The following is a 57,671-nucleotide window of genomic DNA, read 5'->3' on the forward strand; positions in this document are numbered from 1 at the left end:
CTTCAGGGTATTTCTGAAATTGATCCATCTCTGGGAAAACAATTACCCTATACACCGCAACATCAGGCCACTATGAGAATTGGAGGAAAGTTAAATAGCTTTTCGATTTCACTCGCGGGAGATTATACAGGGAAAAGAAGTGTCACTGCCGACAATCCTAGGACAATGGATCCATTTACACTATGGAACACCAGCCTTTCCTATGAAGGGTTTTCAATCGGAAAAATCAAGATTCCAATGCAATTCCGAATTCAAAATCTTTTTGACACCAACTATCAAGTTTTATACCTCAGGCCTATGCCTGGAAGATCTTATCATTTTAATTTATCAATCCAACTATGAAGTTTAGACTACTACAGTTCAGCAAGGCTTTTGCCTTAATTTTCATTCTTTTTGCCTGTACCGAAAATGATCCTGAAATCCCTTTAGGAGAATTTGACTCGGGAATTTTAATTATGAACGAAGGTTCTTTCGGATCCAATGACGGAGAAGTTTATCATTTGAATTCCACCACGGATGAGTTAAAGGCCAATATTTTTGAAGAGGCCAATGCCAGACCATTTGCCGGATTGCTTCAGGATATGGTTTTGGAAAACGACAGGCTTTATTTGGTAGCAAATACCGGAAAAGTGGAAGTAGTGAATCCTGGTGATTTCACCAGCTTGGGATCTGTGACTGCAGATTTGGATCAACCACGATCTCTTACTGTCAACTCAGGGAAACTTTTTATCTCAGATTACGGGCCATATGATGCGAGTTACGCAACTCCTGAATCCTACATCGCTGTGGTGAACAACACCTTGGGAGGTGAAGTTTCAACCAAAATTGCTGTTTCAAGAAAGCCTGAAGATTTGATTTCTTATGGGAAATACGTGTTGGTTGCTGGTTCTGAGGAAGGAAAAGTAGAGGTGATTGATGCTGAAAAATCAGAATTGATCGAAACTATTGAGGTAGAAGGAAGTCCATCTAGATTTTTTGAAGCCGATGGAAAAATCTACCTATTCTCGCCAAATGGTGATGAATTGATTCTTTACAGCTTCCATTTGGACAACTTTACGCTAGCAACCACGACTCATTATCCAATTTCAAATGCAACCGGGAAGTTTGCTATTGATGAAAATGGCGTGATGTACATTCTGACAAGTTCAGGCTGGCCTGATTACCAAGATGGAATCGCGCTTTTGGATATTTTTGGATCTGCGATTGATCCAACTTGGTATGAGGGATCTGGATTTTATGGAATTGGTTATGACCCAGTTTTGGATGAAATCTACGTAACCAATTCTAACGGATTTCAAGGAAATGGCACTGTGACTGTTTTGGATGAAGACGGAGTTGAAAAACGAAGCTTTGAAGTAGGGAGAGGTCCTTCTGGATTTATGTTTAGGTAATTTAAAAGTCTTTATTAATGGAGTCGAAAGACCCTCGACTCCACTTCCTTTATTTCTAAAGACTTAAATACGAAATTTTTGTCTGCTTTTTTTCTTCTCCGTCCTTTTTCCTGTAGGTGAAAAAGGACGAAGAAATTGAATCAGGTATTATTAATTTTAAAACGCCCTAGATTCTTGATAATCAACCCACTGTATAGGATACTTTTATTAGAATTAGAAAAACTCTGCTATTTCAAGCAGAGTTTTTTATTTCCTTACTACCCCCTCCACTTCACTCAATTCAAAACTTAACGAGGTATAACCAAACACATAAGGTGCTATTTCATAAGGATTGTAGATCAACCAAAACTTCCCTTCTTTAAAACCCTTGGCTTGTGGTAAAAAGAACCCTGAGTCAGGAATAAAAAAGCGGTCGTCCTGCTCAACTGTTAAGGAATCAGGCACATCGTGATAGGCTTTAAACTCTCTCCTTGCCATTTCCAATAGCTTTCCCTGATCCAAAACCAAAGTTTCATCTCTCAACCTTTCTCCACTAACAGCATCAATATTCAGAAAAGTCTCTGAGGAATTCGGATGGGCACCTCCCGAATAGTTGGCTTCAATAAAATCAAAACTTAGGACCGAATCGGACTGATAAGTGAGTTCTCCTTCGATCGTTAATGTCCAACCAGCAGGATAATCAGGAAATTCCTTTGTTACTTCCTCATATTCGGAAAGAAAACTCTCAATCTGTTTTTCGATTGACTCCTGAGGATTATCAGTATCTAGATTCCCCTTTACTTTTTGGATCAAAAGGTCATTGATTCCCTCTGAATTGGGAAACTCAGAAACTTTAGGCCATGTGATGCTTACTTCTGCACAATTTCCACCGACGCACCTTGAAGCTTCAAGTACTTCATTTTCTACTTTTAACTCTTTTTTTGGAACTTGACATGCAATGGCCAATCCCAAAAGTGCAACGATTAATCTTTTCATGATTTAAAAAACATTTCGGTTAACTCACGGGCCAATTTCATTGGACTTAACTCGCCTGCCAACACTTTTTCTCTTTCGATTTTCAATCGATCCTGGACTTTTGAATCCCTGTAAAAAGCTTTTCCAAGCTCGGACTGAATACTCTCATCTAACCAAGAAAGTCTTTGCTCAGACCGATTTTTTTCCCAAAAACCAGACATTTTCATCTTTCCTTCGAAATCCTCAATCAATCCCCAACAGGATTCTAGACCATCTTTAGTAACCGAAGACCCCATCAATACTTGGGCCGACCAATTGTTTTCTCCCAAGGGAAATAAATGAAGCGCATTTTGATAAGAAACTTTGGCTCTTTTGGCTGCTTGGACATTGTCACCATCCGCTTTATTAATGAATAATGCATCAGCCATTTCCATGATGCCTTTTTTGATCCCTTGCAATTCATCTCCTGCTCCCGCCAACATCAATAGCAAAAAGAAATCAACCATCCCTTTGACAGCTGTCTCGGATTGCCCAACGCCGACTGTTTCTACCAAAATCACATCAAAGCCAGCAGCTTCGCAAAGCAACATCGCCTCTCTGGTTTTGGAACTGACTCCGCCCAATGTAGATCCTGATGGACTAGGGCGGATGAAAGCTCTAGAATCAGAGGAAAGTTTTTCCATCCGAGTTTTATCCCCAAGGATACTACCTTTAGTCTTTTGACTAGTCGGATCAACAGCCAAAACTGCTACCTTCTTCCCCATTGAAATTAAAAGGCTACCAAAAGCCTCAATAAAAGTACTTTTTCCAACTCCGGGAACGCCTGTAATTCCAATCCGAATGGATTTTCCAGAGAATGGTAAAAGTTCCTGAACCAAATCCCCAGCCAAACGAATGTCAGAGGCCAAGTTGCTTTCAACCAATGTGATGGCTTGAGACAAAAGAACTCTATCTCCATCCAGAATTCCCTTTTTGTATTCCTCTATGGATTTACGCTTCCTCATTCAGATGATCCTGATTTAAACCTGGGTTCACCCATTGGAGTCCTTTCAAAGCTTGCCACAACTTTTCCATCCAAGCTCTGATCAAAATAAGGAGGAGTTCCAGAAAGATCAATTGGCCCACTTACATCTGGTGAAAAGAAATAGACTAAGGTCTTACCGTATTTAGTATGAGGTTGGGATTCGGCAAATTCCTTCATCCATGTTTGATCACTGTCCAAGGCTCGAATTGCATAAACTCTTAACACAGGACCTGTATTATTCTCATTTCGGAAATACCCCAATTCTTCATATTTGCCTTCGAATCGCTCCATTCCTGGTTGAAAAAAAGATTCTTTACCTATATAAAACACCAATGCAGCGATGGCAAAGACAATAATGTAGAAAATTACTCGAGAGCTTTTCAAAAGTTTAGGGGTTAATCGATTTAGACCTTAATTTAGCCGAAAATTCTGACAATGAGTTTCGAATACGTCAAGGCACTTCATATCATTTTCGTAGTCACCTGGTTTGCAGGACTTTTTTATATCGTGCGCCTTTTCATCTATCAAACTGAAGCCATGGAAAGGCCAGAGGCAGAGAGGAACATTCTAAAACCGCAATTGGATTTGATGGCCTCCAGGCTCTGGTACATCATCACATGGCCTTCTGCAGTTTTGACATTGATCTTCGGAACCTGGGTTCTCAGCTATAGAATGGGCTTTTTGGAGCAAGGGTTTATGCATGCAAAATTGGCTTTCGTAGTATTACTGTATGCCTACCATTTAGGTTGTCACAAATTGTTCAAAGAAATCCAAGCTGGACGAACTCGATGGACATCTACTCAGTTAAGAATTTGGAATGAAGCATCCACTCTACTGCTCTTTGCCATTGTTTTTCTTATTGTATTGAAAAACACCATGAGCATGGTTTGGGGTTTGGTTGGATTGGTCGGATTGGGAGTCTCTTTGATGATCGCTATCCGCCTTTATAAAAAGTACAGATCAAAATCGTAAAATTATATGAAAACCTGGAAGGTATTTAGCCTACTAGTCATCAGTGCAATTGCATTTTGGCAATGTCAACCATCTGGCTCAAAAAACAGCGAGCCGCTACCAAAATTGGGAAATTGGCACGTCGAAGACAATGGAGACACTGTTTACCATCAAATCGCCCAATTCGAATTTGTGAACCAAGTTGGAAAGACAGTCACAAATGCTGATGTGGAAGGAAAAGTTTATGTGGCAGATTTCTTTTTCACTACTTGCCCGACTATCTGTCCAATTATGAAAAAGGAAATGCTTCGCGTGTACGATGCATATAAGGACAATCCAAATTTTAAGATTTTGAGTCACTCCATAGATCCTACTTACGATACTCAAGAGGTATTGAAGGATTATGCTGAGAAATTGGGGATTGAAGATGCAAATACCTGGAACTTCTTGACTGGTGAGCCACAAAAAATCTATGAAATTGGGCAAACTAGCTATTTGACAACCGCTCAGGAGGACCAAAAAGAACCTGGAGGATTTCTCCATTCAGGTGCATTTGTTTTAGTCGATCAAGAAGGACATATCAGAGGTGTTTATGATGGCACCAAAGAAGATCAGGTGACGAGATTGATCAATGACATACCTAAAATCCTCAAGTAATGCGTTGGATTCCAGCAGCTATTTTATGCCTGACTTTTGGATTCTCATGTGCTCCAAAATCCACCAATGAGGAAAATGCCCTTGCTCAAATTTCAGATCCTGAGATCATGAAATATGCGGTGGATGGCAAAAGACTCTACGAAAACCACTGTGGAAACTGCCATCAAAACGATGGGAAGGGTTTGGGAAAATTAATCCCCCCATTACGAGAGGCTGATTATTTCAAAGAAAGCGTTCACAGATCCATTTGGATCATGAAGCATGGCCAAAAAGGAGAGATTACAGTTAATGGACAGGTTTATAATCAAGATATGCCTTCAAGTCCACAACTTACTCCTTTGGAAATAGCTCAAATAAGCACGTATGTATTTAATATTTGGGGAATGGATGAAGGAATTATCACGTCCTCAGATGTAGAAAAATATCTGAGAGAAAGACCAGTTAATTATTAATTATTCAGTTCCTTTTCTGCCTTTTCCAAAGCAGCCTTCATTTGCTCATTCACTTTAGTCACTTTCACCATTTGCTCCTCTAAATCCGCTTTCACCACTTCGGCAGTACGATCTCCATCTTCAGATTCATATTGATGCATCCAATCGAACATAGCTTCATAAGCCTGATCTAGATCATAAGCCACAGCCTTCAAAGTCTGAACTTTCAAGGTGTCAATACTTTCTTCAGATTCTAACTCTTTGACTTGATCTAACGCCTTTTTTTCCAGAGACTTTATTTTACCCATCATAGGCATTACTTCATCATGAACTCCAACTACCTCTTCTCTTAATTTCCTGTTCTCTTCCTTTAGATTTGGGCCACAGGAGTTTAGAAAAACAATCATTGTTAAAATGAAAAAGGGAATTGATCTCTTCATGATATTTGGTAAATTTTCAATAAAGGTACTATTTTTTCACATTTAAGTCTTATTTAGACATTCAATAAAATTGAATTCCTACAATTTCTTACCCCCCCTATTTTCAGTATAAACCGACTCCTCAAAAGATATTTAAATAGGCCATGAAGTGATTAATAGGCCTTTGATTTTGACTTAGAAAAAATGATTCCCTAAAAGGTATAAATCAGGCATTTGCTATCTATTGAATATGCTTCCAAGGAGATCACTAACTTTGTAAAAAAATCTCTCCATGAATTTTGCCGATTTAGGTTTTTCCAAAGAAATCCTGACCGCGATTAATCGCGCCGAATATCAAGCTCCCTACCCTATCCAGACCCAAGCAATTCCTTCGGTTCTCAAAGGAAAAGATCTGCTGGGTTTAGCTCCAACAGGCTCGGGAAAAACTGCGGCTTACATATTGCCAATCCTCGAGAGGTTCTTAAAAAAATCACCTTCAAAAGATCGCTCAGTTCCAGTTTTGGTAATCGTACCCACAAGAGAATTAGCAATCCAAGTGGCTGAAGTAGCAGATAGTTTCAGTAGATTTTTACCTAGGAAAATCAAAACACTAGCCGTCTTTGGAGGGGTTTCGATCAATCCACAAATGATCAAACTCCAAGGCACAGAGCTCCTGATCACAACTCCAGGTCGATTGATTGATTTGATGGAAAGAGGATCAGTTTCCCTCGACAAAGTACATACTTTGGTTTTGGACGAGGCGGATAAAGTTCTCAATATGGGCTTCCGTGAAGAGCTGGACCTGATTCTTAATAAAGTTCCAAGCAAGCGTCAAAACATACTTTTTTCAGCTACAATGGATTCCGAAATAGAAGTTCTCATCCAGAGCCTTCTCAAAGAACCTGTAAAAGTATCTGTAGAAGCAGAAAACTTCACCCCGGATCTAATCGACCAAAAAGCCTACCGAGTAAATCCTGAAGAAAAAGGCCCATTTTTACGAAAGCTTATTGAATCCGGCGATTGGAACCAGATTTTAATTTTCGCATCCTCTATCCGAACTGCCAACAATGTTACTGGCAAACTGGTAAAAAATGGCATCGATGCATTGGCTTTCCATGGAGACAAAAGTCAAGGAGCAAGAACCGAAGCTTTGGCAAAATTCAAATCTGGCAAAACGAGAGTTCTTGTGGCAACGGACTTGGCAGCTCGTGGCATTGACATTCAGGCTCTCCCACTCGTCATTAATTATGAACTTCCAAGATCACCCAAAGACTATATCCACCGAATAGGAAGAACTGGCCGAGCAGGATCCAATGGACTTGCGATTTCCTTGATCACTCCAGAAGAAATGCATCACTTCAAGATCATTCAGAAAAAAATGAAGAAATGGGTCAAACTGACCCATGCAGAAGATTTTGGCAAGGAAGAATCAGAAGGTTAGAATTTATAAAAAATCGATAAAGCATTAATGCAAAATGCTTTTGGGAGTATTTGTTTTAAGTCCTTAATAATTTAAAAACCTTCCTTATTTTTATCATTCTAAACTTTGAATGATGAAACCTTTTTGCTTTGCTAACGGAGAAATAATCGCAACTGAAAAAGCCACAATTCACCCAATGGATCTAGGATTGATTCGGGGATATGGAATTTTCGATTTTTTCAGAACTGTCAATCACAAACCTCTTTTTTTGGAGGATTACCTGGATCGATTTACAGCTTCTGCTGCCAAAACATTTCTGACATTAAAATACTCCAGAGAAGAGTTAAGAACTATTATATCTGAGCTGGTTGAAAAGAATGATTTGGAAGCTGGAGGAATGAGAATGATGCTTAGCGGAGGTTTGTCCGACAACCACTTTTCACCAGCAGAAGGGAAACTTTTCATCTTTGCAGAATCATTGATTTTCCCTTCAGAGAAAAAATACAATGAGGGAGTTAAGCTTCTTTCTCTGGAATACATACGACCAATCGCTGATATCAAAACCACCAATTATGCCTTGGCAGTTTGGCATTCGGAAGGATGGAAAAGACAAGGAGCTGAAGATGTACTCTATCACCTGAATGGCGTAATCAGCGAAAGTTCAAGAAGTAACTTCTTTATCGTCAAAGATGGTCAGGTGATTACCCCTGGCAAAGACATTCTCCTGGGAATCACAAGGAAGAATCTGATGAATTTGGCAGGAAATGTCCAGGTGAGACCAATTACCTTGCAAGAGGCTCTGGAAGCAGATGAGGCTTTTATCTCAAGTACTACTAAAGTTCTTCTTCCCGTTACCCAAATTGATGACCATAAAATCGGAACAGGGAAACCTGGCCCAGTGACAATAGATTTACTCCAAAGATTTAAAGAGCTGGAGAAAGAAATTTCTTATTAAAAAAAGAGGCCTAGAATTGATCCAGGCCTCTTTTTTTATTCTACCAAAGTAGCATCTGTTAAAATATACATGAGCTTTTCTGGGTCAGCAGAGTTCAAGGTTAACTTACCTTTTACCTTCACCCTTTTCGAAGTGTATTTAATTGGTGAAGAAAGCATCACTTCCATCACCGTTTCCGGCCCACCCGATCCACAGAAAAAACATTCTGCCAATGGAAGACTTGATAGGATGATATGCTCAGGTTTAAACATCCCTTCAAATGGGATGATATATCCATCGGCCTCCACTACTTTACCTTCTAGTTTTTTGGCATTATCAGAGAAAACAGGAACGTACAATTCCCCAAAATTATCCTCACTGATTTTGTATGTGACATCGGCCAAATTCTTCCACACATTGGTATCCTGGGCCAAGGCGGAATTAAAACCACCAACTAGTAAACCAAAGAACACTGCTATTAATATTCCCTTTTTCATATTCTTTCTAATTCTGCCTCAAGATTAGGCTTTTGTCAATTGCTTTGCAATACTTGTTTGATAAGCTGACCAAGCCGGAATAAGAGAGGCAATTATTCCCACTAATAACGCATAAACCACTATCCAAAGTTCTGCTTTTAAGAAAACCCATGGATTTAAAGTTCCTACGACTCCCTGTTCGTTTTGGGAAACGATAACTGATAAAAAGGTATGACCTAATAGAATCCCCACCAAAGCACCCAAAAATGTCAGCATCAGTCCTTCTAAAAAGATCAGAAAAACCAATTGCACTCTCGAAGCTCCGATTGCTCTCAAAATCGCCAAATCATATTTTCTTTCTTTCAGGGAATTATATAATGCAATGAAGATCCCCAATCCAGATATCCCAATCAATACAAAGGCAAGACCTTGAAGTAAACTTACTCCCACTCCCAGCAATTCAAATAGTCTGGACATTTCAAAGGATGGAGAAGCCGCTTGCATGGATGTGCCAGAATTAATCATTCTTGGAAGCTGAATAGCTGCCATTGGATTTCGATATTGCACTAGCAAGGATGTCACTTCTCTTTCTTGATCTGTTTTAGGAAATCCTGTCTGAGAAACAGGCTGATGTAATAAATCATGGGCTGTTTCAGAAGCTGTTGAATCTGCCTCATCATGCGTATACCAGACAGATTCTATAGATGTCAAAACCAATCTGTCGACTACATTTCCATTCGGCTCCAGTATTCCTTTTACTTTGAACCCATGCTCATCATGATCATGACTTCCCTCGCTAACCCCATGACTTCCTTCAAAATAATCCCCGGTTTTTAGTCCCGTTTTCTTCGCAACCTCTGACCCGAGAACCACATCAAAAGGTTCTATCCAGCCTTCTCCTTCGGAAAATTTCACATCATAAAGTCCCAAGTAATCAGAATTGGTTCCGACTATCCTGTACCCTTGATAATTATCTCCCAGAGCCAATGGAATTACATTTTTGATCAAGCGACTTCTCGAAATACGAATCGCTTCCTTCATCGGAATATTTCCTGTCGGAAAATCAATATGATACACACTCGAAAGAATCAATTGCAGCGGGCTCCCTTTAGCTCCTACCACCAAATCAATCCCTTCAGCATCCTGATTCATTTTCTTTTCAAACTGATCCTGAATCAAGAGTAAGACTGTGATAATCGCCAAACCCAGTGCAAGTAACATCACATTCAACCCTGTCGACAAGGGCTTAAAAGTCAAATATTTCCAACTTAGCTTAAAAATATTCATGTTGCCTTCACTTCTATAAAGTTGGAAATATGATCTTTCACCCGCTGATCATGCGTCACGATAATCAATGCAGCGCCAATCTTCTCAGCTTGATTTTTTAGCAAATTGATTACCTTTTCGGTATTCTCATCATCCAAACTTGAGGTCGGCTCATCTGCTAATATCAGTTGCGGTTTATTGACTAATGCTCTTGCGATAGAAACCCTCTGGGCCTCTCCTTCACTTAAGGTTTTCACGGAAGAATTCGCCTTAGCCCCGATTCCCAGTTCGTCAAGTAAGGATTGGACATTCTGCCCTTTTTCTTTAGCGAAATATTGGGCCGCAACGAGATTTTCTTTGACTGAAAGTGGAGCCAATAGATGAGGCTTTTGAAAAACAATTCCGATGTTTTTCCCTCTAAATAAATCTAACTTTGCTCCATCCATTTTAGTCAGATCGGCAGTCCCTAAAATCACAGTTCCTGACTGAGGTTTTAGCAAACCTCCCAGCAAATTCAACAAAGTGGTCTTTCCACTCCCTGATTTCCCTAATACTAAGAGAGAGTCACCCTTGTCTAAAGAAATATCGGAAAATGAAAACTGAGGCTGACCTGGATGTGAATACTTCAGGTCTTGGGTCGAAAAGAGCATATTACTTTACCGGAATTCTAACTTCAAAGGTTGTCCCTTTTTTGATTTTACTATCAAAGGTTATCTCTCCGTTCAATACTTCCAAGCATTTTTTGACAATAGAAAGTCCAAGTCCTGAACCTTCCACTATTCCTACATTTTTGGCTCTAAAAAATCTATCAAACAATTGACTTTGTTCTGATTCAGGAATACCAATCCCAAAATCAACCACTTTCCCGATCAATATTCCGTCTTGATAATCCAGACTGAAATGTACTTCTCCTCCATCTTTGGAATATTTCACGGCATTGGAAAGAAGATTTTCAAAAGTCTGATATAGAATCTCACTGTCAGAGGTAATTGTCTTTGGCAAGGCTCCAAAATCGGTTTTTATAGTGACTTCATTCTCAATTCCCGCCTTGACAGTATCCATAAGCTCTTTAACGAAGGCTCCCACGAACATTTTCTTAGGCTTATACTCCATCTTATTTGCGTCAGCTTTTCCGAAAAACAAGACACTTGTCAATAGATTATTCAATGCCCGAACAGAGTTTTCAATTTTCATCGCATGTTTAGCAATCTTTTGCTTGAATGGATGATCTTTTTCAGCGTACATCTGAAGGAGCTGTGCAGAACTCAAAATCGAAGTTAATGGAGTTTTAAAGCCATGAGAAACGTTTAGCACGATTCGGGATTTCAACTCATTGATTTCTCTCTCTTTCTCCAGAGCTTTGGTTAATTCTTTATTCGCTTCGTAAAGTTCTGCGGTTCTAATCCGCACCTTTTCCTCAAGCTGATTATTGAGTTTTTGAAGCTCCTTTTCTTTTCTGTCCTTGAAAATCGCCAGCTCAATAACCATGTTTAATTCACGGATATTAAATGGCTTGATTACATATGCTGAAGGGTTGGTGCCCACCACTTTATTTAAAGTCTCGGCATCAGAACTGGCACTTAGATAGACTACAGGAATATCAAATTTTTCATTGATGATTTCAGTCGTAGTGATCCCATCCAGCTCACCAGCTAGATTGATATCCATCATCACTATATCAGCGTGACTTTCTTCTAGTAGATCGAGGGCCTTCTCGCCAGAATCGGCAACTCCCAGAATATGATGATTATTTTTCTCTAAAGCCCTTTGTAATAGCAGGGCTGAAACTGAATCATCTTCGACGATGAGGATATTAAGACTAAACATTCAGGTTTTTAAAAGGCAGATAAACAGCTTTGAAAATACAAAATTTATGAATTAGACAATGGAATTTCTACTATCACTCGTGTTCCTTGATTTTTGGCACTTTGCAGATTGATATAGCCCTTCAAAAGATCAACCAGATTTTTGGTAATCGCCATACCCAAACCGGTTCCTTCAAACTGTCTTTGATTCCCTGTACTTTCCTGCTCAAATGGCTGGAAAATTTTCGGCATAAAGTCCGTGGACATACCCACACCCTCATCCTCGATTTTCATTAATAAAGATCCATCTTGAGAATCGACTGTCACTTTAACGGTTCCAGACTCAGTGTATTTCAAGGAGTTACCGACCAAATTATTGAGAATCATTTCTAAGAATCTTTTGTCAGTTTCTCCTTTGATATCTTTCTTTTTGAAATCCAATTTCAATTGAATGCCCTTTCTTTGAGCATGAGCAAAAAACGGCTTCATGACTAAGGAAATGAACTCTACAAAATCAACCTTTGTATAAACGACCTCCATTTTATTGGCCTCGATCTTTGCCATATCCAAAATCGAGGTAATCGTAGCCAAAAGTCTTTCGCCACTTTGAAGGATAATATCTAGCTCATCTAACAGCTTGGTATCATCCTTCCTGGTCATCATCACATGTTCCGTCCCTCCCAAAATCACATTGAGAGGAGTTCTGATTTCATGACTGACATTAGAAAGTAAACTGGTTTTGAAACGGTTCGCCTCCTCAGCCTTTTCTTTGGCTTCTCTTAAATTCTTTTCAATCTGTCTTTCTGCGGTTACATCTCGGAACATGGATAAAATAGTCTCTCCATCGCCACCCTCCGAGGAGATTTTTTTAGAATAAATTTCCATTTCTACATCAGCTCCATTCCACACAAATTCAAGTTTCAATGTTTTTCCCTCCTCAGGGAGAATCAGCATTTCATTTTGATATTTTCTCAAAAAATCACAATCTCCAAAAATCTCAATCAACTCTTTCCCTTCCAATAAAGTCGCCTCTGTTTGTACATAGCGAGCAAATGTAGGATTCGCAGCAATGATTTTTTGACCATTCACTGTCAAAAGCATAGGATCCTTTGAGCTGTCCCAAACATTTTTAAACTGCTTTTCTGCAACTGCTTTTTCCTTATCTTTTTTACTCACAGTCGACTCCAAAACACCAAGTTTATTCCCTTGATCAAAAAAGCTTTTGACAAAATACCCCACTGCAACCATGACAAGAGACACTAATGCCAAGAACCAGAATCTCATATAGAAAGGCCTCAAAACAGTAAATTCTACGGATGTGACCAAAGGGGAAAAATGCTCACCTGCGTAGGATGCTTTGATTTCAAACTGATAATCTCCAGGAGGTAGTCTTGGGTAGAAGAACCTTTTTGCTTTGGGTTCTACCAAAACTTGCCAGGACTCTTCAAATCCTTTTAATCGCCAATGAACCCAAAGATCTTTCTCCTCATTGAATCCTACTGCTGAATATTCCAATTCAAGTGAATTTTGTTGGGATCCAGATCTCACATCCTCTAGCCCCATAATGGACTTACCTTCTAACTCAAATGATCTCAAAAAGACTTTTGGGGTACCATTTGCAATAAATTTCTCTTGAGGTTTGAAAATTGAGAACCCGTCCAAGGTCCCGATCATAATCCTTCCATCCACCCCTTCCACCAATGCTCCTCGATTAGTTTCATTATTGGCAAGCCCATTCATCTGATTGAATTGTTGGACTTCATTATTTTCAATTTTGAAAATACCATCATCAGTCCCCAACCAAATGATTCCACTCGAGTCATGAAGAATAGAAAAAACAGGTCGCCCGATCTTTTCTCCTTCAATCAGGTAGTCTTGGACTTTTCCATCTTTGATTAGTTTCAGTCCAGATTCAGTTCCGAGCAAAATTTCGTCTTCAAGCTCTAGAAAATCGTATCCGTCAGCCAAAAGTAGGTTAGGAGTTGAAATTAGATTTTCAGTATTTTCAATTCTCGAAGCTCGCATAATGATCGTCCTGCCATCGCGAAGCTTACCCGATTTTCTTAGATAATAGAACCGATGATTCATCAATTCTTCCAATTCATCTTGAATGGAATTCTTGAACAAATCAGGTCCTCGATCATGAATAGATGCAAAATAAACCGCCTTGGGACTAGTGATCAGCAGACTATCTCCGTATACATTTACCGATGAGATTTGTACATCAGTGGGCGGACTAAATACTTCAATTCGGTTTGCTGCGATATCATATCTCCCTACACCTCTAATATTGGAAGAGAACCAAATAGCCTCATCGGCTTCTCTTGAGAAATTTACAATTCTACTATTTGGTATTATTCCTATTTCAGAATCCTTATATATATCCTGGATATCATATCGAGATATTTTTTGGATTCCATTATTATAGCCAAATAAATATTCGTCCCCTTTTACTAATGCAATTGCGGTTACTTCTTGGCTCATCAAGCCAGATTGTACTACATCATAGTTTTGAAATGCCAGTGAATTCAAATTTGCCAATCCTCTTGCTGTGGCCATCCAAAGTATCCCTTCTCTATCAATCAAAAAGTCATGAAGGTAAAATACCCGAAACGTATATTCTAAATCTAATGCAATAGGACGGCGAGAACCGTAAGTTAGCTTATAGAGGTCCGAGTTGATATGGTAAAAAACGCTTCCTTTTGAGAATTCAAGTCCAAAATAGCTGTCCAAAAAATTAAAATTTTGCTTGAGACCTTGATCTAGGATTTCTTCTGGTGAAAACTGATCTGGTCCTTTAGCTAAATAATCAGCTCCTAAAAAATAATATTCGCCAGTATCTGGAGATTTTTTTGAAATTACAGGAGCACTTGAGACTTTTTTCAAATCCCATTCAATTTTCCTCAAATTACCATTCTCTAATATCAGCGTCCCTCTATCAAAGAAAAAGACCGGGGTTTCAGAATCCCCACCCAAATAGGTAAAAAAGCCAAATTCAGCCTGATCTTTTGAAAATCTCTGAGGACTTTCACCTTCTAACCAATAATAAAATCGACTTCCGACATCTAGTAAATATTCTTTGCTATTCCCCTTCCCACGAGTAGTAAATTTGATTCGAGGAAGGTTTACCAAAGAATCAATCCCTGTAAATTCTACATTCTCCCAACTTCCATAGCCACCTTTTAAAAAATTGCCAACTCCCCGATCATTATAAAGCCAAATCATACCATCCTCATCTTTATGGATGGTGATTTGAAAATCAAATTCAGAGTTTAGGCTATCCGCAAGTGAAAATGTCTCAATACCGTCTGAATAAAAAACCCCTCTAGTAGTTGACATCCAAATCAGGCCCAGAGTATCCTGCTCCACCTGAAGGACGTTTTGGATAGGAAGTCGAATTCCCTTCGGATTGGTATTGTATTTAAAAGTCTGAGCAAAAACCCCAAAATTGACAAACAAAATCAGGGAGCAAATGAAGGCGCTCAGGTATCTAAATTTCATAACAGCTAAATTATGAAAAGATGCCGTATGTCAAATTAGATAGAGAATGTTAATATATTCTTTTGTCAGCGGGCGGTTTCTCTTATTTTTGTGGCAAACTTTAAAATACGACGCATGAGTGTACTAGTCAATAAAAATTCCAAGGTAATCGTTCAAGGATTCACCGGATCTGAGGGCTCTTTTCACGCACAGCAAATGATCGAGTACGGAACCAACGTAGTTGGTGGTGTAACTCCAGGCAAAGGAGGCTCTACGCATTTGGAAAAGCCAGTTTTTAATTCTGTTGAAGAAGCCGTTCAAAAGACTGGTGCAGATACATCTATTATTTTCGTACCACCAGCTTTCGCAGGTGATGCAATCATGGAAGCAGCTGATGCTGGTATCAAAGTGATCATTGCTATCACCGAAGGAATCCCAGTTGCAGATATGATGAAAGCTAAGCCTTACATCAAAGAAAGAGGCGCTACCCTAATCGGTCCTAACTGCCCAGGAGTAATTACTCCAGGTGAAGCAAAGGTTGGTATCATGCCAGGTTTTGTATTTAAGCAAGGTAGAATCGGTATCGTTTCTAAGTCTGGTACTTTGACTTACGAAGCTGCTGACCAAGTTGCAAAAGCAGGTCTAGGTGTATCTACGGCAATCGGTATCGGTGGTGATCCTATCATCGGAACTTCTACCAAGCAAGCTGTTGAATTGCTTATGAATGATCCTGAAACCGACGCGATCGTAATGATCGGTGAAATCGGAGGTAACTACGAAGCTGAAGCGGCTAAGTGGATCAAAGAAACTGGAAACAAGAAGCCTGTTGTAGGTTTCATCGCTGGCCAAACAGCGCCTCCAGGTAGAAGAATGGGCCACGCTGGAGCGATCATCGGTGGAGCTGATGATACTGCAGCTGCTAAAATGAGAATCATGAGAGAAAATGGCATCCACGTAGTAGAATCTCCAGCTGAGATTGGTGCTACTATGGCAAAAGCTTTGGGTGTTGATGCTTAAATAATTTGTCCGATGCCGGATGCCGGATGTCGGATATTAAAAGCCGCTTCGATTGATTTCGAAGCGGCTTTTTTATGATTTCAAACTTCAGAATTCATATTTAAAAATTTACCTTTGCGCCTTCAATTCCGATAATATGATTTCAGTTGACAATGTAACTGTCCAGCATAGCGGCAGCGCACTCTTCAGTAATATTTCCTTTACCATCAATGAAAATGATAAAATCGCCTTGATGGGTAAAAATGGAGCAGGTAAATCTACTCTATTGAAAATTATTGCAGGGCAATCCAAACCTACTTCTGGAGCTGTTTCCGCCCCAAAGGACTATGTCGTTGCTTATTTGCCTCAGCACCTTTTGACCAGTGACGATTGTACCGTCATGGAAGAAACTGCCAAAGCATTTGCTTCATACCTGAACATGAAGGCGGAAATTGATCATATCAATGAGGAACTGACCGTAAGGACCGATTACGAATCTGAAGAATATTACAAGCTCATTGAGAAAGTCTCTGAACTCAGCGAGAAGTTTTATGCCATCGAGGAGGTCAACTATGAAGCTGAAGTAGAAAAAGTATTATTGGGATTGGGATTTGAAAGAGATGATTTGACTCGCTCCACTTCAGAGTTTTCTGGTGGATGGAGAATGCGTATCGAATTGGCAAAAATACTCCTTCAAAAACCTGATTTGATTCTTTTGGATGAACCTACCAACCACCTGGACATAGAATCCATTCAATGGCTGGAGGAATTCCTAATGAATAAGGCCAAAGCTGTAGTTGTGATTTCCCACGATAGAGCTTTTGTGGACAATATCACTACTCGAACTATCGAGGTGACTATGGGTCGTATCTACGACTACAAAGCCAAGTATTCTCACTATTTGGAACTGAGAAAAGAAAGAAGAGAGCAGCAGCAAAAGCAATTCGAGGAACAGCAGAAGTTTATAGCTGAGACTACTCAATTCATTGAGCGATTCAAAGGAACTTATTCCAAAACACTTCAGGTACAGTCTCGAGTGAAAATGCTGGAGAAACTGGATATCGTTGAGGTGGATGAGGTTGATACTTCTGCTTTGAAATTGAGATTCCCTCCTTCTCCAAGATCTGGTAAATACCCGGTAATCGTCGATGAAATGAGCAAATCTTATGGAGACCATGTGGTTTTCAAAGATGCTTCCATGACCATTGAGCAGGGACAGAAAGTTGCTTTCGTCGGAAAAAACGGAGAAGGTAAATCCACCATGATCAAAGCTATCATGGGAGAGATAGACTTTGAAGGAAAATGTGAATTGGGTCATAATGCCATGATTGGCTATTTCGCCCAAAATCAGGCTTCACTTTTGGATGAAAGCCTGACCATTTTTGAAACGATCGATCACATTGCCGTTGGAGAAATCCGAACTAAGATCAAAGATATCTTAGGAGCCTTTATGTTCAAAGGTGACGATATCAACAAGAAAGTGAAGGTACTTTCCGGTGGAGAAAAAACCCGATTGGCCATGATCAAACTATTGTTGGAGCCAGTGAACTTGTTGATTCTCGATGAACCGACCAACCATTTGGACATGAAAACCAAAGACATCATCAAAGATGCATTAAAGGCATTTGACGGTACTTTGGTCGTAGTTTCTCACGACAGGGACTTCTTGGATGGATTGGTAACCAAAGTTTTTGAATTCGGCAACAAACGAGTAAAAGAGCACTTCGAGGATATCAATGGATTCTTGAGAAACAAGAAGATTGAGAATTTGAAAGAAGTAGAGAGGTAGTACTTTTTGTAAGCAGTAATATTTGTAAACGGTAAGTAGTGATCGATGCAACTCACTACTTACCGTTTACGACTTACTTTTTCTATTTCATCGGAGAGAAAGGCAAAGTTTTCAAAAATTTCGCATCGACTTTTTCTACAATCTTTCCATTTTCTTCAGAAGCATCTCGGGCCTTGATCCATTCTGGGTCTTTTCTGAAGTTATCAAAAGCTGTCTCATAGGCTTGTTGATTGGAATCACCCAAGAAATAAACCAGCTTTGGCTGACTTCCATCTTTTTCGACAGTCAGAAAATACATGTAGTTTTTCAGCCCCTGCTTCTCAAAAAGGTCTTGGGTATGGTTTCTAAATCTAGCCTGCAAATCATTAATTTTTCCATCATAACAATAATAAGTCCTCAACTGAAAAATCCCACTTGGACTTGGAATCGGATGATCATTTAGCCCAGGAGCTTTGATCATAAAAACTTCCTGCACCTCACGAACTAACCTGCCATTTTCGATGGACTCCTGATATACTTTTTGCCACTCAGGATCATTACTAAATGCTTGCCACATTCGATCTCGGGCCTTGGCATCCGGGTATCCTAAAATATAAGTCAATGTATTGTCGGATTCTTCCACTGGAAGCCAATAGATGATGTTTTCCATCCCAAGCCTTTCAAAAATGGCCATCGTATGATTCTGGAACCGCTTTACTAAATCAGGCATTTTACCATCATTTGCGGTATAAGTTCTCATTTCGAAGTAATTGGAATTCATCTGATCCAATTGTTGGGCTATACCAGAAAAGGAAATCATAAGCATCAGTCCAATTAGATAGATATTCTTCATGGGTTTAAGGGTTTTTGTTAGGCTTTCAATTTACCTTAAAATCAATCACCCTCAAGCACCACAAATAAAAATACCTGACCGGTTGGGTCAGGTATTGATAATGTTTTGTTTATTTAAATGAACCGCTTGACAGTCCAAATAATCAAAGCGAGGAGGAAAATGACTATGGAAATCTTATTGATCCCATGCATCATTCTCAAATTAAAGCTAGTAGGCTTGGAGGGATCAGGCTTTTGAAAAACCCGGATAAAGTAGTTGCCTACCTCTCCCAATTTGAAAAACTCTTTTACTTTATTTTCTTCGGCCATAGCTTCATATTGTTAACTCATTCAATAAACTCAAATACTTTCAGGTTCGTTCCACATTCCATCTTCACGGATGATCTCAATCAGTTCATCTACCGCATTTTCTGAAGGAACTGAGCGTTTCACTACCTCTTTACCTTTGTAAAGTGTGATTTTTCCTTTTCCAGAACCTACATATCCATAGTCCGCATCGGCCATTTCACCCGGACCATTCACAATACAGCCCATGATTCCGATTTTCACACCTTTCAAGTGATCGGTTCTCTTACGGATCATGGCCGTGGTCTCTTGAAGATCAAACAAGGTTCTTCCACAAGATGGACATGAAATATATTCCGTTTTGGACATCCTGGTTCTAGCCGCTTGCAAAACTCCAAATGATACAGAATTATGCAATTTGACTTGATCCAAAATTTCCTCACGAGTATGCTCTCCTTCTTTCTCCAGAGACATCATAATTCCATCACCCAATCCATCGATCAACAATCCTCCGACATCAGTGGCTGTGTAAAGCATGGTCATATCAGTGGTCTGATCAGGATAGCTGACTTTCATCACAACTGGAATCTCATTTTTGCTTTGCAAAAGCTTGATCATCGCAGCCCTCATTGCTGGCATCCCATGCTTGTTGTTTGTCTTGAGAATCAAAACCCAATTCTTCTTTTCCTCAACAAAAGAAATAGCCTCATCCATTTGAGTATCGAGAATTTCCAAGAAATTCAGTTCAGAATGGCTTATTTCAGAAGCATTTGCCTCAGGTAAGGAGAACAGAGGAAACTTGTTAACCTGATCTGGCGCTTGTTTCCAAATCTCATAATTCTGGATTTCCTTCATGCCATTTGGAAGCATAAAAGGAATAGGATTGGATCCTGAATACACAAAATCACATCCAATGTCATTCATTTTCCACTTATCCAATTCGGGAAGGTAGAAATGCCCCACGGCTTTCATTTCCTTTTCGGTGATCTTCTCAACTCGGGAAATATCAGTAATTACTCTAGGAACATTGTGATCACCGAAGTTGTAAACCTCCTTTGTATGTCTTTTGGTGTATTCAAAAGGGTTGATAGAATAGTCTGAAATCGGCTCGATTGCCTGATGATCAGCTCGATCCGTATAGCGATCAATCAAGGCTTTGGCAACGGGAGCTTCGAATTCTGGATCTTCGGTCAAGGAAACACGAACCGTATCACCCAATCCATCTTCCAGAAGCGTTCCAATTCCGACAGCAGATTTGATTCTTCCATCTTCCGCCTCTCCAGCTTCAGTAACACCCAAGTGTAAAGGATAGGGTTTAAAACCTCCCTCATCTAATTTCTGAACCAAAAGTCTATAAGCCTGAACCATCACTTGCGTGTTGGAGGACTTCATAGAAATGACAATATCATGGAAGTTTTCACTTTCACAGATTCTCAAAAACTCCAAAGCTGATTCTACCATACCAAGTGGTGTATCTCCATAACGGCTCATGATTCGATCCGAAAGTGAACCGTGGTTGGTTCCAATTCGCATCGCAGTTCCGTTTTCCTTACAGATTTTCACCAAAGGAAGAAATCGCTCCTGGATTCTTGCCAATTCATCCTGATAGCTTTCATCGGTATATTCGATGACCTCAAACTTCTTTTTATCCGCGTAATTCCCGGGATTGATCCGGACTTTTTCTACAATCCTAGCGGCTAATTCAGCTGCATTTGGTGTAAAGTGGATATCCGCAACCAGTGGAGTGGTATAGCCCCTTTTCCTCAATTCAGCTTTGATATTTCGGAGATTTTCAGCCTCCTTCATACTTGGGGCAGTAATCCTTACCAATTGACATCCGCTTTCGATCATGCGAATACATTGCTCCACCGAGCCCATGGTGTCCATGGTATCCACTGTGGTCATGGATTGAACTACGATGGGATTATCCCCTCCGATCAACACATCACCTACTCTAACAGGGATGGTCTTTCTTCTGGAATAGGATGTTAGACTATTGCAGTAATGAGGCTCACTGACTTTTACGATTGGGTCCATATTCTTAAATATCGCCTAATTGGGGACGGATTATTAATTCTTCAACAACGGATTGGGGAGAAAGGTTATAAGCTCCCCAAACAGATTCTGCAACATCTTCGGATTTCATGAATCGCTCGACCGGCAAATCCACTCCTTCCCAACTCGCAGTATAGGTAGCTCCCGGCAAAATCGATGTGACTTTCACCTGATGTTCCTTCATTTCTTCACGTAAACATTTGGTCATACCTAACATCGCCCATTTGGAAATCGCGTAGCTTCCGCCATTGGCATAAGCAGTCGTTCCTGCAATAGACCCCATGCTGAAAATATGCCCTGATTTCCGTTTTACCATATCAGGCACGAATTCCCGAATCAGGTAATAAGCAGAAAACAAATTGGTATGCATCATCAATTCAAAGTTTCCTTCTGGCTCGTTGTAAATGGAACCTGGAAGAAAAACCCCTGTATTATTGATCAATACATCAGGCTTGCAAAAGCCTTTCACTTGTGCTGAAAACCGAGCTACTTCTTCCTTTTTCGAAAGATCAGCAACTAAAGCCAAAACCTTAATTTCAGGGAATTTGGCCTCTAAATCAGCTTTCAGATTTCCTAAATCATGCTCGTTTCTTGCACAGGTGGCAATATCAAATCCTTCCTTAGCAAATCGGTAGATAATAGCTCTTCCGATTCCTTTGGTACCGCCTGTGACTAAGATGCTTTTGGGCATATTTTGTTAGTGTTTTAATAGTTAGTGTGACAACTATTTACTTGAAGCAAAGTTACATTTTTTTATCAAAACAGCGCCGTTACTTGCATTCTTCCCACATGAACTATCCTATCCAGCCCCTGTGAATTTCGTCCTTCGTAGACCATATTTAATTGAAGCCCTTCCCCTATCTTTTGTAGCCAATTGAGTGTCCAGGTGATATTTGTTCCCGGGGTTAAAGCCTGCAACATTTCATAGCCAACCGGAGAATTCATTTCCCCATTGTAGGATATTTCTATCCACTTCAGATTAGCATTGATAGTTGTCTTGATGGCTTTTGCATATCTGAAATCTAGGCCTGTTTGATGAATTTGAGCTTTCTCATCAAATTCCAGATTATCCAAATTCTCTTTTCCTGTGAAAGAATAGGAAGCAGTCCCTCTCAAATTTGGGCTCGGTTGCCAGATAAATTCTGGACCAATACTTTTTTGATTTACTCTATAGTTTCTGTTTGATAAGAAATCCGAAGAGGAAAGTCGATTTCCTTGAGAAGCCAAAATTCTCAAAGTTGTCCGATTGGTAAAATTATATCGGGCATTCAATTTCCAGTCTTTTTGAATCAGGTCTTCAAAACCTCCTGAAAGCAACTGTTTCCATTGGGAATCATAGTAGGAAAGATCAAACCCATAAAGGGAAGAAGCTCGATTGAAAAAGAAACTGGTCCGAATCACCTGTCTCAAAGACAAAATATCCTGGCGATTTACACCTCCGATAAATGGATTGATTCGGTCTTTAAAGTCTTCTGAAGTAACTTTTTTCTCGACACTCAAGCTACTTGTATTAGAAAATTTCTGGAGAAAACTTTTTGCTCCACCTTCTTCTTTCCAGCCATCCGGAAACTTGGCCTGAATTCGATAATTCAATAAAGTTGTGTAGGCTTGGACATAAGTGTCTGTAGGAACAAAGATTTTGATGTAGAGCTTTTCTTCTGGGTTAATTGCTAGATAAAATTCATTCAGTTGCTGGATCCCATCTCCATTGTCATCCCGCCAAGTGTGAGTTCCATCTCCATTTGGTGCTGGAATGAATACAAATTCCCGTTGCAACTCCCTCCCGTTTCCTAATGCATAGCTCAATTCATTTCTGATCAAGTTCTTTCCTATCGATCCCAGATAGTCCACCTTTCCCATTACCGTCATTTCCGAAGGAAGATCTCTCTGCAAAAACTCCAATTCCCGATAGGTAAATGTATTTGTCAAAGAATGTTGCTTCCACTGTTTTTGAAAGCTAAAATTACTGGTAAATGCCTTGGTATCATTCTTCAAAACACCATCAAAAGGAGCTCTATCCTCCCTCCAAGCTGCATCTGCCCGAAATGCCACCGAAAGCGTATCATTGCTCTTCAGGTAAAATAAATGCTCTCGATAGTTCATGGCAGTACTCAAAACGGAGTCACTTTGATTGTGACGGAGTGAGTTTCTGTCTACTGAAAAACGATACCCCGGCACCAAAACTTTGGATCGATAGGAAACATCCCCCAGGTAGCGGAGCCAGTCAGTTGAAGTTGTGTCTTTCTGGCTTTGGAGACTAAAAAACTCATTTCTCAGGTAAAACCTATTCCCGACTTTCAGATTCCAATGAGCCGAATGCTGTGTACCACTAAGAACTTCATTTCTATTTCTGTGATAAAACAAATAATCAAAAGAGTTATCTGAATCTTTATCCAAGCTAAATCCGGCTTTCAAAAATTGTTCGGAAGCTGCATTTTCTAATTCTTGTTGTGTGATCCCCCAATCCCGATCGAATTCAATATATCTGAAACGATCAATAAAATTGAAATTAGTGGAATTGTACTCGTATTCCGTTAGTCCTTTGAAAGTATAGCCTTTCAATAGATCAACTTTTCTATCCTCTGATTGAAGACCAATTTTCCATCCCAAACCTTGATTATTTTCATCATCGATCGTAGAAAATAAATTTTCATCTCTGGAAGAAAGTGCTAATTCGGTATAGACTTTTTCATGATCTCCAACTTTGATTCCAGTGCCTGCTGTCACCATTCTCTTACTATCTGGAGCTGCTAATTGAGTCAAAATAGAATAATCGCCTTGAGATTGACCATTAATTCGAGGGACATACTCATAAACAGTACCATTGGAAAGTTGATTTAATCGCCGATAATCTCCTTTTCCAAAACCAACTTGAGAAAATGACAGATCAAAATGAGCCTTCTCAGGATCCGTTGAATATTGATAATAGATCAAAGGATTTCCTCCAGCTGTTTGCTCAACAATTTTCTCATACAATATCAGATTCGAGTCAAAAGCCACAGAATCAATTCTTGGAATCCTGGCACTTTCCACATCATCTCCTACACCTGCCAATAAACTCAATTCCTCTTGATTGAATTCTGTAAAAAGAGGTCGATTTCGATTATCCTTCTCTTGATAATAATTTAAATACAAATCAACCTTCCCGTTTGTCTGGAGGTGGTTTGCACCGATGATGGACCGCGAATAATTCCGTTCTGCATACTCAAAATCGACCCGAACTCTGGAGTATTGTGTGATTAAGACTTTGGGAGTAAAAGTGATTTCTGCCTGATTGTAGTCGATTACATAATCCGCGTTAAATCCTCTCTGTAATTGTTTCCCATCCAAAAATACCCGCTCAGAATTGGCCATGATAATTACAAAGCGTTCATTATTGGGTCCGTTAAGTCGATAAGGTCCCAAGACACCTTCCAAGATTGGGACTTGTATTGAGGCAAACTTCCCTTTGGCAATGGAGGCAAAAGCTTGGGTGCTGGCCTCCCAATCCCCCTTCATCTGATACTGAGTAGTCAATTGAAGACCTTGAACATTTTTATAATATCTCAAGAATTCACTTTGCCTTTGTTGCAAAACGACATCTCCAGCGGCTAGGTTAAAATCATCATTATAAAGCTCAATCAAAACATTGTCAAAATCCTGAATTTGCTGCGTATTCCCCTCAGGTTGAAAAGGAACATTTTGATCGGTAATACTGGCTCGAATGTTTAGATTTTCTGCAATCTCACCTTCGAGTTGAAGATTCAATGCTGAATTGACAAAGACATTTTGCGTATTCCCTACAGATATTCCTCGAGTCAAACTACCAGTTTTATAGAGATTGGTACTTGGGAATAATTCCTCCTGAATGTTCAAATTTTGCCTTGGAGCTACTCTAGTATCCTTAAAAAGTGCCGCAGAATCATAGTTTGCAGCCAGAGTTCTTTTTGCAAGAGGCTTATCAAATCGAATCGAAAATGTGCGATAACAAAGCGTAAGAAAATCTTCTTCAACCTGCGCAGTAGAGTCCAATCGGATCCAGTTTTTATTGAGGTCAAATGAAAACGGATAGTCTTTCCCCGAGGCATCTTTGATGATTATGCTTTCCTCGACCCCGGACAACGAATCTAATTCAATCCCATTTTTCAAGTCTTCAACCTTAACTTGGCGACAAGTTTCCTGAGCCTGAACTTGAAAAAGTATCAGGAAGAAAAAAAGTACAGAAAGCAGGCATTTTTGCATTTGGTAGACTTGACCCTTTTCCTAACAAGGTAAAAAAATCTACTTATTGAATAATTGGAAAAGTAAGGTAGAAAGTAGTCCCTACTCCCACCTCAGTTTCAAACCAGATTTTACCACCTGCTGTTTCGACACCAGATTTTGCGATAGCCAATCCTAATCCCGACCCTGTGGACTTTGTACTGAAATTTGGAATAAAGATCTTATCCCTAAGTTCGGCTGGAATCCCTTTTCCATTATCAGCAATTTCAAGAAAAACAGCCTCATCGGTCATCCAAAGCCACACTTTAATAATTGGAAACTTATCCTCTTCTACAGCTTGAGATCCATTTATGATCAAATTGGAAATCACCCTACCAAACAACTTTTCATCACCCATAATCGGGATATCATTTGCATAAGAATCATCCTGAAATTGAAGTTCCAACTTTTCATCATTTTTGTACAAATCCAAAACACGCATCACCACCTCCTTGAAGTTCATTCGTTCATTCTTTGGTAGAGGCATTTTTGCAAAAGTGCTAAATGAGGATGCAATTCCACTTAAGGCATCTACTTGATGGATTAGCGTTTCCAATGACTTTCTCAACTTTTGCAAATCATCCAATCGTCCAGCCTCTTCCAACCTTAACAAATGCTGCAAGGTCAGTTTCATTGGAGTCAAGGGATTTTTAATCTCATGCGCCACTTGCTTAGCCATTTCTTTCCAGGCAGATTCTTTTTCCGAAGAAGCCAAGACTTTCTTACTAGCCTCAAGCTTGAAAAGCATGTTATTGTATTCATTGACCAGCAATCCAATCTCGTCTTTAGAATCCCAATGCATCGGTTCATTATTTTCCAGATTGGTAGTCTTTAGCTTTTGAGTCAACAAGCGGAAAGGAAAAGTCAGGTTTTTGGAAACAAAGAAAGAAACGATCAAAAACAGGATAAATATGATGACAAATGCGTTAAAAATATTACTTAGCACATCTGCGATCAAAGTGTTCAATTCCGTTTCTGACTCAAAGAATGGCACACTCAAGATTGCTGAAGTACCCTGACTGGAACTAAAAGGAATTGCCAAGTAAACAGATTTGTATCGGAGCTTTCCAATTTCTTCTTCAGCCACAAACTGAACCTGATTTTGCTCTACAATCTCTGAAATCGCTTGAGGATTAATCCTAGGAGCCAAAAGTTTTTTATCAAAAATATTCGGACGATTCGTGGATTCAAGATCCCCGTTTATATCATACAAATGTATGTCAGCTGCAATGGTATTTGCCAAGGTCACCACCTCTTCATTAAGTTGGTCTTGATCGACTTCATCGGGAGTCCTATCCCCAAGAAAACTTGCCAAATTACCCCTGATCAAGGTTGCTTTCTGGATATACTGTCTGTCCAAATCCTCTCGGTAACTATTAGCCAAAAGCCCAACTGTAATGATAGAAATGATGATAATCGGGAAGAAAAATGCAAAATTCAGATATAGCTGAAGTTTGGTGGAATAGTTGAATTCAAAAGTTTTATACCCTTTGAATAGAGAGTGAATCAGAATTGTAAAGAATGTCAGAAAGACGAAAATCACGAAGTAAAGCGAGATATTTCCGAAGAAATAGGAGAATGGTTGATTTGGAGATGAAACCACAATTAATTCATCTCCATTTTCAATTCCCAAATGATGGTAGCCATTGGTATGAATCCCCGTGGTTAATAATTTCGATTCGCCTAGACGCTCAATAAGTATAGAATTGGTATAATTGAAAGAACCAATATTTCGGATCAACTCGCCTTGCTTGAAAATGGCGTAATCGTACCGGGTAGGATCAAGCTTTTCGCTATACTTTTTATCCAGTAGAAGTTTGGGATAAACCGATCCCGGCTGAACTCGCAATTGCTTCAACTCCAAATACAGAGTTCCCAAATTATTAGAGTCTCTCATTATCGGAATGAATGCGATAAATTGATTTCCAACATTTCCCTCAGTACCCCGGATAAAATATAAGTCCTTCAAACTTGTCACATAATCTGACTTGATATAGGTATCTCTGAGTGTTTTCAAAGATCTATCATCTGGGGTATTGACAAGACTTTGGCCATTTGGAGAGAAAATTCTAACCTTGACTTCAAACTGGTCAAAGTAATTATCCAGGTAAATTCTTCTGATTTTTGCCTCTATTGGTTCTTTGGAAAGTAACGGATCTCCCAAACGGTTTTGGATGAAAAGATCGTTTTTCACTCGTGTGAAAATTTCGCCCAAAAAGAATTCTGTCATCACGTCACTTTCAATCAAGTTTTGATTGGCAAACCTGATTTTGGATTGATTTAACTGGACTCTTTCTGTTTGAAAAGTACTAATCCCAGCAATAATTGCGACCATCAATCCAGCATAGAAAAATGTAAGGAATGTATTCAGTCCTAACCTGAAAATATTCCTAAACAATTTGAATCTGATCGCAGAAAACTGAAAAATCAAATGCACCACCCAGGCAATACCTAGCCAAGTGGACATAAATGTCAAAATTATTCCTACTGGAATTCCTAAAATCAGTAAATCTTGAAAATTGTCTTTTTGGGAATTATTCAACTCCAGTAAAAGACTTGTGAGTGTAATGGAAAACAGAACGTAAACTGCAGCCCAAAGAAAAATAATCAAGAAACTTAGCCCTTCAAACCAACCGAATGTTGGTATTGCCTCAATATCCAAAGGCCATTGAGAGTTTTGAATCAAATCCTCAGGAAGAACCCAAATCAAATAAAAGCCAAGTGAAACTAGGCCAAAGGCGATTACAAAAAATATCCGTTGCTCATTTTTGGTTGCTAGGACTTTAATCTTTTGATGAGTTTGAGGCGATGCCAATTGATATAGAACCATCCCTGCTACAGCCACCCCGAAAATCGAATTCAATAATAAATCACCCAAGCTCGGGTTGAACCATGAAGCTGCATAATTAGTGGGATCAAAAAGAGAGAAATTGAAATAAGCCCCAGGAAAACCCAAAATCAACATCACGAGACGAAATGCCAGAACCACTAAAATCCCGTACCCTATAGCTTGCCACCTTCTACCTTTTTTCCATCTATTCAGCACAAACCCAGAACTCAATAAGAAATACAGAAGGAAAATAGAAATGAAGAATATTAAAATTGCGGGATTACCAACTCTACCTGCCGGTTGATATCCGATTTCAAAATCGATCCCAAACATGGGGATGCCTGCCAAATTAGCTATCGTATAATCAGCTTCCTCTCCTACTTGTTTGAGTTCAAAATTCGAATTACCAAAAAGCCTAGAGTTTGCTCCGGTTACTAAATAGTCATTTTGAATCGATCCCGGCCAAATGAGTCGAAATGCATGGACAACTATATAAGAGCTCCCATTTTTGCTGACCCTTCTGTTTTTTAACAGATAACTACCATATGGATCAAAAAGTAATTGATACTCTTTTGATTCATCCACTTGGTCAAAATCCAAGGAAACCGTAAAATCGGACCAAAAAAGGAGTTTCTTCTCAGGACTTAAAATAAAAAATGGATGTCTGGACTGAACGCTTACCTGTCCAAATGTGAATGCTTCATCAGGACCGATGGCCATTAATATCTGAATGAAGTCCTCATCAAATTCTCTGTCGATTTCTTGAACTTCCTCTTGAAGTGCAGAAAAGAAACTTTCTTCTTCACTCTCCTGGAAGAAAAAGAAATTCAAAATTAAAACTCCAAGGAGTGAAAATCCGCTGACAAGGATGACCAGCCTTCTTAAATTATGGCTCATTTGCTTTAAAAATAAAAAAAGCAAAGTCCTAGATCAAACTTTGCTTCATAATAGCTATCGAACCATCAATTTTGATTTCCTTTTTTTAGCTGCCCGATACCATAAAACACCAATAATAGTGGCGATTAGATATGGCATCACGAATAAATACAAAATACCTGCATTCAAACCTGCTCCTATACTGGTATCACCATTACTCACATTGTTTTCTACAGAAGCACGGCACATCGCACATTGTGCTAACGTTGGAAGTTGAGCTACAATAAAGAGCAGAAATGTCAGGAATAAATATTTAATTCTTTTCATGATAATTCCATTTTGAATGGAGAGAAAAGGCTATCAGTGCGTATAATATGGACTGATCATCAAATAAACAATCACTCCTGTCACTGAAACGTACAACCAAATCGGATATGCAAATTTAACTACTTTTCTGTGTTTATCCCTCTGATCGGTATATCCATAATAATATGCAAACAGAATCGGGAACAAAGCTACAGCTGCTAATACGATATGGGTAATTAATAAGAAGTAATAAACAGATCTAATTGCTCCTTCACCTCCGAATGAAGTGCTTTCAGCAGCTCCATGATACACCACATAAGAAACCAAAAAAATAGCTCCTAAGCCAAAAGCTACACTCATCGTAGCTCCATGGTAGTTGTATTTTTTATTTTTTACAAAAATCAACCCTAGGATCAATGCCAAACTCGCAGCAGTATTGATGACAGCATTCAAGTGAGGCAAGAAATAAACCCATTCAGCTCCTACGTCAACTTTTTGAGGCATGAAGAGTAGAACAGCCACTGCTACTGGAATAATAATAGAAATAGCAATGATCCAGTTTTTTACTTTCGCTTCATTCTGAAGCATAGAATTATTTGTTTCCATGCAATAAGACTTTTGTTTCTAACATCAGAAGATCTACATCCTCTCGATTGGTACCACTATAATAGCCTCGAATCCTACCTTGATCATCAACTAAAGTGAATTTATCACTATGGATGAAATCATCAGGATTTCCCAACCCATCTACAGTAGGAAGGATGAAGCCACAACGGGCCAATTCATAGGTTTCCAATTTTGATCCGGAAAGGAAATGCCATTTACCAGGAGTGGCATGATGCTCATTTGCATATTCTTGAAGAATCTCCGGAGTATCATATTCAGGGTCGATACTGATCGACAAAATTTGCACCTCAGGATTATTGCGGAACATGTCATTGACCCTTTCCATTTCTTTGGACATTACAGGGCAAATACTAGGACATGAAGTAAAGAAGAAATCAACGATAGTGATCTTTCCTTCCATATCTTTTCTCCCGATAGTTTTCCCCTCTTGATTAGTAAAAGCAAATTCAGGAATATAATGTTGCGTACTATCCTCAAAATTGCATTCCTTAAAAGGGTTGTCTACTCCATTTTGATAGAAAATAGGCAAGTCATAATGATTCTCTCCAAACCCTCTAAGGAACATAAAGATCAATACTGGTATCAATAAAACACATACCAATACGAAACCTTGTAATATTCTTAATCCTCTCATAGCTTACTCTTAACAAAAAAGTAGGTTGAAGTGTCACACTCCAACCTACTTTTTTAAAGTTTTTATCTAAATGCCTACCAGCGCATCATAAATATCTCGGTTCCTTCTTTTGCCAAAGCAATCAGCAACCAAACCAAGAAAATCAATGGAACAATGATAGAATAAAATAAAGGCTTCACTTCATCACCAAGGTGCATAAATTCCATCATGATGTATTTCGCTTTCCATACAGTCAAGATGATAAACAATGCATAAAGCAACAATCCTCTTGGCATGGTGAAAGCCATGATAAATTCTGCAACAGTGATAGCCAAAAGAATACCTGCAGTAATCCAGATCTTTTTGACCTTGGCATCATTTCTTGGGGTTACCTCAAGAGTTGATTTATTTTCCTGAATTTCCATATTGCTATTTTTTATTTTCTTAGATCAAGTAGAACAAGGTGAAAACGAATACCCATACCAAGTCAACAAAGTGCCAGTATAATCCGATTTTCTCAACCATCTCATAATGTCCTCTTTGGTCATAAATCCCTACAGCTGCTTGGTAGAAGCAAAGGAATAGAAGACAAACACCGATTGTAACGTGGAATCCGTGGAAACCAGTGATGAAGAAGAACAAGTTGGCAAAACTTGCTGGGCCGTATTCATTGACCATCAAGTTTGCACCATGAACTGTTTCAGTAACATTTTGGCCAAGTCCATTAACAAAAGTCATAATAGAACCAGCATCAGAACCATGGATAAAGTGAGACCATTCCCAAGCTTGACATCCTAGGAAAGTAGCTCCACCAAGGATTGTCCAAAGCATCCATTTAACTACATCATTTCTATCATTTCTATGACCAGCTTCTACTGCCAATACCATTGTCACTGAAGAAGAAATCAAGATAAAAGTCATGATACCAACGAATACCAATGGAGCATGTACACCATGCAGGAAAGGTACTGCATCAAATACCAATTCAGGAATTGGCCAGTATTCATTTGAGCCAACAAAAGCGTCCATAGGACCTTCGTAAGCAGGATAGCTGACTCTGATCGACAAATACGTGATCAAAAATGCAGCAAAAGTAAAGATGTCGGAGAGCAAGAAAAACCACATCATCAGTTTTCCATAGCTGGCCTTTAGAGGTTCGTTACCACCTCCCCAGACGCCTCTTTTTGAGCTTACTCCAATAGCAGTAGAATGCGCAGACATAATTTATTTATTAGTACCAGGTTAATTTAATGATTCAAAAGCAAAAACATGAATAGATAAATCCATAACCCACCCAGAAAATGCCAATAAGTAGTAGCCATTTCCATCGTGGTCATCGATTGAGAATGGACCTTATATCTAAAGGTCGAAATTAATACAATAATCAGAAATATCACACCACTGATCAGGTGTGCGGCATGTAATCCTGTAAAAACATAAAGAAAAGAACCTGCAGGATTTCCTACAAAGAACACTTCTCTATCTACAAGAGCTACCCAGCTATACCATTGGCCCACCAAAAAGGCAATACCCAATACTACTGCTGCTACCATTCCAATTCTTAATTGAGCCAAATTATCCCTTTTAGCAGAATAATAAGCCCATTGTAAACAAGCAGAGCTTAGAACAACGATTCCGGAAGTAACCCAGAAAATCTCTGGTAATTCGTAATCAAGCCAGTTCCCTTCAGCTTGTCTCACAATATATGCACTAGTCAAAGCAGCGAAAATCATCACCACTGTAACCATAAACAACCACAATGCAAACTTTTTAGGGTGCATTGCAATTGGCTGCTCAACCATATCTACATATTGAAGTTCTTTTTCCATCATTTAGGGCATTTTATCCAGTAAATACGCGATTTGGACAATTGGTAAATAGAGAAATGAACCAAACATGATCTTCAATGCTGACTTTCTGGAACAATCTCTCATCAATGAAAAAGTTTGTGCCAAAAACAATACACCACATATGGTGGCAACAATACCAGAATTGAGACCTGTCAAACCAAAATAACTTGGCAACAAGCCCAATGGCAAAAGAAATAAGGTGTAAATCATGATCTGAATAGCTGTATTCAAATCTTGACCACCACCGCTTGGCAACAGTTTAAAACCAGCTTTTTTATAATCTTCATCACTAACCCAAGCGATAGCCCAGAAGTGAGGAAACTGCCAGATAAACTGAATACCGAAAATAATTAATGCTTCGTAAGTGATTGCTCCTGTGGCAGCAGTCCATCCCAACAAAGGAGGCATCGCACCAGGAATAGCTCCTACGAATACTGCAATCGGACCAACTCTTTTTAGAGGTGTATAAGCGAATACATACAAGACCATACTTAAAATCCCTAACCAGGTGGTCAAAGGATTAGTAAAAGCCCAAAGTAGAAAAACACCTACGATAGCAACGATTATTGTAAACCAGTAAGCTTCTTTTAATGAAATGATTTGAAGGGGAAGAGGCCTATTTTGAGTTCTCTTCATCAATTTGTCAAGGTCTCTCTCCATGATTTCATTTGCAGCGCCAGAAGCACCAGAAATCAAGAATCCACCTAATGCCAATCCTAAGAAACCAGTCCAGCCAAAGCTAGCACCTCTATCTCCCAAGATATAGCCAAATACGGCAGAGAAAGTAACCAAAGCAGATAATCTGAGTTTAAGCAAGTCAGAATATGCCCTGATTCGGCTAACAAGAGCCTCGTACAAAGATTGGTCAGTTACACCAACTGTCCTCATCATCAATTTGTGTTTAACTTTAATTCTACATGATCCCTTAATTGCATCAACAGAATAAACTGTACTCCGACAATCAATGAACCAAGCAACAGGTGTACAGGCTGAAGGAAGGCTGGAATACCGAAATAAGACAAGCCTATTCCAGAAGCAATTTCCAGTATGATCAATCCGATCAATACCTGAGACCAAAGGTTAATTTGTGATTTCCTACGGGTGTATTTGAAAGCCCAAAAGAAATACAACAAATGAATTCCAAGTAATACTAAGGAGAAAGAACGGTGAATAAGGAAAACAATACCTGTTTTGCTAATCCATTCATCTCTTAACAAATTACCTAGAGAAAATGCGATTTGATCTAATTCTTCTCTTACTTGAGTTCCTAATACTACTTGAACCAACATTAAAATCAGTCCAATGATTAATACCCATCGAAGTTTGGAAGGCACTTCAAACAGATCAGCTTTTTTTCTAATCAGATTTACTGCTCTATGAATAATATAAAGAAGCAATCCAACCTGAAGTAAGGCTAAGATCATATGAAATGTGATCATCCAATGCAGCAGATTGGTAGAAACTACCAAAGAGCCAATCCATCCCTGGAAAAGAACCAAGAACAAGGAAGCAATGGATAAAATCGGAATCCATGGGTCAACTTTCCAAAGAGGAAATGACTTCCATACAGTCCAAATAATAAGCAAACCAATAGCAACACCAACCAATCGGTTTAGATATTCAATCCAAGTTTTTACAGGATTAAATTCTTCTTCGATCAAGATGGATTTGTCGTTAGCTATTTGGTAAGCCAGATCATCAAATCCCAATTTTTCAAGTGTAGCTACAAACCGTTCGTTTTTAGCTATTCTTTTTTGAAGATATATTTCTTGATAGTCATCAGGAAGTTGATCAACACTAGTCGGGGGAACAACGCTCCCAAAACATTTCGGCCAATCAGGACAGCCCATACCCGAACCGGTACTTCTCACTATCCCTCCTACTAAGATCAAGAAATAAACAGCGATCACCGTGATCAAACTTGCACGGCGAAAGCTGTTAATATTATTTTCAGTGATTGGATCCATTTGCTGCCAACACCTCAGATTCTTCCTTCATAATTTCCATTTCTAGCTTCACTTGCTCTTGCTCATGCGGCAAGTTAGATTCAGGTGTAGCAGAAAGAGGAACAGTTTGTGGGATGAAGTCTTCAGCAGCACCTGGCTTAGAATAATCATAAGGCCATCTGTAAACTGTTGGGATTTCTCCAGGCCAGTTTCCGTGTCCAGGATTCACAGGAGTTGTCCACTCCAAAGTATTGGATCTCCAAGGGTTCTGAGTCGCCTTTCTTCCACGATACATGCTGTAGAAGAAGTTGAATACAAAGATGAACTGTGATGCAAATGTAATGATTGCTGCAGCAGACACGAACATATTCAAGTCTGTGTACATGTTGGAGAATTCGAAGTTAGTCCAAGAATAATATCTTCTTGGGAAACCAGCGATACCAATGTAGTGCATTGGGAAGAATACCATGTATACCCCAACGAATGTCAACCAGAAGTGAACATAACCCAATCTAGCATCCATCATTCTACCAAACATTTTAGGGAACCAGTGGTAAACCCCAGCTAGCATACCAAAGAAGGATGCAGATCCCATTACAAGGTGGAAGTGAGCTACTACGAAATAAGTATCGTGCAATTGGATATCAATAGCAGAGTTACCTAGGAAAATACCTGTCAAACCACCAGAGATAAAGAAGGAAACCAAACCAATCGAGAACAACATGGCTGGAGTAAAGATTAAGTTACCTCTCCAAAGAGTAGTCAAATAGTTAAATACTTTTACCGCAGAAGGTACCGCAATGATCAACGTCAAGAACATGAAGATAGATCCCAAGAATGGGTTCATACCTGACACGAACATATGGTGAGCCCATACGATAAAGGATAGGATGGTAATTCCCAACATGGAAATAATCATCGCTTTGTATCCAAAGATAGGCTTTCTAGAATTAGTAGCAATTACTTCAGAAGTGATACCCAAAGCAGGTAACAATACAATGTATACTTCAGGGTGACCTAGGAACCAGAACAAGTGCTGGTACAATACTGGGCTACCACCTGTATTTGGTAATGCTTCACCACCAATGTAGATATCAGATAGGTAGAAAGAAGTACCAAAGCTTCTGTCAAATACCAACAATAAAGCTGCAGAGAATAACACTGGGAAAGACAAAAGACCAATAACGGCAGTCAAAAAGAATGCCCAGATAGTCAATGGAAGTCTAGAGAATGACATCCCTTTAGTTCTCAAGTTGATTACAGTAGTAATGTAATTGATCCCACCCAACAAAGAAGAAGCAATAAAGAAAGTCATCGCAACTAGCCACAAAGTCATACCCAATCCAGAACCTGGAATAGCTTGCTCCAATGCAGATAGTGGCGGGTAAACAACCCATCCCCCACCAGCAGGGCCAGTTTTAATAAATAGGGAGATAAACATGATTACACCGGATACAAAGAACATCCAATAAGAAAGCATGTTCATAAATCCAGAAGCCATATCTCTTGCTCCAATTTGAAGTGGAATCAAGAAGTTGGAGAATGTACCCGACAAACCAGCTGTCAATACAAAGAATACCATGATGGTACCGTGCATTGTAACCAAAGCTAGGTAGAATGTAGGATCTAATTTCCCTGCTTCATCTATCCAACCACCCAAAAGAGGACGAAGGAATTCAAGATTCAAATCAGGAAAACCTAATTGCAATCTGAATAGAATGGAAAGGAAACCACCAATAACAGCCCAGAATATACCTGACACAAGATATTGCTTAGCAATCATCTTATGGTCAGTACTGAAGATGTACTTGGTTACAAAATTATCATGATGCTCATGATCGTGATGATCGTAAGCTGCGTCATGAGTTGCAACAGATGCTGTAGCCATAATTTATAATTTTGTGTTATTCTCTTATTGAACTTCTGCTAATTCTTGAACTTCAGCTTCATATCCAGCAGCAAGCGCTGGATTTGACTGAAGGAAAGTTTGTTGCTCAGCGAACCACTTACGATAAGCTTCTGGTTCTACAACCTCAATTACTTTTCTCATACCATTGTGACCACGGCCACAAATCTCAGTACAAGCGATTTCATAATTAAAGTCAGGATTACCCAATTCTTCTCTCATTTCAGCGGTAGTCTTTGTAGGAACAAACCAGAAACGAGTTGGCATACCAGGTACCGCATCCATTTTCAATCTCATGTGAGGAGCAAATACAGAGTGCAATACATCTCTAGCTCTGATTTTGAAAAGAACAGGTTCTCCTTTAGGGATTACTACAACTGGAGAAGGAAAATCATCTACAGCGTTTTTATCAGTAAAATCAACTCCGGCAGCATTAGTTGGAGTAATCAATCTATAATCATGATCACCCAAAACATTGTCTTTACCAGCGTATCTTACATCCCAAGCAAATTGGTATCCCATTACCTCAATAACATGAGCATTTTCTGGTGCAGGAGCTGTGATATCAGACCATGCCATCCATCCAGAAATCACCAAACCAGCCAATACCACTCCTGGTACTGCAGTCCAGATAATCTCCAACTTATTGTTATCAGGATAGAAAGTTGCTTTTCTGTCTTCCTTATACTGGTATTTGTAAGGGAAGATGAATAAAAGAATGTGAGTGATAATGAAAACCACACCTGTGATTGCCATGGTTACCCAGAACAATCTATCAGTTACAACTCCATGCTCAGAAGCGATAGGCAATTGATAATTGTGGAATTCTTTGATAGAATACCAGAACATCAAAACGCCAGTTCCCAAAAGGAATAGAACAAATAAGATGGCATTCACCTTATTACTTCCAGAAGCGATCTTTTTATCAGAACCCTTTACTACTGATACAAGGGATTGGATTCTATAAACCATCCAGATGATGGAAAGTAGTAAAAGAACCCCAACTGCTATTAGAAATCCGTACATAGTATAAACTTTTCGGCTTTAATTAAATGTGATGATGATAGCTTTCCTCCATCATTGGGTGATTCTTCGGTACCAAGTTTCCTTTAGCCAAAGAGCTCAACACAACGAATGCAAATGAAGCACCATATACTAGAAGCATACCCACTTCCATAAGTCCAATACCACCATTATGACCCAAAGTACCTGGCTGAACCATCAAGAAGAAGTCAACCCAGTGTCCAACGATCAACAAAGAACAAACAACTTTCAAGAAGATGCCATGACGCTTTGCATCACGAGTCATCAACACCAAGAAAGGAAGAACGAAGTTCATGATGATGTTTACAAAGATAAACCCACCATAAATATCACTGGAAAGTCTTTCTACGAAGTAAACAGTCTCTTCAGGAATGTTTGCGTAATAAATCAATAGGAATTGAGAGAACCACAAGTAAGTCCAGAAGATGGAGAAACCAAATACAAACTTACCCATGTCATGGATATGGTTTTCGTTAACCATTTCCAAGTATCCTTTACCCTTCAAGAAGATTGTCAACAAAGTGATCGTAGAAAGACCAGCAACAAACCAAGAAGCGAATACATACCATCCAAACAAGGTAGAGAACCAGTGAGTGTCAATTGACATCACCCAATCCCATGCAGAGATAGAAGAAGATACTGCGAAGAATACCAAGAAGTAAGCAGACCAGCTTCTCATTTTGAACCAATGTGTGTTTCCACCCAATTGATCTTCGTTAGCAGCGATTTGCTTGAATTTGTTAAAGAAGAAAACCCAGAATCCGAAGAAGATCACCATTCTAGCGATATAGAAAACAGGGAAAGTCCCTTTTTCCATAGGCCAGTAGAAGAAAGCTCCTTTTCCATCGATGATGGAATCATATTCTGGAGAAGCTTTATCAAAAAGGTAGCTGTGAGTCCAGTGGAACAAATCATGATTTGCAACGAAGAAAGTTACAATCATCAAAATACCAGCAATTGGAAGCCAATTACCTAAAGAAAGCATGATTCGAGTGATTGGCGCAGACCAACCAGCTTGAGCAGCATATTGAATAGCGAAGAAGAATACACCAATAATCGCGATACCAGTGAAGTATACGTTATTGATCCAAAGGTTAGCGAACAATCTTTCATACCAATGGAAAGCATGTCCTGCAGCCTCAGCACCTTCTTCATGATGACCACCACCGGTCATCGCCAAAATGATTCCAAGCACAAGGATAGCAGCACCAATTCCCAAAACAGTCAAAACTGACTTTTTGATGCTCGCGCTAAAATCAAATTTTTGATCCAAATTATAGTTTTGTACGTCGTGAGCCATGATTACTGCTTCTGAATTACTTGTTTAACATAGTGAACGATCTTCCAACGATTTTCAGGAGTAATCTGAGAACCGTGAGCTCCCATTCTACCTTTTCCTTTAGTAATCACGTGGAAAATATGCCCTTCCGGCAAGTTGATGTATGCTCCACCTGTTAGGTTTGCAACACCACCGATGATTTCACCTACTTTTCCGTCACCTTGTCCTTTTTCACCGTGGCAAGCCACACAATATTGTTCGAACAAAGTCTTTCCTTCTTTCAAAACTTCATCAGAAGAAGGGATAGGATTTTCGATTAGAGCTGCATCCTCCAATTGAAATTGCTTCAATCTGTGAGGTAGCATCCCAGATTTATTTCTAGGAACAGTTCCTTCTACAGGCTCTCTCATATTCATATGATTCGGGTTGTAGACGTTACTGTTAAAGAATTCACCTTTACCATCTTCTCTGGTAGACAACCACTGACCTTGATCTTCATTGACGATCTGAGTCAAAGGTTCGTAGGCTACAGAGTGATACATTTGAGGGGCGTATTCCAAACCCTGGTTGTCTCCTCCGGCTTTACAGCCAGCGAGCATCGCACCAAAAGCGGCAATCCCCAAGATACTTAGTGTTTTAGCAATCTTCATATTTTCAGAATTACTCTTCAAAACTTTTATTATTAACCTCTGTAGCACCAGAAGACTTCAAAATCTCTTTGATCTTGTCTACTTCCAGAGCACTGTTATTAGCGATATCAATTGCCATGATGTGCTTATCATCAGTACTTCTCACATCAAAAATGCGAGGCTGAGCCCAAGGCTTCAAATTGGAGCTGATCATAAACACCCCAACCATACCAAATGCTGCTAGCAATACAGTCAATTCGAAAGTAACAGGAATGAAATCAGGGAAAGCAGCGAAGTCTTTACCACCAATGATCATAGGCCAATCAAATCTCATCATGTAAAACTGCATGGTCAATGCAAGTGTAGTTCCCAACATACCGAAAAGGAACGCTGCAATTGGAAGTCTACTTCTTTTATATCCCAATACATGCTCCAATCCGTGAATAGGATAAGGAGTATATACTTCGTGGATTTTCACTCCACTGGATCTAACCTCTTCGACAGCATGGAGAAGGACATCTTCGTCCTCGTACACTCCAAGAATAAAATGTGTATCTCTTTCCATGATTATTTAGCTGCTTTTTCAGATGAAGATTTCAATACAGACTTCACTTCCGCCATGTTGATTACTGGGAAGAACTTCGCAAACAAGAAGAACAGAGTAAAGAACAAACCAAAAGTAAACAAGTAGACCCCTACGTCAGCCCAAGATGGGTAGAACATCGCCCATGAAGAAGGCAAGAAGTCTCTGTGAAGGGAAGTAACGATAATTACAAATCGTTCGAACCACATACCGATGTTTACTACAATAGACAAAGCGAAAGTAGCCACGATAGAAGTTCTAATTTTCTTGAACCAGAATAGCTGAGGAGAGATTACGTTACAAGTCATCATAGACCAGTAAGCCCACCAGTAAGGTCCAGTTGCACGGTTGATAAATGCGTATTGTTCTGCTTCTACTCCAGAATACCAAGCGATGAAGAATTCTGTGATATAAGCGATACCTACAATAGATCCCGTGATAATAATTACAATGTTCATCAATTCGATGTGGCCCATTGTAATGTAATCTTCTAGCTTAAATACTTTTCTAGTGATGATCATCAAGGTCAATACCATGGCAAAACCTGAGAAAATCGCACCAGCAACGAAGTATGGAGGGAAGATGGTAGTGTGCCATCCAGGGATAACGGATGTAGCAAAGTCAAAGGATACGATCGTGTGAACTGAAAGTACCAATGGAGTTGCCAAACCTGCCAAGATCAAGGATACTGATTCATATCTCATCCAAGTTTTAGCAGCACCATCCCAACCAAATGAAAGCGCACCATAAATAGTTTTTCTCAAACCTGTCGCTCTGTCTCTGATGGTAGCGAAATCTGGGATCAAACCGATATACCAGAATACCAATGAAACTGAGAAGTAAGTAGAGATCGCAAATACGTCCCAAAGAAGCGGAGAGTTAAAGTTTACCCAAAGGGAACCAAAAGTGTTTGGCAATGGAAGAGCCCAATAAGCTCCCAACCAAGGACGACCCATGTGAAGAACTGGGAACATCGCCGCACAAATTACAGCGAAGATGGTCATCGCTTCAGCTGCTCTGTTGATAGAAGTTCTCCACTTCTGTCTGAACAATAGCAATACTGCTGAAATCAATGTACCGGCGTGACCGATACCAACCCACCACACGAAGTTGGTGATATCCCAGGCCCAACCTACTGTTTTGTTCAAACCCCACATCCCGATGCCTTCCCAAACGGTGGCAGCAACGGCGATAAAGCCAATAGCCAAAGTACCTACAGCTGTTAAGAAGGCAAGGAACCAAGCCAATGATGGTTTTCCTTCTACCTGCCGAGACACATCATGTGTCACGTCATGGTAGGTTTTGCCTCCGGTAACTAACGGCTGACGTACGGATGAAGTAACCTGCATAGTTTATAAAATTATGATTACGCTTCGTTTTTCTCTTTATTTCTGATTTTCGTAAAGTACCATACGTTTGGACTCACATTGATTTCCTCCAATACGTGGTATGCTCTTTCCTCATTTACTTCTTTCAAAGCAGAAGTACTGTTGTCTTCTATTTTCAACATTTGAGAAACTTTACTGTTTGGATCATTCATGTCTCCAAATACTAGAGCATCAGTAGGACAAGCCACAGCACAAGCTACATTGACATCTCCATCCTGAACCTTACGCTTTTCACGTTTCGCAGCCAGTTTACCAGCTTGAATACGCTGAACACAAAGTGAACATTTCTCCATCACACCACGTGCTCTGACAGTCACATCTGGGTTCAATACCATTTTACCCAAATCACTGTTTTGAGCTACGTTAACTCCGGCAAAGTCCTTATTGTCATGGTATTTGAACCAGTTGAATCGACGAACTTTGTAAGGACAGTTGTTGGCACAATATCTAGTACCGATACATCTGTTGTAAGTCATTTGGTTAAGACCTTCTGTGGAGTGTGTAGTCGCAGCTACCGGACATACAGTCTCACAAGGAGCATTGTTACAATGCTGACACATCATCGGTTGGAAAGTAACCTCAGGGTTAGTAGATGCTACTTCCATTCCTTCCAAATCATCAGCTGGTGCGTCAGAAGAATAATAACGGTCAATTCTGATCCAAGCCATTTCTCTTCTATTCAACACTTCTTGCTTACCTACAACTGCCACGTTGTTTTCAACTTGACAAGCCACAGAACAAGCAGAACATCCGATACAGGAGTTCATGTCGATAGCCAATCCCCAGTGATGCTGGCTGTATTTGTGCCCACTCCACAAGGAGATCTTGGATGGCTTTATAAATTCACCGTCTTTATAGATTTCAGGCTTATATCTACCAGCAGAAGCATCTTGCTTATATTCTGCCAAAGTAGCTTCCTGAATTACGTTTTCACGTCCCATGAAAGTTTGGTGAGTTTGAGTTCTAGCGATTTTATAAGAATCACCAGTCACTGCAACCTCAACACCTGAAGTAATATCGAAATTAACAAAACCAGCAGAAGCGTCTAGAAGGTCATAAGCATTAACACCTACGCCATCAGCAACTCTACCAGCTTTAGTTCTACCGTAACCCAAAGCCAAACCGAACGTACCGTCTGCCTGACCTGGTTGGATCAAGATTGGAACGATCAAAGACTTTCCGTTTACAGTAATTTGAGCTTTCTGAGTGTTTTCTTCAAACATGGTTACTCCATTGTCAGAAGCCCATTTTTGAGAAACAGTCAAATAGTTATCCCAAGTAGCCTTAGTGATTGGATCTGGCATTTCTTGCAACCAAGGAATGTTTGCAAATGTACCGCTACCAATACCTACTTTGGTATAGATCACTAGTTCAGCAGCAGGGCTAGCAGCAGCGTAAGTTTTACCTACAGCAGCAGCGGCAGCAGCTACATCACCCACAGGAGCAAGAGCTTCAGCAGATTTTTCTAGTTTGTAAACACCATTGTAAAGAGCCTGATCCCAGAATTCCTGGAAGTTTCCACCTGTTTCAGTTTGAGTAAACATACCCGCTTCCCAATTTTGACGAAGGAAATCATAATAGTTTACACCTGCACCTGCCCAAGTCAAGAATGAATCTTGAGCCTGACGAGTGTCAAACAAAGGAGAAATAGTAGGCTGAGAAAGAGAGAAATGACCCAATTTAGGTTCGAAGTCATTCCAAGACTCCAAGAAGTTATGATCTGGAGCTACATATTGTACTAGAGAAGCAGTCTCGTCCAAAGTACCGTTCGTTGCCACACTTACTTTAGCAGCTGCGATACCTTCAGCGATCTCAGCACCTCTTGCAAAATCATAAACCGGGTTACAGTTGTAGAATACAACTCCACCAACTCTACCGCCTTTCAAATCAGAAACAAATTGATTCATTTTAGAATCGTCACCTTTTCTGAAATTAGCAGGAGTAGCGAAATCAACAGTAACGCCATTGTTACCCAACAATTCGTTGATTGCGTGAATTACAACCTGAACGTTAGGATCATTGGAGCCTGAAACTACCAAAGACGCTCCTTTAGAAGCCCAAAGGTCATTTGCAGCCATTTCCAAATGTGCAATTTCAACAGCAGGAGCAGATACAGTAGCAGCACCGGCTTTCTTTGCAATTGCATTATATAAAGCCAAAACAGCCAATCCGCTTTGAGAAGCTTTGATTGGAGTTCTGTAGTCAGCGTTAGCACCAGCAAGAGACAAGTTAGACTCAAACTGATAATGACGAGACATTACAGGCTTTTCTTTAGAAATTTTTCTAGTCTTTGCATATTGACCAGCAAATTCAATTGGAGAAATCCAAGTTCCCAGGAAGTCAGCTCCGAAAGAAACGATTGTGTTTGCTTTGTCAAATGAATAGGAAGGAAGAACAGCAGCTCCGTAATAAGTTTCGGAAGCCTTTGTGATACCATAGTTAGAGATTGGGTCATACATGATCACCTCAGCTCCACCTACTGCTTCAGAAAGCAGATTCAAAGACTCCAAAGTACTTGGAGAAAGAATGGTATTTGCTACAATCTTCACATTTCCAGCAGCAGCCAATTTAGATTTAACTTCGGCATCCAAAGTTTTCCAATCAGTCTTTTGTCCAGCAGCCATAGGGCCGGTTAGACGCTGCTTATCATAAAGAGAAAGTACAGACGCCTCTACGATAGCGTTTACTTTACCTTTATTAATAGGAGAAAGATCGTTACCATCGATTTTGATAGGACGACCTTCTCTTGTTTTCACAACCACAGAAGCGTAATCACCTCCGGATGTAAAAGTTGATGCGTAATAGTTAGGGATAGATGGGTTAACATCTACTGGCTTATTCACATAAGGAATAGCTTTTCTGACAGGAGCCTCACAAGCTGCCAAAGAAGCAGCTGCTAAGCTAAAGCCCATTAATTTTAGAAAATCCCTTCTGGAAGCACTGCCATCCTCGCCCAATGCGGAAGGAAGCTCAGGAAATTCCCTGTCGGCATGCTTTACAAACTCTGGATCGTTGTTGAGCTGCTCAAGCCCTTTCCAGTATGTTTTTTTATTTTCCTTCATTGTATGATCTAGGAATGAATTTGCGAAATGAATGAATTAATAGTGGCACTTAGCACATTCCAAACCTCCGATGTCTTTCACTTTCAAAGCATCTTTAGAGTCTGAGTGCAATTGAACCAATTTGTCATAGTACTCATTGCCCTGAGAATTGATCTCAGTATTTCTATGGCAATCAATACACCAGCCCATGGTCAAAGCCGAATGTTGCCTTACCACTTCCATTTCCTGAATTGGACCATGACAGGTCTGACATTCAATTCCTCCCACTTTCACGTGCTGTGAGTGGTTGAAATATGCCAAATCAGGAAGGTTGTGTACACGTACCCATTCAATTGGTTTATTATTATCTACCGCATCGTAGATTTTCTGAATTTCTGGAGAGATACCATCTTTTCCTTGAACATTCTGAACGTGCGTGTGACAGTTCATACAAATGTTTGGAGATGGAATGTTTGCAGATCGGCCGATCTCAACACCAGTATGGCAATACTGACACTGGATCTCTAAGGTACCTGCATGCAATGCGTGAGAGTAAGCGATCGGCTGAGTTGGAGCATATCCTTGCTGAACACCAACAGAATACAATCCGTCAATTGCTGTTTTAGCAACCAATGCAATAACCAATGCTGTTACAATGATTACGAATCCATCGCTTTTCAAAAGTTTACCTAACTCAAATTTCTGAGAAACAAACTCTTTGTCGTCAGCATCAAGATCTTGCTTATTGATGTACTTGGTCAAGACTGAGATAATCAATCCCAATACAATCAGGATCAATAACAACACAATCACAAGAACAACAACGATCACTGTCAAGTATTCGGTAGGAATACCTCCACCAGCAGCAACAGCACCTTCACCTCCTGCAGCTGTAGCAGCAGCAGCGGCTGGATCAACCTTATCACCAAATTCGATGTAAGAAAGAAGATTGTTCAAATCATCATCAGACAAGAAAGTGTGCGCAGGCATCACCGTGTTGTTGAACTCGGCAAACAATGCAGTTGCATACTCATCACCTGAAGCAATGACTGCAGAAGAGTTTTTGATAAAGCTCTTTGCCCATTCAGCGGATTGTCTATCAGTGACACCTCTAAGGGCTGGACCAATCATCTTTTGATCCAGTTTGTGGCAGGTTTTACAATTCGCGTTGAAGACTGATTTACCTGCTGCAATTGCTTCGTCGCTTTCGACTACTGCCGGATCTGCAGCAAAAACCTGCGTACCGATCAAGAAGAAAAACAGCACTGCCAGCGTGTGGAAATTCAATCGAACCCCTACTAACGAGCGTTTGGATAACATATTATAGCTAATTAAATAGTTTAACCGGTTTTAAATAACCCCTGCAAAGGTAGTACCCGGGGTTTATTTTTCAAACAAGAGATAATTTGGAATGACAAATCAAAAGGAATTCTAAATAAGCCCCTATTTTACTGATATTCAACTTTTTAAATAGATTAATATTCTAACTTATTTATTTAGAATCTTTATAAATAGAGGTGGCTTTGTGTCATTTTGGTACAGTTTGAAAAATCAAGAAAAACCTAAGTTTTTTTTTACCGTTCAAACAAAACTTGGCAGAAATAAATATCCGATTTTGCGAAAAAATCTCGATTCCATTTTTGCTTCAGAACCATTAATTCCTACATTTGCATTCCGATTTCAACGGGTCGCGTGGCCGAGCGGCTAGGCAGAGGTCTGCAAAACCTTGTACAGCGGTTCGAATCCGCTCGCGACCTCCATTTAAAAGCATCCTTCAAAGGGTGCTTTTTTTTATTTCAGCCCAATTCTTCTTCAAAAAACCTTGGACAGCAGTTCGAACCTTCCTTGGAAGCATTGCTTGCCTGCTGAAGGCAGGTCCGCTATCGCGACCTCTATATAAAAGCATCCGTAAAGGGTGCTTTTTTTTATTTCAACCCAATTCTTCTTTAAAAAACCTTGGACAGCAGTTCGAACCTTCCTTGCAAACGTTGTTTGCCTGCTGAAGGCAGGTCCGCTATCGCGACCTCCATTTAAAAGTATCCTATAAAGGGTGCTTTTTTTTATTTCAACCCAATTCTTCTTCAAAAAACCTTGGACAGCAGTTCGAACCTTCCTTGGAAGCCTTGCTATTTTTCCGAATGTAGACCTTCTATCTCATCCTTTATCAAAGCGATCCCTAAAATCAGGCATTAAAATAAAACCAGAATTGATCCGTGGAGACACGGATATGGGCTGTTGGGATGATTTTCTTCGATCATCTACTTATAGAAACAAAAAAGCATCTTTAAAAAGATGCCATTTGATATTAGTTTCGTCAATTTCTATTTGATTTGATAAGCGACTTCGAACCTCAATCCAAATTCCATTACATTTCTTTTGCGACTTGGAAAATCATAAAGAATCACTCCATGTCTTTTGAAATTTGGAATTAGTGCAAAACGGATTCGGTCTACCTGATACTTTCCTCCTACACCAATTTGATACCCGATCCCGCTTTGATTTAAATAATCACTATCAGAAAGCTGAAAATCAAAAACGGGTCCAGCTGTGACAAAGCCAAAAGGGAGGAATGAATAGCTTCCTAAGACTGGGATAGACAATAATGAGAAGTCCTCCGTTCTTACCGGTAAATCCAAACCCGGAGCAGGAGTGATAATATGGTCTGCTTTAGCAGAATAGATCCCCGTATGCAATTCCCATTTTTCATTCCAGGATTTGGAAAAATTCAAACCAAGAACCCGATATTTCTGAAGGTCAAGACTTGCTCCTCCGTATGTCTCAGATTGATCAACTAGTGCACTTGAAATCTCCACATGAGTTCCAACTCTCAAAGAAGATTGAGCAATGGAAATTGACAAAGCCAAAAAGAAAGAAGCAGCTATGAGAAAAGTCTTTTTCACATCAACTAAAATTAAAAGAACAGCTTATTTACTTCCTAACTGGTAAGCCATTCCAAATTGAATCCCAGAAAGTCCCACTCTTCCATTGACGTCCAATTTGTCACCTCCGAAAGCTCTGTGCATTTTCACATTGGGCATTATGGTAAACCTTACTCTACCTGTTTGATAATGACCACCAATTCCACCTTGGAAACCAACACCAGATTGATCAAAAGAACTATCCCTTTCCCCAAAATCAAAAACAGGTCCTGCAGCTATAAAAACAAATGGTAATGGGTAAAACTTCATTTGAACCGGGATGGAGTAAATAGAAATATCTGCATAAGAATGGGGTTCAACCCCTTCTCCATAATCTGCATTGATCATCACCTCACCAGATCCATGGATCAAGCCACTTTGGACCTCCCATTTTCTCCCAATTCGTTTAGCTACTGAAACCCCAACTTCCTGGAAATATTTTTTAGCATAAAAAGCAGAACCACAAGCCATAGGGCTTGAATCCACCAATTCAGCCCTATTGGCTCCATAAGATACGCCAGCCATGAAAGGATTTTGAGCAAAAGTAATCCCTGAAGAGATAAAAAAAACAAACAATAAGGTGTATAGGTTTTTCATAGAATAAAATTTAGGTTTTAAGTAATACGAATCCAAATCCCATATTGCTACAAACAAAAAACGCCGACATTTCTGTCGGCGCTTCCTTTATTATCGATTAGAAAAGAATTACTTCTTTCCTTCCATTTTCTCTTTCAATTCTGCCAAAGCATCCAAGTCACCTAGAGTAGACTTCTCTGCTGGAGAGTTGTCAGCTGCATCTTCCTTCTTCTTCACCGCTTTCTTAGCAGGCTTGATTTCTTCACGGAACATTGCAGTGTGAGACATAACGATTCTCTTATCATCTTTAGAGAATTCAGCTACTTTGAAGTCCAAAGACTCACCAACCTCAACTTGAGATCCGTCTTCTTTCTCCAAGTTTTTAGAAGTAGCAAATCCTTCTAGACCGTAAGGAAGTTCCAATACTGCACCTTTGTCGTTTTTAGAAACAACAGTACACTTATGAACAGATCCTACAGGGAATACAGATTCGAAAGTATCCCAAGGATTTTCTTCCAATTGCTTATGACCTAGAGCCAATCTTCTGTTTTCAACGTCAAGTTCCAAAACAGCTACTTCTAGCTCGTCTCCAACTTTAACAAACTCAGATGGGTGCTTGATTTTCTTAGTCCAAGAAAGGTCAGATACGTGAACCAAACCATCAATACCTTCTTCCAATTCAAGGAACAAGCCGAAGTTAGTCAAGTTACGAACCACACCTTTGTGCTTAGTACCCACAGCGTACTTAGTACCCATATCTTCCTTAGTCCAAGGATCTTCGGTCAATTGCTTGATACCCAAAGACATTTTTCTGTCATCCTTGTCCAAAGTCAATACTACAGCTTCGATTTCGTCTCCTACTTTCACGAAGTCTGCAGGGTTTCTCAAGTGCTGAGACCAGCTCATTTCAGAAACGTGGATCAAACCTTCTACACCTGGAGCCAATTCCAAGAACGCACCGTAGTCAGCTACGTTTACGATCTTACCTTGTACTTTGGATCCAACTTCCAAGTTGCCAGCCAAAGAATCCCAAGGATGAGCAGTCAACTGCTTCATACCCAAAGAAATTCTCTTCTTGTCATCATCAAAGTCAAGAACAACGATCTGAACTTTCTGATCAAGCTGCAATACCTCTTCTGGATGGTTGATACGTCCCCAAGAGATGTCTGTGATGTGAAGTAGACCATCTACACCACCCAAATCGATGAATACACCGAAGTTGGTCATGTTCTTGATCACACCTTCCAAAACTTGACCTTTCTCTAGGTTGTTTAGGATCTCTGCTTTTTGCTTCTCGAGATCTTTCTCGATCAACACTTTGTGAGAAACGACTACGTTATCGTTAGCGTGGTTGATTTTCACCACTTTCACTTCCATTTTCTTACCTACATAGATATCGAAATCTCTGATAGGCTTCACATCGATCTGAGAACCTGGCAAGAAGGCTTCTACACCGTAGATATCTACGATCAAACCACCTTTGGTTCTTCTCTTCACAAGACCTTCGATTACGCTATCATTTTCAAATGCGCTCTCGATATCCTGCCAAGCACGAACGATTTTTGCTTTTTTACGGGAAAGGATCAACTGACCCAAAGCATTCTCCTGCTCTTCGATGAATACTTCTACTTCGTCACCAGGCTTGATTGATTCCAAATCACGGAATTCGTTCAATGGTACCAAACCGTCGGATTTGAAACCGATGTTGATGATCACGTCCTTGTCGTTCACACCTACTACAGTTCCTTTGATCACTTCTTTCTCAGTGATCTCGTTCAATGTACCTTCGTACATTTGAGCCATTTCCTCACGTTGCGCTTTGGAATAGCCTTCTCCGAATCCTTTGGTTTCGAAGTTTTCCCAGTTAAAATCTGAATTATTAGACATAATAGTGATAACCCTGAATTCCCATCAGTCAGCGGGTCAGTCGACTGCGGGTTTTTAGTTGTAAATCAATGCTTTAGGACTACCCAAAACACTCCGCTCACCCGAACGGACTGCAAAGGTACTGATTTTCTGCGATTTCTAGAAAACTCCATTAAAAATTCTAAGAATTTATCCTCAATAAGAACTCTCCCGAATTATCTTCTCATTAAACACAAAAAAGCCCTCCAATAAAATTGAAGGGCTTTTTAATTTCCAAACTGGATTAAATTACCAATTCGGGTTTTGAGGCAATAGATTGGGATTGATATTAATCTCTGCTTGTGGAACTGGCCACATCAAAAGCTTTTCATCAAAAACTCGCTCATGGGAAGGCACACTCTTTACACTTTCCATAGCCTCTTTCAAATCTTCAGCACCATATCTTAACAGGTCAAAGTAATGATGGCCTTCAAATGCCAACTCTACTCTTCTTTCTCTTTTGATAGCCTCTCTCATTTCTTCTTGAGAAAGTCCTTCAGGTAGATTCTCCAAAGTTGCACGATTACGGATTTTGTTTACCGCATCGTATGCAATAGAAGTTGGTCCATTTAATTCATTCTCAGCTTCCGCTATTGTCAATATAATTTCAGCATATCGAAGAACGACGAAATTCGCATCACCATCTCCAGTCACCATTTCATCAGGAATTACTCCTTTGATCGCAGCGTATCCCGTCGGAGTCCTTACTCCTGAGAAAGCAATACCTGCAAACTCCTGCCCATCTTGAAGAACAGTTGCATCTTTTCTGATATCACCTTCTTCAAAAAAGTCAACAAACTCCTGAATCGGATGGTAAGATCCTGCACCAAAAGCTGGTATTGCTCCAGAGCTTGAATTGAAAGAACTACCAACACCATTGGTTCCGGTATTTCCTAAAAACTGAACTTCGAAAATTGATTCGGTGGAGTTATTCTCCTGACTTGGCAAGAACATAGAAGCAAAGTTTTCAGTAGCCAATAAATCGTAACCAAGTGATGTAACCTGATTTGCAGCAGCAATAGCTTCAGCATACTCCTTATTATATAGATGAACTCTTGCTTTCAATGCCAATGCTGCACCTTTGGTAGCTCTGCCCATTTCAGAACTTCCATAAGCTTCCGGAAGACTGGAAGCCGCACTTTCCAAATCACTTTTTATTAAATCCAAAACAGCTGATTTTGGATCGCGGGGTACCAAAGACTCTTCAATAGTTTGTTCTGAAATTACCAAAGGAACATTACCATAAAGATTGGTCAAATGGAAATAAAACAAAGCTCTCAAAAACTTCGCTTCACCGATCACTCTAGCTTTCAATGTCTCATCCATTGTGATAGCCGGCACATTCAAAATCACTTCATTGGCACGAACGATACCTTCATATGATTTTTTCCAAATATTTCTCGGCCATACACTTGATGCATCAAACCCTCTTCCTTCACTAATCTCTAAATAATAGCTAAAAGAATATTGGGAATAGGCATTGTCAGCTATCGCATCAGTATGTCTCATAAACTCCCGATACATATGGTTATCTGCCAATACATTGTATACACCATTGATGCCTAAGATTGCATCATCTCCAGTTGCCCAAAACTGAGGGGCACCGATTGAATTGAGCGGATATCGCTCCAGGTCTGCACATCCCAAAGTAAGAATGAGCATGAATAGTCCTATATATTTTTTCATTTTGATTTTTGGGATTAGAATGAAACATTAAGTCCCATGGTAAATGACTTGGCTTGTGGGTAGCTATCATTTACATTATTAAAGGTCTGAGCATCTTCTGGGTCAAATCCATCTACGAATTTTGTGAAAGTCAACAAGTTTTGACCAGACACATATACTCTCAAATTTGAAAGACCAATATTCTGAGTTAATTCATTCGGGAAAGCATAACCCAATTCGATATGCTTCATTCTCAAATAAGAAGCATCCAAAATCGCGTTAGACAATGCAGGTCCTACGAAAAGGGAAGTGTTGTACTTGTAATTAGTTGCAACTCTAGACACATCCGTATTTGGATTTTCAGGAGTCCAACGATCCAGGAATCGCTCCGTTAGGTTTTCATACCCTCTTAGACCATCTGTCCCGTATACACCATTCTCGACATCTCTACCCAAAACTCCTTGGAATAATACTCGGAAGTTGAACCCTTTGTAGTTTGCAGTCCAAGTTGTACCAAAGGTGTTTCTGATATTTGGGTTACCGATAATCACCCGGTCAGCAGCATTCACTACACCATTTCCATCGGTATCTTCATAGATATAATCACCAGCAGATGCAGCTGATCCAGCAGGCTGTACTCCATACTTGTCAGTATCTTGAGCCTCAGCATCCGATTGGAAAATCCCAATAATTCTATGACCATAGAATGAGTTAATCGGATAGCCTTCTTTGGTCAATACTTTATTTGAAGACAAGAATTCACTATCCAGCTTTAGCACCTTATTGTCATTATGGGACCAGTTGGCAGAGATGCTGTATTCGAAGTCATCTCCAGCCATACCATAGTAATTCAAAGACAACTCATAACCTCTGTTTTCTACTTCTCCTTGATTTTGAACAGGCGGAGAAAGATTTCCTAGAGTTGCCGAAATCGGTGGGCTCAAAAGGACATTCTTCGATTTTCTCACATAGTAATCTGCAGTCAAAGAAAGTTTGTAATCAAAAAGGACCGCATCTAATCCGATATCGGTTGTTTCTGTGGTCTCCCATCTCACATTAGGGTTAGCCATTGCAATAGCTGCTCCGCCACTTACTAATGAGTTTCCGAAAACATAAGGCTGATCCAAGTTGATGGTAGAAACACTGGAGTAGTTACCAATATTCTGATTACCTAATTGTCCCCAACTCCCTCTGAACTTGAATTCATTGATATCGCTTAGATCTTTCATAAATTCTTCTTTGGCCATATTCCAACCCAAAGAGAATGATGGGAAAACCCCATATCTATTATTAGCGCCAAATCGCGAAGAACCATCATATCTGACATTCATTTCTGCCAGATATTTTCCTTCATAATCATAGTTTACTCTTCCAAAAAGTGATTCCAATGCCCATTCACTGGCACTTCCAGAAACACTTGGATTCAAGGTCGCCGCGTCCAATTCTGTCAACAAATTGCTGTTGTAGCCTTGATTTGAGGCTGCCAAGTAATCGGAACGGAAACTCTGACTAGTATACCCTATCAATCCAGATAAATGAGATTTTCCAATCGACTTTTGGTATCTACCTGTCATTTCGAAAGTTGAAGTAGTGCTCAATAGATCACTTTCCATATAACTTCCCAAACCGTTTGATGAGAATACATTTACTCCGTCAGAAACGGTCATTTTGGATCTAAACTGGCTTTGCTTTCTATCCTGAACGTAAACCGATCCATTGGCTTTGAACACCAAGTCTTTTACTGGCTCGACTTCCAAATACACATTTGGAGTCGCTCTATAATATTTGGTATTGTTCTTACCACCATATTTTGCCAATCCGATTGGGTGAATACCTGTAGAGGTTCTTCCTACCAAAGCTGCATTTCCGGCAGAAACGTAGCCGTTTTCATAAGTCATAGGATTGAGAGGAGTTCTTCTGATCATGTCTCTGACCAACTGGGTAACTCCATAACCACTATAATTTGGCTCATTGCTATCTGTCAAACTTCCAGAAATATTGAACCCTGCTCTTACTTTATCAGAAATCTTTGAATCAATATTGGATCTGAAATTATATCTCTTGGAATTGGTCTCGATCACAATACCTTCCTGATCTTGATAACCCACAGAGAAAAGATATTTCGTGTTTTCAGTGCCACCATTGACAGATAGGTAATAGTTCTGAAGTGGAGCGCCATTGACATATCCTTGCTCAAAAAGTGTAGGTCCGCTATAATACCTTGAATCATCACCATTTTTGAAAAGCTCTAATTCTTCAGCAGTATAAACTTCATTTAAACCCACATTGGTTTGCGCCTCATTTTTCAATCTTGCGAAATCATAAGAGCTTAGCATTTTCGGGGTTGTTGTAGGGCTTTGGAAGGCGATATAAGAATCAAAATTCACTTTTGCTTTTCCTGACTTTCCTCTTTTGGTTGTCACCAAAATCACCCCATTCGCTGCTCTAGCTCCATAAATTGCCGCCGATGCAGCGTCTTTCAATACTGAAAAACTTTCAATATCATTTGGATGCACATCATTTAAAGTAGATTGAACTCCATCTACCAAAACTAATGGAGCAGAATCGTCTGTTTGAGAGCCTGCGCTAGTTCTCACAGTACCAATACCACGAATCTGAATAGTCGGGTTATCATTTCCTGGCTGACCAGAGCCTTGAATCAATTGGACACCAGAAACTCTACCCGATAGTGCATTGGCAGCACTGGTTACTGACTGACTTCCGATATCCTCAGTCGACAAAGTACCGATTGCTCCAGTCAAGTCAGATTTCTTTTGAGTACCATAGGCTACTACAACGACCTCACCCAATTGCTCACCTGCAAGGGTAACATCGATAGTTGATCTATTTCCAACCACTTCCTCAACAGACTGATATCCTACAAAACTGAATACCAAAGTTGAATTCTTGTCTGCATTGATGACATAATTGCCATCTACATCTGTCACTGTTCCACGAACAGTGCCTTTCACCAGGATATTTGCCCCAGGAAGGGGTTCTCCCGAATCTCCGTCTAATACCTTCCCTTTAATAGTGACGTCTTGCGCAAATGCAAACGTTGCTATTAAAAGAAACATAAAGACCGTCATAAGTTTCTTCATAAGCTTAATAGGTAATTAATAATTGATTTTCCTTTCAAAAGCTCAATCATCACTCTCTTGCCACATAAAGCCACCTCCTCAGAATACGATATAGAATTAGAGAATCAAGGATAAAAAACAACCCTCAAAAGCTTCAAATAGAAGAAAAATGCGAAATCTTGCTTTTTGAATAAGCTTCCAATATAAGGTTTTAGTCCCTTTGATCTAATTTATTTAGTGCAAATGCCCTTATTAAATTTTTAAAAACCTGTAGATCAAGCACTTTAATTTTATTCAAACAAAAAATCTCCATATAAACGGTAAGGAGGAATAAAAACACTTTAAGTCTATGCGCTTAAACCAAATAATAAAAAAGCCCCATTTCCATTATGAATGAAAATTGGGGCTTTGCAAGCAAAGAGTTAAAGGATAATTTCGAACTCGAATATAGAAAATTATTCTGATTGAAGAGTAATCATAGACATACTCTCAAGATAGTACAGGACAAGTCATTAATGGTTATTTTTTAATTAGGTGAGATCATTCTCTCTAATTAATTATTTCTCAAACCCATTATGACTACATCCAACCCTTTCTCCTATTTCTTGACATTCCTCTTTCTTATTTGCTTTTGGGTTTCTATTCAAATCTCCTATGCACAAAAAACCAAAAAGCTCAAAGCAGATGATTACACAGAAATCCTACAGCTCTATTTTACTTACCCAATAGTCTTGGATAGTGGAGACGGAGAAGCATTTGCTGATTTGTTCACCGAGGACGGTGCATTTGGAGACAAGGTAATTGGAAGACAAGCACTGATCGAGTTCGCTACAAGAGAACCAAGAAATATCCGCCATGCACCTTTGACTCCTTTAATTGTACCGACAGAGACAGGAGCTAAAGGAATCGTAGTTAATTTATTCGTTGATGTAAGTGAAAGTCCTGCCCAAATAACTCGGATTTCACAATACACCGACACGCTTGTAAAAACCTCCAAGGGATGGAAGTTTAAATCGAGAGTTAATGGAACTGCAGATCTGAGAGACCCAAAATCAACTTTATATCAGGAAATCAATTAAAATTGACTGGTGGGTAGAGAGTTTTCAGGCTCATCTTCAATCAACAAATCTCCTGTCAATTCCTCAAAGGCAGCATATACAGCCATATAGCTAAATGGTCCTGATACCAAAAAGCCTACTCCTAAGAATAATAGCCCAATGATATTGATCACCACTAAAAGGAGAACAAAAGCAAAAAATCTCCACCAAACTTTGGTGATTAATTTCCTGCTCAATTCCATCGATGTCCAAAACTCAGTCCCCGCAAATAGAACGAAAGGCATAGCAAAAGCATACGCAACACCTAGATAAATCCCTGGAATTATGAGTGCTATTACTCCCAAAACTGTAATAATCCCTGAAATGATATTGACTGAAACTACAGGAAGCCAAAATTTAAAACCATCAAAACAATCCTGGAACTCTACCCGCTCATTTCGACTGATTTTATTAGCGACTAAATAAAAGCCTGCCGTCAAGGGAGGTGCAACCAGAATACTCACAATACTTGAAAAGTCCTCCAAGAAATAGGTTGCTCCAAATTGCACAATTGCTACTATCAAGAAATAGGCGATAAGAATTAAAGGTTGGGCTTTGAAAAGCTCCCAACCTCTTTTGAGTGCCGTATCAATATCAAATTGAATCGGGGAATTGAGCAGACGCTCAACCTTTCTCGGATTGATCAATGTGTGTTAAATTAATTGGTAAACGCTTCTAAAATATCATGTTTGGTGATAATATGAATTTGGTCTTTTTCATCTCTCACCAACACAGCTTTTTCTTTTTCAATCATGGATGAAAGCACATCCAAAGTACTATCTCTTGCCACAAATGTCATTGAACTTTCCATCACCTCTTCCACTCCTGCATCTTTTAGGCTTGGATTTTCGATGATTTTAGAAAGCAATTTGGTATCAGTTAAGCTTCCTACCACCTCATCGCCATCCATGACTGGAATCTGCGAAACAGAAGTTTTATTCATCAAGCCGATAGCTTCTTTCACAGAATCTGATTTCTTGACCGAAACCAAGGAATAGTTCGCTGGTCTTTTGGAGATAATATCTTTTGCTGTGGAGTAGGACTTACCTTCTAAGAAACCATGGTTTCTCATCCAATCATCATTATAGACTTTACCTAAATAGCGAGTTCCATGATCTGGTAAGATAATCACCATCACATCTCCTTCTTTCAGGTTTTCCTTTGCATATTCTAATGCTCCATGAACAGCCGATCCACAGGACCAACCCACAAAAAGGCCTTCTTCTCTAGCCAATCGGCGTGTCATCACAGCTGCATCTTTGTCAGTGACTTTGATGAAATGGTCGATGACATCGAAATTGACATTCTTGGGTAAGATATCTTCTCCAATACCTTCGGTCAGATAGGGATAAACTTCCTTTTCGTCAAAAATCCCAGTCTCCTTATATTTTTTAAATACAGATCCATATGTATCGATACCCACAGAAACGATGTCTGGATTTTGCTCTTTCAAGTAGGTAGCCGTTCCACACATAGATCCACCTGTTCCTACACCAGCGGCATAATGTGTGATTTTCCTTTCAGTATCATTCCAGATTTCAGGCCCGGTAGTTTCATAGTGAGCCGCCGTATTGGATAAGTTATCGTATTGGTTTGGATAAAAAGAATTGGGAATATCCTTATTCAATTTTCTCGCAACAGAATAATAAGACCGTGGATCCTCAGGTGAAACGTTGGTTGGACAAACAATCACCTCAGCGCCAACCGCTTTCAAAATATCGATTTTCTCCTTGGACTGCTTGTCTGCCATTGTGAAGATACATTTGTATCCTTTGGCAACTGCTGCCAATGCCAGCCCCATTCCGGTATTTCCACTTGTACCTTCTATGATCGTACCTCCAGGCTTCAAAATCCCGGCTTTTTCGGCATCTTCCACCATTTTGATAGCCATCCTGTCTTTCATGGAATTGCCCGGGTTGAAGTATTCAACTTTTACCAGAACTTCTCCCTTGATGTCTTTGGAAAGCTTATTCAATCGAATCATGGGAGTATTCCCAATGGTTTCTATGATAGAGTTGTAGATCATAATTGGTTATTTATGGTTCGCTCAAAATTAGAGAAATTTCTTATCCCTCTAGCTTCAAACTTCTCAATTCTCCAGAAAATTCC

General features: G+C 39.7%; 48 protein-coding genes and 1 tRNA gene (1 of these 49 only partly in view). 11 read left to right on the plus strand and 38 right to left on the minus strand.

Annotation, left to right across the window (positions count from 1 at the left end):
* Nucleotides 1-342: the end of a TonB-dependent receptor gene (locus BUF13_RS19655; protein ID WP_073573542.1), read on the plus strand. 1,509 nt of this gene lie to the left of the window's left edge; only the last 342 of its 1,851 coding nucleotides appear in the window; its start codon lies off the left edge, out of view; its stop codon occupies nt 340-342.
* Nucleotides 339-1,391: a YncE family protein gene (locus BUF13_RS19660; RefSeq protein WP_073573543.1), complete on the plus strand. Its 1,053-nt coding sequence runs from the start codon at nt 339-341 to the stop codon at nt 1,389-1,391. Before BUF13_RS19655 ends, BUF13_RS19660 begins: the two co-directional genes overlap by 4 nt.
* 246 nt (nt 1,392-1,637) lie before the next feature.
* Here BUF13_RS19660 and BUF13_RS19665 read toward each other — a convergent pair whose 3' ends face one another.
* The 3 genes from BUF13_RS19665 to BUF13_RS19675 are packed head-to-tail and all read right to left on the minus strand — an operon-like array spanning nt 1,638 to nt 3,753.
* Complete coding sequence (locus BUF13_RS19665) at nt 1,638-2,366, minus strand: DUF3298 and DUF4163 domain-containing protein (RefSeq protein ID WP_073573544.1); 729 nt, start codon at nt 2,364-2,366, stop codon at nt 1,638-1,640.
* Nucleotides 2,363-3,349 (minus strand): methylmalonyl Co-A mutase-associated GTPase MeaB, encoded by a 987-nt coding sequence (meaB, locus tag BUF13_RS19670; protein ID WP_073573545.1) that lies wholly within the window; start codon nt 3,347-3,349, stop codon nt 2,363-2,365. The genes BUF13_RS19665 and meaB overlap by 4 nt, the downstream gene beginning before the upstream one ends.
* Nucleotides 3,346-3,753 (minus strand): hypothetical protein, encoded by a 408-nt coding sequence (locus BUF13_RS19675; RefSeq protein ID WP_073573546.1) that lies wholly within the window; start codon nt 3,751-3,753, stop codon nt 3,346-3,348. The genes meaB and BUF13_RS19675 overlap by 4 nt, the downstream gene beginning before the upstream one ends.
* A 51-nt stretch (nt 3,754-3,804) precedes the next feature.
* On the opposite strand from BUF13_RS19675, the gene BUF13_RS19680 reads away from it, so the two are divergent.
* From BUF13_RS19680 to BUF13_RS19690, 3 genes are read left to right on the plus strand one after another with little or no spacing between them, the layout of a single operon-like run.
* The gene (locus BUF13_RS19680) at nt 3,805-4,341 is read left to right on the plus strand and encodes a CopD family protein (protein WP_073573547.1); all 537 of its coding nucleotides are present in this window, start codon (nt 3,805-3,807) and stop codon (nt 4,339-4,341) included.
* Nucleotides 4,342-4,347: 6 nt separating this feature from the next.
* On the plus strand, nt 4,348-4,977 hold the full coding sequence (locus tag BUF13_RS19685) for an SCO family protein (protein WP_073573548.1): 630 nt from the start codon (nt 4,348-4,350) through the stop codon (nt 4,975-4,977).
* Complete coding sequence (locus BUF13_RS19690; protein ID WP_073573549.1) at nt 4,977-5,429, plus strand: c-type cytochrome; 453 nt, start codon at nt 4,977-4,979, stop codon at nt 5,427-5,429. The genes BUF13_RS19685 and BUF13_RS19690 overlap by 1 nt, the downstream gene beginning before the upstream one ends.
* Here BUF13_RS19690 and BUF13_RS19695 read toward each other — a convergent pair.
* Nucleotides 5,426-5,848 carry a hypothetical protein gene (locus BUF13_RS19695; RefSeq protein WP_073573550.1) on the minus strand — a complete coding sequence of 141 codons (423 nt, stop codon included), beginning with the start codon at nt 5,846-5,848 and terminating at the stop codon, nt 5,426-5,428. The genes BUF13_RS19690 and BUF13_RS19695 overlap by 4 nt on opposite strands.
* A 271-nt stretch (nt 5,849-6,119) precedes the next feature.
* Here BUF13_RS19695 and BUF13_RS19700 point away from each other — a divergent pair, with 271 nt between their 5' ends.
* Both BUF13_RS19700 and BUF13_RS19705 read left to right on the plus strand, forming a co-directional pair.
* Nucleotides 6,120-7,268 (plus strand): DEAD/DEAH box helicase, encoded by a 1,149-nt coding sequence (locus tag BUF13_RS19700; protein ID WP_073573551.1) that lies wholly within the window; start codon nt 6,120-6,122, stop codon nt 7,266-7,268.
* A gap of 109 nt (nt 7,269-7,377) precedes the next feature.
* A complete protein-coding gene (locus BUF13_RS19705) occupies nt 7,378-8,202 on the plus strand; it encodes an aminotransferase class IV (RefSeq protein WP_317129075.1) in 825 nt (274 codons plus the stop codon).
* A 35-nt stretch (nt 8,203-8,237) separates the two neighbouring features.
* Here BUF13_RS19705 and BUF13_RS19710 read toward each other — a convergent pair whose 3' ends face one another.
* Genes BUF13_RS19710 through BUF13_RS19730 form a run of 5 tightly spaced genes read right to left on the minus strand, consistent with a single transcriptional unit; the run spans nt 8,238 to nt 15,229 of the window.
* Nucleotides 8,238-8,678: a hypothetical protein gene (locus BUF13_RS19710; protein ID WP_073573552.1), complete on the minus strand. Its 441-nt coding sequence runs from the start codon at nt 8,676-8,678 to the stop codon at nt 8,238-8,240.
* A gap of 24 nt (nt 8,679-8,702) precedes the next feature.
* On the minus strand, nt 8,703-9,944 hold the full coding sequence (locus BUF13_RS19715; RefSeq protein WP_073573553.1) for an ABC transporter permease: 1,242 nt from the start codon (nt 9,942-9,944) through the stop codon (nt 8,703-8,705).
* Nucleotides 9,941-10,573, minus strand: coding sequence for an ABC transporter ATP-binding protein (locus BUF13_RS19720; RefSeq protein WP_073573554.1), 633 nt, complete (start codon nt 10,571-10,573; stop codon nt 9,941-9,943). Before BUF13_RS19720 ends, BUF13_RS19715 begins: the two co-directional genes overlap by 4 nt.
* Nucleotide 10,574: 1 nt before the next feature.
* The gene (locus BUF13_RS19725; RefSeq protein WP_073573555.1) at nt 10,575-11,750 is read right to left on the minus strand and encodes a hybrid sensor histidine kinase/response regulator; all 1,176 of its coding nucleotides are present in this window, start codon (nt 11,748-11,750) and stop codon (nt 10,575-10,577) included.
* 44 nt (nt 11,751-11,794) lie between these two features.
* Complete coding sequence (locus BUF13_RS19730) at nt 11,795-15,229, minus strand: sensor histidine kinase (protein ID WP_073573556.1); 3,435 nt, start codon at nt 15,227-15,229, stop codon at nt 11,795-11,797.
* Nucleotides 15,230-15,343: 114 nt separating this feature from the next.
* Between BUF13_RS19730 and sucD the strand changes: the two genes are divergently transcribed.
* On the plus strand, nt 15,344-16,225 hold the full coding sequence (sucD, locus tag BUF13_RS19735) for a succinate--CoA ligase subunit alpha (RefSeq protein ID WP_026955480.1): 882 nt from the start codon (nt 15,344-15,346) through the stop codon (nt 16,223-16,225).
* A gap of 136 nt (nt 16,226-16,361) precedes the next feature.
* Nucleotides 16,362-17,993 carry an ABC-F family ATP-binding cassette domain-containing protein gene (locus BUF13_RS19740; protein WP_073573557.1) on the plus strand — a complete coding sequence of 544 codons (1,632 nt, stop codon included), beginning with the start codon at nt 16,362-16,364 and terminating at the stop codon, nt 17,991-17,993.
* An 82-nt stretch (nt 17,994-18,075) separates the two neighbouring features.
* On the opposite strand, the gene BUF13_RS19745 is transcribed toward BUF13_RS19740, so the two are convergent.
* From BUF13_RS19745 to BUF13_RS19850, 22 genes are all read right to left on the minus strand, one after another.
* Nucleotides 18,076-18,825 carry an NIPSNAP family protein gene (locus BUF13_RS19745; protein ID WP_073573558.1) on the minus strand — a complete coding sequence of 250 codons (750 nt, stop codon included), beginning with the start codon at nt 18,823-18,825 and terminating at the stop codon, nt 18,076-18,078.
* A 113-nt stretch (nt 18,826-18,938) separates the two neighbouring features.
* Nucleotides 18,939-19,133, minus strand: coding sequence for a DUF6728 family protein (locus BUF13_RS19750; protein WP_073573559.1), 195 nt, complete (start codon nt 19,131-19,133; stop codon nt 18,939-18,941).
* 30 nt (nt 19,134-19,163) lie between these two features.
* Nucleotides 19,164-21,146, minus strand: coding sequence for a (E)-4-hydroxy-3-methylbut-2-enyl-diphosphate synthase (gene ispG / locus BUF13_RS19755; protein WP_073573560.1), 1,983 nt, complete (start codon nt 21,144-21,146; stop codon nt 19,164-19,166).
* 4 nt (nt 21,147-21,150) lie between these two features.
* Nucleotides 21,151-21,855 (minus strand): SDR family oxidoreductase, encoded by a 705-nt coding sequence (locus tag BUF13_RS19760; RefSeq protein ID WP_073573561.1) that lies wholly within the window; start codon nt 21,853-21,855, stop codon nt 21,151-21,153.
* Between the two features lie 65 nt (nt 21,856-21,920).
* Complete coding sequence (locus BUF13_RS19765) at nt 21,921-25,385, minus strand: hypothetical protein (RefSeq protein ID WP_073573562.1); 3,465 nt, start codon at nt 25,383-25,385, stop codon at nt 21,921-21,923.
* A 43-nt stretch (nt 25,386-25,428) separates the two neighbouring features.
* On the minus strand, nt 25,429-29,130 hold the full coding sequence (locus BUF13_RS19770) for an ATP-binding protein (RefSeq protein ID WP_073573563.1): 3,702 nt from the start codon (nt 29,128-29,130) through the stop codon (nt 25,429-25,431).
* A 54-nt stretch (nt 29,131-29,184) separates the two neighbouring features.
* Nucleotides 29,185-29,436, minus strand: coding sequence for a hypothetical protein (locus BUF13_RS19775; RefSeq protein ID WP_073573564.1), 252 nt, complete (start codon nt 29,434-29,436; stop codon nt 29,185-29,187).
* Nucleotides 29,437-29,469: 33 nt separating this feature from the next.
* Nucleotides 29,470-30,021 carry a DUF420 domain-containing protein gene (locus BUF13_RS19780; protein WP_073573565.1) on the minus strand — a complete coding sequence of 184 codons (552 nt, stop codon included), beginning with the start codon at nt 30,019-30,021 and terminating at the stop codon, nt 29,470-29,472.
* The gene (locus tag BUF13_RS19785; RefSeq protein WP_073573566.1) at nt 30,008-30,676 is read right to left on the minus strand and encodes an SCO family protein; all 669 of its coding nucleotides are present in this window, start codon (nt 30,674-30,676) and stop codon (nt 30,008-30,010) included. The genes BUF13_RS19780 and BUF13_RS19785 overlap by 14 nt, the downstream gene beginning before the upstream one ends.
* A 74-nt stretch (nt 30,677-30,750) precedes the next feature.
* Entirely contained in the window at nt 30,751-31,080 is a 330-nt protein-coding gene (locus tag BUF13_RS19790) for a cytochrome C oxidase subunit IV family protein (protein ID WP_073573567.1), read from the minus strand.
* Nucleotides 31,081-31,099: 19 nt separating this feature from the next.
* Entirely contained in the window at nt 31,100-31,876 is a 777-nt protein-coding gene (locus tag BUF13_RS19795; protein WP_073573568.1) for a cytochrome c oxidase subunit 3, read from the minus strand.
* 26 nt (nt 31,877-31,902) lie between these two features.
* The gene (locus BUF13_RS19800) at nt 31,903-32,484 is read right to left on the minus strand and encodes a cytochrome c oxidase subunit 3 (RefSeq protein WP_073573616.1); all 582 of its coding nucleotides are present in this window, start codon (nt 32,482-32,484) and stop codon (nt 31,903-31,905) included.
* A 3-nt stretch (nt 32,485-32,487) separates the two neighbouring features.
* Nucleotides 32,488-33,393 (minus strand): heme o synthase, encoded by a 906-nt coding sequence (gene cyoE / locus BUF13_RS19805; RefSeq protein WP_073573617.1) that lies wholly within the window; start codon nt 33,391-33,393, stop codon nt 32,488-32,490.
* A 2-nt stretch (nt 33,394-33,395) separates the two neighbouring features.
* Nucleotides 33,396-34,472 (minus strand): COX15/CtaA family protein, encoded by a 1,077-nt coding sequence (locus tag BUF13_RS19810; RefSeq protein ID WP_073573569.1) that lies wholly within the window; start codon nt 34,470-34,472, stop codon nt 33,396-33,398.
* Nucleotides 34,456-36,339, minus strand: coding sequence for a cytochrome c oxidase subunit I (locus BUF13_RS19815; RefSeq protein ID WP_073573570.1), 1,884 nt, complete (start codon nt 36,337-36,339; stop codon nt 34,456-34,458). The genes BUF13_RS19810 and BUF13_RS19815 overlap by 17 nt, the downstream gene beginning before the upstream one ends.
* 24 nt (nt 36,340-36,363) lie before the next feature.
* Nucleotides 36,364-37,383, minus strand: coding sequence for a cytochrome c oxidase subunit II (locus tag BUF13_RS19820; protein WP_073573571.1), 1,020 nt, complete (start codon nt 37,381-37,383; stop codon nt 36,364-36,366).
* A 22-nt stretch (nt 37,384-37,405) separates the two neighbouring features.
* Nucleotides 37,406-38,701, minus strand: a complete 1,296-nt coding sequence (locus BUF13_RS19825; protein ID WP_073573572.1) for a quinol:cytochrome C oxidoreductase — start codon at nt 38,699-38,701, stop codon at nt 37,406-37,408.
* A 2-nt stretch (nt 38,702-38,703) separates the two neighbouring features.
* Nucleotides 38,704-39,330: a c-type cytochrome gene (locus BUF13_RS19830; protein WP_073573573.1), complete on the minus strand. Its 627-nt coding sequence runs from the start codon at nt 39,328-39,330 to the stop codon at nt 38,704-38,706.
* 10 nt (nt 39,331-39,340) lie between these two features.
* Nucleotides 39,341-39,874 (minus strand): DUF3341 domain-containing protein, encoded by a 534-nt coding sequence (locus BUF13_RS19835; protein ID WP_073573574.1) that lies wholly within the window; start codon nt 39,872-39,874, stop codon nt 39,341-39,343.
* Nucleotides 39,875-39,876: 2 nt separating this feature from the next.
* Nucleotides 39,877-41,241 carry an NrfD/PsrC family molybdoenzyme membrane anchor subunit gene (gene nrfD, locus BUF13_RS19840; RefSeq protein WP_073573575.1) on the minus strand — a complete coding sequence of 455 codons (1,365 nt, stop codon included), beginning with the start codon at nt 41,239-41,241 and terminating at the stop codon, nt 39,877-39,879.
* 17 nt (nt 41,242-41,258) lie between these two features.
* Nucleotides 41,259-44,342 carry a TAT-variant-translocated molybdopterin oxidoreductase gene (locus tag BUF13_RS19845; protein ID WP_073573576.1) on the minus strand — a complete coding sequence of 1,028 codons (3,084 nt, stop codon included), beginning with the start codon at nt 44,340-44,342 and terminating at the stop codon, nt 41,259-41,261.
* Between the two features lie 36 nt (nt 44,343-44,378).
* Nucleotides 44,379-45,641, minus strand: coding sequence for a c-type cytochrome (locus BUF13_RS19850; protein ID WP_073573577.1), 1,263 nt, complete (start codon nt 45,639-45,641; stop codon nt 44,379-44,381).
* 366 nt (nt 45,642-46,007) lie between these two features.
* On the opposite strand from BUF13_RS19850, the gene BUF13_RS19855 reads away from it, so the two are divergent.
* Nucleotides 46,008-46,081: transfer RNA gene (locus tag BUF13_RS19855), tRNA-Cys, on the plus strand.
* A gap of 561 nt (nt 46,082-46,642) precedes the next feature.
* On the opposite strand, the gene BUF13_RS19865 is transcribed toward BUF13_RS19855, so the two are convergent.
* From BUF13_RS19865 to BUF13_RS19885, 5 genes are all read right to left on the minus strand, one after another.
* On the minus strand, nt 46,643-47,221 hold the full coding sequence (locus BUF13_RS19865; protein ID WP_073573579.1) for a hypothetical protein: 579 nt from the start codon (nt 47,219-47,221) through the stop codon (nt 46,643-46,645).
* Nucleotides 47,222-47,245: 24 nt separating this feature from the next.
* Nucleotides 47,246-47,836 carry a hypothetical protein gene (locus tag BUF13_RS19870; protein ID WP_073573580.1) on the minus strand — a complete coding sequence of 197 codons (591 nt, stop codon included), beginning with the start codon at nt 47,834-47,836 and terminating at the stop codon, nt 47,246-47,248.
* A 108-nt stretch (nt 47,837-47,944) separates the two neighbouring features.
* Complete coding sequence (gene rpsA, locus BUF13_RS19875; RefSeq protein ID WP_073573581.1) at nt 47,945-49,702, minus strand: 30S ribosomal protein S1; 1,758 nt, start codon at nt 49,700-49,702, stop codon at nt 47,945-47,947.
* 267 nt (nt 49,703-49,969) lie between these two features.
* Entirely contained in the window at nt 49,970-51,406 is a 1,437-nt protein-coding gene (locus BUF13_RS19880; RefSeq protein WP_073573582.1) for a RagB/SusD family nutrient uptake outer membrane protein, read from the minus strand.
* Between the two features lie 14 nt (nt 51,407-51,420).
* On the minus strand, nt 51,421-54,462 hold the full coding sequence (locus BUF13_RS19885; protein ID WP_166669862.1) for a SusC/RagA family TonB-linked outer membrane protein: 3,042 nt from the start codon (nt 54,460-54,462) through the stop codon (nt 51,421-51,423).
* A gap of 578 nt (nt 54,463-55,040) precedes the next feature.
* Here BUF13_RS19885 and BUF13_RS19890 point away from each other — a divergent pair.
* The gene (locus tag BUF13_RS19890; RefSeq protein ID WP_073573584.1) at nt 55,041-55,544 is read left to right on the plus strand and encodes a nuclear transport factor 2 family protein; all 504 of its coding nucleotides are present in this window, start codon (nt 55,041-55,043) and stop codon (nt 55,542-55,544) included.
* Here BUF13_RS19890 and BUF13_RS19895 read toward each other — a convergent pair.
* Nucleotides 55,541-56,209 (minus strand): DUF2189 domain-containing protein, encoded by a 669-nt coding sequence (locus BUF13_RS19895; RefSeq protein WP_083586534.1) that lies wholly within the window; start codon nt 56,207-56,209, stop codon nt 55,541-55,543. The two genes, BUF13_RS19890 and BUF13_RS19895, sit on opposite strands and share 4 nt — an antisense overlap.
* An 11-nt stretch (nt 56,210-56,220) precedes the next feature.
* Nucleotides 56,221-57,588, minus strand: a complete 1,368-nt coding sequence (locus BUF13_RS19900) for a pyridoxal-phosphate dependent enzyme (protein ID WP_073573585.1) — start codon at nt 57,586-57,588, stop codon at nt 56,221-56,223.
* Nucleotides 57,589-57,671: the final 83 nt, after the last annotated feature.

The sequence above is a fragment of the Algoriphagus zhangzhouensis genome (assembly GCF_900148515.1).
GTDB lineage: Bacteria > Bacteroidota > Bacteroidia > Cytophagales > Cyclobacteriaceae > Algoriphagus > Algoriphagus zhangzhouensis.

Bases quoted from the DNA above. Each gene is read 5' to 3' on its own strand.
- BUF13_RS19730 (WP_073573556.1), bottom strand. From the start codon at position 15,229: ATGAAATTTAGATACCTGAGCGCCTTCATTTGCTCCCTGATTTTGTTT.
- BUF13_RS19750 (WP_073573559.1), bottom strand. From the start codon at position 19,133: ATGGCCGAAGAAAATAAAGTAAAAGAGTTTTTCAAATTGGGAGAGGTA.
- BUF13_RS19705 (WP_317129075.1), top strand. From the start codon at position 7,378: ATGATGAAACCTTTTTGCTTTGCTAACGGAGAAATAATCGCAACTGAA.
- BUF13_RS19845 (WP_073573576.1), bottom strand. From the start codon at position 44,342: ATGAAGGAAAATAAAAAAACATACTGGAAAGGGCTTGAGCAGCTCAAC.
- BUF13_RS19890 (WP_073573584.1), top strand. From the start codon at position 55,041: ATGACTACATCCAACCCTTTCTCCTATTTCTTGACATTCCTCTTTCTT.
- BUF13_RS19690 (WP_073573549.1), top strand. From the start codon at position 4,977: ATGCGTTGGATTCCAGCAGCTATTTTATGCCTGACTTTTGGATTCTCA.
- BUF13_RS19715 (WP_073573553.1), bottom strand. From the start codon at position 9,944: ATGAATATTTTTAAGCTAAGTTGGAAATATTTGACTTTTAAGCCCTTG.
- BUF13_RS19685 (WP_073573548.1), top strand. From the start codon at position 4,348: ATGAAAACCTGGAAGGTATTTAGCCTACTAGTCATCAGTGCAATTGCA.
- BUF13_RS19880 (WP_073573582.1), bottom strand. From the start codon at position 51,406: ATGAAAAAATATATAGGACTATTCATGCTCATTCTTACTTTGGGATGT.
- BUF13_RS19830 (WP_073573573.1), bottom strand. From the start codon at position 39,330: ATGAAGATTGCTAAAACACTAAGTATCTTGGGGATTGCCGCTTTTGGT.
- BUF13_RS19850 (WP_073573577.1), bottom strand. From the start codon at position 45,641: ATGTTATCCAAACGCTCGTTAGTAGGGGTTCGATTGAATTTCCACACG.
- BUF13_RS19760 (WP_073573561.1), bottom strand. From the start codon at position 21,855: ATGCCCAAAAGCATCTTAGTCACAGGCGGTACCAAAGGAATCGGAAGA.
- BUF13_RS19775 (WP_073573564.1), bottom strand. From the start codon at position 29,436: ATGAAAAGAATTAAATATTTATTCCTGACATTTCTGCTCTTTATTGTA.
- rpsA (WP_073573581.1), bottom strand. From the start codon at position 49,702: ATGTCTAATAATTCAGATTTTAACTGGGAAAACTTCGAAACCAAAGGA.
- nrfD (WP_073573575.1), bottom strand. From the start codon at position 41,241: ATGCAGGTTACTTCATCCGTACGTCAGCCGTTAGTTACCGGAGGCAAA.
- BUF13_RS19745 (WP_073573558.1), bottom strand. From the start codon at position 18,825: ATGAAGAATATCTATCTAATTGGACTGATGCTTATGATTTCCTTTTCT.
- BUF13_RS19710 (WP_073573552.1), bottom strand. From the start codon at position 8,678: ATGAAAAAGGGAATATTAATAGCAGTGTTCTTTGGTTTACTAGTTGGT.
- BUF13_RS19815 (WP_073573570.1), bottom strand. From the start codon at position 36,339: ATGGCTACAGCATCTGTTGCAACTCATGACGCAGCTTACGATCATCAC.
- BUF13_RS19780 (WP_073573565.1), bottom strand. From the start codon at position 30,021: ATGGAAACAAATAATTCTATGCTTCAGAATGAAGCGAAAGTAAAAAAC.
- BUF13_RS19810 (WP_073573569.1), bottom strand. From the start codon at position 34,472: ATGGATCCAATCACTGAAAATAATATTAACAGCTTTCGCCGTGCAAGT.
- BUF13_RS19680 (WP_073573547.1), top strand. From the start codon at position 3,805: ATGAGTTTCGAATACGTCAAGGCACTTCATATCATTTTCGTAGTCACC.
- BUF13_RS19765 (WP_073573562.1), bottom strand. From the start codon at position 25,385: ATGCAAAAATGCCTGCTTTCTGTACTTTTTTTCTTCCTGATACTTTTT.
- BUF13_RS19725 (WP_073573555.1), bottom strand. From the start codon at position 11,750: ATGTTTAGTCTTAATATCCTCATCGTCGAAGATGATTCAGTTTCAGCC.
- BUF13_RS19870 (WP_073573580.1), bottom strand. From the start codon at position 47,836: ATGAAAAACCTATACACCTTATTGTTTGTTTTTTTTATCTCTTCAGGG.
- BUF13_RS19700 (WP_073573551.1), top strand. From the start codon at position 6,120: ATGAATTTTGCCGATTTAGGTTTTTCCAAAGAAATCCTGACCGCGATT.
- BUF13_RS19820 (WP_073573571.1), bottom strand. From the start codon at position 37,383: ATGTACGGATTTCTAATAGCAGTTGGGGTTCTTTTACTACTTTCCATC.
- sucD (WP_026955480.1), top strand. From the start codon at position 15,344: ATGAGTGTACTAGTCAATAAAAATTCCAAGGTAATCGTTCAAGGATTC.
- BUF13_RS19740 (WP_073573557.1), top strand. From the start codon at position 16,362: ATGATTTCAGTTGACAATGTAACTGTCCAGCATAGCGGCAGCGCACTC.
- BUF13_RS19720 (WP_073573554.1), bottom strand. From the start codon at position 10,573: ATGCTCTTTTCGACCCAAGACCTGAAGTATTCACATCCAGGTCAGCCT.
- BUF13_RS19665 (WP_073573544.1), bottom strand. From the start codon at position 2,366: ATGAAAAGATTAATCGTTGCACTTTTGGGATTGGCCATTGCATGTCAA.
- BUF13_RS19900 (WP_073573585.1), bottom strand. From the start codon at position 57,588: ATGATCTACAACTCTATCATAGAAACCATTGGGAATACTCCCATGATT.
- BUF13_RS19695 (WP_073573550.1), bottom strand. From the start codon at position 5,848: ATGAAGAGATCAATTCCCTTTTTCATTTTAACAATGATTGTTTTTCTA.
- BUF13_RS19800 (WP_073573616.1), bottom strand. From the start codon at position 32,484: ATGGAAAAAGAACTTCAATATGTAGATATGGTTGAGCAGCCAATTGCA.
- BUF13_RS19835 (WP_073573574.1), bottom strand. From the start codon at position 39,874: ATGGAAAGAGATACACATTTTATTCTTGGAGTGTACGAGGACGAAGAT.
- BUF13_RS19795 (WP_073573568.1), bottom strand. From the start codon at position 31,876: ATGTCTGCGCATTCTACTGCTATTGGAGTAAGCTCAAAAAGAGGCGTC.
- BUF13_RS19660 (WP_073573543.1), top strand. From the start codon at position 339: ATGAAGTTTAGACTACTACAGTTCAGCAAGGCTTTTGCCTTAATTTTC.
- meaB (WP_073573545.1), bottom strand. From the start codon at position 3,349: ATGAGGAAGCGTAAATCCATAGAGGAATACAAAAAGGGAATTCTGGAT.
- BUF13_RS19770 (WP_073573563.1), bottom strand. From the start codon at position 29,130: ATGAGCCATAATTTAAGAAGGCTGGTCATCCTTGTCAGCGGATTTTCA.
- BUF13_RS19825 (WP_073573572.1), bottom strand. From the start codon at position 38,701: ATGGCTCACGACGTACAAAACTATAATTTGGATCAAAAATTTGATTTT.
- BUF13_RS19785 (WP_073573566.1), bottom strand. From the start codon at position 30,676: ATGAGAGGATTAAGAATATTACAAGGTTTCGTATTGGTATGTGTTTTA.
- ispG (WP_073573560.1), bottom strand. From the start codon at position 21,146: ATGGACCCAATCGTAAAAGTCAGTGAGCCTCATTACTGCAATAGTCTA.
- cyoE (WP_073573617.1), bottom strand. From the start codon at position 33,393: ATGAGGACAGTTGGTGTAACTGACCAATCTTTGTACGAGGCTCTTGTT.
- BUF13_RS19790 (WP_073573567.1), bottom strand. From the start codon at position 31,080: ATGGAAATTCAGGAAAATAAATCAACTCTTGAGGTAACCCCAAGAAAT.
- BUF13_RS19885 (WP_166669862.1), bottom strand. From the start codon at position 54,462: ATGTTTCTTTTAATAGCAACGTTTGCATTTGCGCAAGACGTCACTATT.